A 56,758-nucleotide genomic window follows, 5' to 3' on the forward strand; every position below is an offset into this window, starting at 1 on the left:
CCGCAATCGGCGGGGCGCTGCTGCTCTGTGCGGGCCTGTGGTCGCAGCGTGCCGCAACCGCGGGGCAGCGCGCGCTGGCCTGGGCGGGCATGCTTGCGGTCGCAGCAGGCGCGCTGACGTCGGGCGCGATGATGACCGGATCGCCTGCCGAGCACGCGCGCCATGCGGTGCAGGCCGCAATCCTGGCCTATCTGGTGGTGCACGCGCTGATTTTGGTGACAATGCATCTGGCCGCAGCGCGCGGGCACCGCATCGGTATGCAGGCCGTCGCGACGCAGGGCGTGCTCGCGCAGTGGCATGGCTATACCGGGCTGGTCGCGCTGGTCGGCGCGCTGGCGCTGGCGGTGGCCAAGCTGTGATGCGCAGGTCCGCCCTGACCAGGACGGTGATCGCCCTGCTGTCGGGGCTGCTGCTCTGGGCGTTGTGGTTCGTGCTGGCCTATGCGCTGCACGGCGCGCAATGCGCAGGCGCATTGGGCCTGTCGCGCACCGCCGGCCAGATTGCGCAGGTCGGCTTGTGGCTCGTCGCGCTGGGGGTGATCGCGCTGCTGGCCAGGCGCGCTGCGCGGCTGGATGTATCACAAGGGCTGGGGCGCACGGCCCGTTATCTCCAGATCACCGCGATCGGCGCGACCATCTTCGCCGGTCTACCGATCCTCGTTCTCGCCCCCTGCTGAGCGCTGGGCGATCGTGTTCCGGCTCAGCGTGCCGTGGCCGAAGGCAATCGCCAGACCCCCACCGCGATCCGCACGGGAACGGCCTTGCTGGCCGGAGTTTTCGAGGTGCGATCATGGTGCGACAGTGCGATCAGCGGGTTGAGCTCGGGATAATAGCCCACGATCGTCCCCGAAGGCAGATCGAACGGCACCACCTCCAGATTGTCGATGCGGCGATCATGCCCGTCCTCGGCATCGCCCAGCAGCGATATCCGCTGCCCCGCGACCAGGCCTGCGGCGGCGATGTCTTGCGGGTTGATCAGCACCACATCGCGGGTGCCCTCGATCCCGCGCAGCCGGTCGCTATAGCCATAGATGGTGGTGTTGAACTGGTCGTTGGAGCGGACCGTGACCAGCCGGTAGCGCCCCGGCATGTCTTCCATATCGGTCGCAGCGAGCATCTGCGGCGCGGTGAACACCGCCTTGCCGCTGTCGGTCTTCCAGATGCGCTCGCGCGCGCTGTTGCCGCGATAGAAGCCGCCCGGCTCGAACATCCGGGCGTTCATGTCGTGGAACTGCTCGTGATAGGTCTGTGCGATCAGGTCGCGGATCAAAGCGTAGTCGCCGGTCCACGCATCCCAGCGCACCAGAGGATTGGGATCGAGCGTCGCCTTGGCGATACCGGCGACGATCGCGGTCTCGGACATCAGATGTTCGCTGGCGGGGGTGCGATGACCCAGCGACCCATGGATATGGCTGAAGCTGTCCTCGATCGTCACGGTCTGCGGGCCGGACGCCTGGATGTCTTCCTCGCTGCGTCCGAGACACGGGAGCAGATAGGCGGTGCGGCCGTTGAACAGATGGTTCCGGTTGAGCTTGGTGGCGATCTGCACCGTGAGCTGCAGCTGGCCCCAGGCGGGCTCGACCCGGCCCTGATCGGGAATGGCGCGCAGAAAGTTGCCGCCCAGCCCGATGAACGCCTTCGCGCTGCCATCGAGCACCGCCTCGCACACCTCCACCGTGGTCATTCCGGTGTCGCGCGGCGGCTCGAAGCCGAACTGCTCGGCAAGCGTGTCGAGCGGCACCAGCTCGGGCTTTTCGGAAATGCCCACGGTGCGCTGGCCCTGGACGTTAGAATGCCCGCGCACCGGGCAGATGCCTGCGCCCTTGCGCCCGATATGCCCCCGCATCAGCAGCAGATTGACCAGCATCGCGATGTTCTCGAAGCCATGGACGTGCTGGGTGAGGCCCATGCCATAGACTCCAATGACCCGCTCGGCCCCCAGATAGACGCGGCCCGCCTCCTCGATATCGGCGCGGCTCAGACCCGATTCCTGCTCGATCCGCTCCCAGGATGTCGCATCGGCCCTGGCGCGGAAGGCGTCGAAGCCGGTGCAGTGTTGGGCGATGAAATCATGGTCGATCACCGTCCCGCCCAGCGCATCGTCCTGCGCGAATACATATTTGCACAAGCCCATGATCGCGGCGATATCGCCACCGGCGCGGACCTGCAGATACTGGCAGCTCAGATCGGTGTCGCTGCCGGTCAGCATCTGGCCGACGCGCTGCGGGTTGGTGAAGCTGAGCAGACCCTTTTCCCGGATCGGGTTGAAGGTCACGATCCGGCAGCCGCGCTCGACCGCCTTTTGCAGCGGGTGCAGAAAGCGCGGGCTGTTGGTGCCGGTGTTCTGCCCGAAGAAGAAGATCGCGTCGCATTCCTCGAAATCCTCGAGCACGCAGGTGCCGACCGGCGACCCGATCAGCTCGTTGAGCGTCACCGAGGTCGTCTCGTGGCACATGTTGGAGCTGTCGGGCAGGTTGTTGTGGCCATAGAGCCGCGCGAACAGCGCATAGAGGTACGAGGTCTCCAGGCTCGCGCGGCCCGATGCGTAGAACACCGCCGATTTGGGATCGATGCTCCTGAGCTCGGCGCCGATCGCGGTGAACGCCTCGTCCCAGCTGCATTCGACATAATGGTCGCTCGCTGCATCGAAGCGCATGGGATGGGTCAGGCGGCCGACATGCTCGAGGTCATGGTCGCTCCAGCCGCGCAGTTCGCTCACCGTGTGCTCGGCGAAGAATTCGGGGGTGCAGCGGTGGCTGGTCAGCTCCCAGAGCGTCGCCTTTGCGCCGTTTTCGCAGAATTCGAACGCATGCGGGTGCTTGGGCTTGCCCCAGGCGCAGCTGGTGCACATGAAGCCGCCGGTCTTGTTCTGGGTCGCCAGCGTCGCCAGCGCGCCGGGGGACGACATTTCGCGCGCCATGGTCTGCACCATCCCGCGCATCGAGCCCCAGCCGCCGGTGGATCCCTCATAGGAAACGGTATCGGGATGCTCGTCGGTGCCATTGTCGGGGCTGGTGTCGGTCGTCATGGCCGGGTCCTTTTCGGGAGGTCCCGTAACTTAAGCCCCAGGTGCCGATGGGTTCCCTTTCGACACAACGCTTTACCCCGAAACGTCAGCGCAACCTGGCGATCGGAAACGGCAAGGCCCCGGACGGTTGCACCGCCGGGGCCTTGCGTTTTGGCGCGTCGGCCGCGCGCTTACTGCACGTCGAACCGGTCGGCGTTCATCACCTTGGTCCAGGCGGCGATGAAGTCATCGACGAACTTCGCCTCGTTGCCGCGCTCGGCATAGACCTCGGACACCGAACGCAGCTGCGAGTTGGAACCGAACACCAGATCGGTGCGGGTGGCGGTCCAGCGCTGCTCTCCGGTGGCGCGATCGGTGCCGACGAACTCCTCGTCGCTGCTGGTGTCTACCACCTTCCACGCCGTGCCCATATCGAGCAGGTTGACGAAGAAGTCGTTGGTCAGCTGCCCCGGCCGATCGGTGAGCACGCCATGCGCAGAGTTGCCCGCATTGGCGCCCAGCACGCGCAGACCCGCCACCAGCACCGCCATCTGCGGGATCGAGAGGCCGAGCAGATGCGCGCGGTCGAGCATCAGCTCTTCGGTCTTCACGCTCTGCTTGGTCGCCAGATAGTTGCGGAACGCATCCGCCCGCGGCTCGAGCGGCTCGAAGCTCTCGGCATCGGTCTGTTCGGCGCTGGCATCGCCCCTGCCACCGGTGAACGGCACGCTGACATCGAACCCGGCATCGCGTGCCGCCTTTTCGACCGCTGCGGTGCCAGCCAGCACGATCGCGTCGGCCATCGACAGATCCCCGCGCAGACGATCGATCGTCGCCAGCACCGCTGCCAGCTCTTCAGGATCGTTGACCGCCCAGTCCTTCTGCGGCGCGAGCCTTACCCGCGCGCCATTGGCACCGCCGCGATGGTCCGACCGGCGATAGGTCGATGCCGATGCCCATGCCGCCTTGACCAGCTCGCTGATGCTGTGGCCGCTCGCCAGGATCGCTGCCTTGAAGCCATCGACCGTCGCCTGCGAAGGCATGGTGCCGGCGGGCACCGGATCCTGCCAGATCAGGTCTTCTGCCGGAACCTCGGGGCCGAGATAGCGGACCTTGGGCCCCATGTCGCGATGGGTCAGCTTGAACCATGCGCGGGCAAAGGCATCGTCGAGCGCCGACTGGTCGTCGCGGAAGCGTTCGGAAATCTTGCGATATTCCGGGTCCATCTTCAGCGCCATGTCGGCGGTGGTCATCATCGTCGGCACGCGCTTGGAAGGATCGCGTGCGTCGGGGGCCATGTCCTCGGGGTCGGGGTTGATCGGCTGCCACTGCTGCGCGCCCGCCGGGCTGCGCACCAGCTCGAAGTCGTACTTGAACAGCAGCCGGAAATAGTCGCCGCCCCAGGCCGTGGGATTGGGCGTCCATGCACCCTCGATTCCCGATGTGGTGATGTGGCCCTGGTTGATCTGCTCGGCATCGGTCGCCCAGCCAAAGCCCATCAGCTCCATCGCTTCGGATTCGGGCGCGCCGCTCAGCTGATCGGCAGGCACCGCGCCATGTGCCTTGCCGAAGGCGTGGCCGCCTGCGGTCAGTGCGACGGTTTCCTCGTCGTTCATAGCCATGCGCTCGAAGGTCAGCCGCATGTCACGGGCCGATTGCAACGGATCAGGGTTGCCGCCCGGGCCTTCGGGGTTGACGTAGATCAGCCCCATCTGGATCGCGGCGAGCGGGTTTTCCAGCTCCCAGCCCTTTTCGGGATTGATGCGGGTTTCCGCGCCGGTATCGACCCAGGCTTCCTCGGTGCCCCAATAGACATCGCGCTCGGGCTCGAACACGTCCTTGCGGCCGCCGCCAAAGCCGAACACCGGGCCGCCCATCGACTCGATCGCGACATTGCCGGTCAGGATGAACAGATCGGCCCAGCTGATGTGCTTGCCGTACTTCTGCTTGATCGGCCACAACAGGCGCCGCGCCTTGTCGAGATTGCCGTTGTCGGGCCAGCTGTTGAGCGGGGCGAAGCGCTGCTGGCCGCTGCTTGATCCGCCGCGGCCATCGGCGGTGCGATAGGTGCCCGCCGAGTGCCAGGCCATACGGATGAAGAACGGGCCGTAGTGCCCGTAATCCGCCGGCCACCACGGCTGCGAGTCGGTCATCAGCGCTTTCAGGTCTGCCTTGAGCGCGGCATAATCGAGCTTGGCGAAGGCCTGCGCATAATCGAAATCCGGCCCCATCGGGTCGGGCGAGGTGCCGTTCTGCGTCAGGATATCGAGCTGCAGCGAGTCGGGCCACCAGTCGCGGTTGGTCCGCCCCAGCAGCGATCTGACGCCGCCATCCTTGTTCGAAAACGGGCAGTTGCCGCCCATTCCGCTTGTCTTCATGTCCATGGCTGCTCTCCTTCTGGATCTGATGGCGACCAGAATAATCCCTGCGGCGCGATCTCCCAAACAAGGAAAGCCCATCAGAGAGATAGAAAGGACCGATTGGGCCGATTGGCGAAGCCGCGCCTGCCCCCATCCTTTGCTTGGCGTCGGTCCGAATTGAACCTAGGAAATGCTCTCCAGGGACCGATCGGCAAGGAACAGGCAGATGGATATCAGTCGCAGGCATCTGACCCGGCTCGCACTTGGTGCAGGTGCGCTGTCACTGCTGACCGGCGTTGTGCCGGGCTGGCTGATCCACGCTGCCACGGCGGCGAGCCCCGCGCCCGACCCGCTGGCGCTGGTCGACGGCGAACTGCGCGAAGCTGCGCGCGCGATGCTGGCGCAGACCTTCCCGCCGATCAGCCGCGAGACGCTACCCGCGGTGCGCGCATCCTGGGTGCCGCCGCCGCTATTGAGCGCGCCTGCGCCCTCCGTGACGGTACGGCAGGTCCCCGGCCCGCCGGGCGCGCCTGCCGTGGCGGTCGAGCTGATCGGAGCGCGCCCTGACTCCACCCCGCGCCCGGCGATCCTGCACATCCATGGCGGCGGCATGATCTCGGGCCGCGCGCGCAACATGACTTCGTTCAGCCAGACACTGGCGGCGGAGTTCGACGCGGTGGTGGTCAATGTCGATTATCGGTTGGCACCCGAAACCCCGTTTCCCGGCCCTGTGCTCGACAATTTCGCCGCGTTCGAATGGATGGTCGCCAACGCTGGCGAACTGGGAATCGACCCGCGGCGCATCGCCATCATGGGCGAGAGCGCAGGCGGCGGGCTGGCCGCGATGGTGGCGCAGATGGCGCGCGATTCGCGCACCGTTCAGCCCTGCATGCTGGTCATGCTCTATCCGATGCTCGACGACCGCACCGGCAGCGCCCGCATGGTCCCGCCGCATATCGGAACGATCGGCTGGTCGGCCGAGGCCAACCGTTTTGGCTGGTCGAGCTTTCTGGGTGTTCCGGCAGGATCGGACAGCGTGCCGGCAGGCAGCGTGCCTGCGCGGCTCATCGATCTTGCGGGCTTTCCGCCCAGCTTCATCGGCGTGGGCACGCTCGACCTGTTCATCGACGAGGATCTGGAATTCGGGCGCAGGCTGATCGCATCGGGCGTGCCGACGCAGATGCACATCAGCCCCGGCGCCTATCACGCCTTCGATTTCGTGGTGCCCGAAGCGCGCATCGCGCGCGAGTTCACCCAGGCCTGGAAGTCGAGCCTGCACACCCCCTTCGGCGCGCAGGCCTGATCGCCTACTGCCCCAGATTGCGATCGAAGAATTTGAGGATCACGTCATAGGCCTGGCGTGATTCGGGCATGTCGGGCTTGTAGAAAAAGCCGTGGAACAGCCCTTCCCAGACATGCAGATCGGCATCGACCCCCAGAGCCACCATCCGGCTGTGGGTATTGACCGCCGAGGATAGCTCGAACCCGCGGGTGCCGGTGATGATCAGCGTTGGCGGAAACTGGCGCAGCACTTCGTCGGAAGAGCCCGGCGCCACCAGCGGATCAGTGGGATCGGAGCCCGCGAAATAGGGCAAAGCGGTCCAGGGGGCATCGCCGTTTGGCGGCCATTGCGGGGCGGGCCGCGCCTCGCCCACCGCGGCGGTCATGTAATCAGCGTCGCCGCCAAAGCCGTTGGCCGAGGTGGTAAGCCCCGCGCACAGGATGCCGACCGCGCCGGGCCGCGGAAGGCCGTGCTTCTGGAACCAGGCGGTGGCCATTCCGGTGAGCATCCCGCCCGCCGAACAGCCGTAGATGCCGATATTGGCAGCGGGATAGGTCTTGAGCAGCTCGCGATAGACCTGTGCGACATCCTCGCTCGCCGCGGGGAACTTGTGTTCGGGCCCCTGACGGTAATCCACCGAGACCACACGGATTTCGCCCAATGTCGCAACGGGGATCGACTCCAGTTCGGCGCAGGCGGGAAAGCAGCCCATGAAGCCGCCACCGTGCAAGTTGATCAGCACCCGCCGCGCGTTCCTCTTCGCGATTCCGGCCTTGGGCGCATAGTCGAACACGCGCACTCCGGCGATGCGGCGTTCGGTCAAGGTGTAGGCAAACATCGCCTTGGCCTCGGCGAGATAGGGCTCCATGAACACCGGAACGCCATTGTTCTGCTGCACCTGAACCGGGTCCTGCATCGCCTTGAGATGGTCGGTGAGATACTGCTTCGCCTCGGGGCTGAGCATCGAGGACACCGGCACCGCCATCGCCGGGACGTGCACCGTGCCATCATCGTCGATCTTCACGGGTGGAGATGGCGCGGTCTGCGCCTGTGCTGACGGGAGCGACGCCGCTGCGAGCAGCAGGACTGCCAGCCCCCGCACTGTACGGCGCATCTGCGCGATTGCTTTGACCATCATTTCGCTTCTCCCGATCGCCTCCAGGCCGCTTGCAACGCTGCCCGGACCCTTGCCTTTTTATCTGGCGGCAAGGATGTGCGTAATCGATTGCAATCTTCGCTGCAAGATGTATGAAAACGATTACACAAAGGGTGCGCCTCGCAAGAAGGGCGACTCAGCGAGGGGGTTTTGAAGGTGACAATCACGCGCAGATCGTTCGGCATCGCGGCCTTGGGCGCAGCGGCCATGCCTGCGCTGCTCAACGGCAAGGGTGCTGCGGCGCTCGCTGCGATCCCTGCCGGCACTGCCCATGCAAAGATCGATCCGCTGATGCTGGTCGACCCCGAATTGCGCGAGGGCGCCGAGCTCATCCTGTCGCGCCCGCTGCCCGATCCGCTCGATCACAAGGCCATATTGGCGATGCGCCAGGGCGTCCCGCCACCCGCCGCGCCAATGCCCGCGCCTGCCCCCGCCATCGAGATGCGCCGCATCCCCGGCACGAAGGGCCAGCCCGAGGTCAGCATCGCGGTGATCGGCGCCAGGCGCGATGGCGGCAACCGCCCCGCGGTGCTGCACATCCATGGCGGCGGCTTCATCCTGGGCCGGATGCAGGACACGTTCGTCGCATCGCAGCAGCTGGCCGAAGAGCTCGACTGCGTGGTGGTCGAGGTCGAATACCGGCTGTCGCCCGAAACCGTGTTTCCCGGCCCGCTGGAGGATTGCCACACGGCATTGGTCTGGCTGCACGCCAATGCCGCCGAACTGGGCGTGAACCCCAACTCGATCGCGGTGATGGGCGAAAGCGCAGGCGGCGGCATGGCCGCGATGCTGGCGATTGCCGCGCGCGACCGCGGCAGCGTCCCGCTGTGCTATCAGGTACTGATCTATCCCATGCTCGACGACCGCACCGGCACCACCCGCCGCGTGCCGCCGTTCATCGGCACCATCGGCTGGAACGAGGCAGGCAACGCGGTCGGATGGAGCAGCCTGATGGGGGTGCCCGCCGGAAGCGATCGCGTGCCGAGCGGCGCGGTGCCTGCGCGCACCAGCGATCTGTCCGGGCTGCCGCCGACCTTTATCGGCGTCGGCGCGATCGACCTGTTCGTCGATGAAAACATCGCTTATGCGCAAAGGCTGATCGCGCACGCCGTGCCGACACAATTGCTGGTGGTTCCGGGCGCCTATCATGGCTTTGATTTCATCGCCCCCAGATCCCGCGCATCACGCACCTTCATCGCCTCGTGGAAACTCGCGCTGGGCGCGGCTTTCCGCGACCGCGCCGCCGCATCGGGCTGAGGCGCCACGATAAAGAGCCAGTTTGACACTATTTGCACAATCGATTACGCAAAAACCAGAACCTAGGGAGGATCTCATGAAGGCCAGTTTCCGTTTCCGTGCCGTGCGCACCCGGCTTGCAGGCGCCGCCGCTGCCGCCGCGCTGTTTGCGCTGCCGGCGCATGCGCAAGACAGCGCATCGCAGGACGATGATGCCCCGGCGGGCGGCGAGATCGTCGTCACCGCCAGCAAGACTGGCGCGGTCACGCTCGACAAGGTGCCTTATGCCATCCAGGCGTTCGATGGCGGTACGCTCAAGGAGCGCAACATCCGCGATGGCTCGGATCTCATCCAACTGATCCCGGGCGCATCGCAGGCGCAGGAAATCGGCGCGGGCTATCGCATCTTCTCGTTCCGCGGCTCGGGCGCAGGCGGCCCGATCGGCGATGGCCTGATCGGCTATTATCTCGACGACACCCCGTTTGGCGTGCCCAACAACCAGGCCGCGCCGCCGGTGCAATATTTCGATATCGAACAGGTGGAAGTGCTGCGCGGCCCCCAGGGCACGCTGTATGGCCTTGGTTCGTCGGCCGGCACGATCATCTATCGCACCAAGAACCCGGACCTGGACCAGGTGACCTATGCCGGCGAGGTCGAGCTGTCGGGCACGCGATCGGCAGGCGATCCCAATTATCGCGGTGCGGCGGCGTTTTCGGTGCCCATCGTTCCCGGCAAATTGGGCCTGCGGATCAGCGGCGGCTATGACCGCCGGTCGGGCACTGCCGATATCTTTGCCGGTGCCCCCACCGGTGTCCCGCGCGAGCGCAACGCCAACGACGCCACCGCCAAGGACATCCAGGCGGTGCTGCTGTGGCAGGCCGATGACAAGACCACGGTGCGCACCCGCGCCTGGTATTTCAGCACCGACCAGAAGTACCTCAACGTCATCAACTCGCTCGATCCGCCGTTCGCCTCTTTCCAGGGCGATGTCGTCGGTTTCGACCGTCGCCGCGCCTGGTATGCGTCGAACACCATCACCCGCGAGATCGGCGATTTCACGCTGACCAACGCGACCTCCTACCAGAAGTCGCTTCCCGGCGGTTTCCAGGTCGGTCTCAACCTCGGCGCGCCGCTGGGCATCGGGGTTCTCGAAAATGGCGGCGATGCGCGCAACTTCGTCAACGAACTGCGGCTGGCGACCTCGACCCCCGGTCCGTTCAAGGGCGTTGCCGGGATCTTCTACCAGAACGCCCGCAGCCTCTATACCTTCAACCTGACCTTCCCGGCCTTTGCGCTGAGCGGGCGGACGATCACCAAGACCGAAAACGCGGCGCTGTTCACCGAAGCCAGCTACGAGCTGTTCGACGGCCTGATCACGCCGCTGGTCGGCCTTCGCTACTTCAAGGACGAGCGCGAATCGGATTCGATCTCGAACGGCGTTGCGGTGGCCAGCCGGGCCAAGCCCGATGCGCTGACCTGGCGTGCCAACATCGCAATCAATCCGTCGCCCGACTGGATGATGTTCTTCAACGCCGGAACAGGCTTCCGCAGCGGCATCCTGCAATCGCAGGCACAGGCCGATGCGGTGATCGCCGATGGCGTGCCCAGCGACATCTCGCTGACGCCGGACAAGTTGCGCAACCTCGAAGTGGGCGTGAAGGGATCGCTGTTCGATGGCGCACTGCGCGTCGCGGTCAGCCTGTACGACATCAAGTACACCAACATCCAGAGCGCATTCAACACCTCGATCGGCCTGTCGGCGTTCGCCAATCTGGGCGACGGCAAGGCGCAGGGGATCGATATCGAGGCGACCTGGCGCACGCCGCTGCCCGGCCTCACGATCAACGCCATCGGCAACATCAACGATTCCAAGTTCACCCGCGTGCGCCCCGCCTTTGCCGGTGCCGATCCGCGCATCGCCAACGGGCTGAGGTTGCTCAACACGCCCGAGCACAACTTCCGCCTGGATGCGAGCTACGAGCGCAAGATCGGCAATGTCGAACTCTTCGCCACCAGTTCGGCCACCTTTATCGGCCGATCGCGGCTGGGCGATGCGGTGGTCGACGAGATCGATCCGTACGAGCTGTATCAGGCCAGCCTGGGCGTGCGCTTCGACCGCTATGAAGTGCGGCTGTTCGGCGACAACCTGTCCGATCTGCGCGGGCCGACATCTGCCAACGGCCCGACGCTGCTGGCCGGGCCCCGCCCGCGCACCTTCGGCATCACCTTCCGCGTCAACACCAACTGAGCTCGTGCACGCGGCGTGCTTCCGGCGACGGACGGCACGCCGCGTGCCGCGTCGCTGGAGGCCCATGCCATGCCCAAGCCGGAGGAAGCCAGCCCCGCCTCGCCCACCGATCCCGATCGTCGCGGGATCATGACGGGGGCTGCGCTGGCCACCGGCCTTGCGCTCTGTCCTGCATCCGCCAGCCTGGCCGATGCCAAGACACCTGCCCCCGACCCCGCCAATCCCGAAATCAGCACCGACCCTGCGCAGGTCACCGCCAGGACCGCGAGCGGGCGGCTGCGCGGCTATCGCAAGGGGCGGGTCACGATCTTCAAGGGCGTGCCCTATGCCGCGCCGACAGGCGGCGCCAACCGCTTTCGCCCGCCCCGGCCGGTAGCCCCCTGGCAGGGTGTGCGCTCGGCGCTGCATTATGGCCCGATCGCTCCGCAGGACAAGGGCACCGGACGGTTCAACGACGAAGAGGCCTTCATCTTCCGCTGGAACGATGCGGTCGAGGACGAGGACTGCCTGCGTCTCAATATCTGGACGCCCGGGCTTTACGACGCGCGCCGCCCGGTGCTGGTCTGGCTGCACGGCGGCGGTTTTGCCGCGGGATCGGGGCATGACATCCCCGCCTTTGACGGCGAGAACCTCGCCCGCACCGGTGATGCCGTGGTGGTCACGCTCAACCACCGGCTCAACCTGCTGGGCTTTCTCGATCTGTCGTCCTGGGGCGAGGGCTTTGAAGATTCAGGCAATGTCGGCATGCTCGACATCGTCGCGGCGCTCGCCTGGGTACGCGACAACATCGCGCGCTTCGGCGGCGACCCCGACCGCGTCACCATCTTCGGCCAGTCGGGGGGCGGTGCCAAGGTCACCGCGCTGATGGCGATGCCCGCCGCGCGCGGCCTGTTCCACCGTGCGGCGATCCTCAGCGGATCGTTCGCGATGTTCAACACCCCCGATCGCAGTGCGCGGCTTTCGGCCTTGCTGCTGGCAGAGCTGGGGATCGCCAGGGGCGATATCGCGGCGCTGCAGGCGCTGCCCTATGCCACGCTGCGCGCAGCCGCCGAAAAGGTCATGGCGAAGATCAACCCCGGCTTCGACGGCTTCATCGACGTGCGCCGCATCGCACAGATGCTCAATTTCGCCCCCGTGGTCGATGGCCGCAACATCCTGCCGACACCCGGCGCGCCCGGCGTGCCGCTGACCGATCCCAAGGTCCCGCTGATCATCGGCTCGACGCTCAACGAGTTCGTCACCGGGATCAACCAGCCGGAGGTCGAGGCGATGACCGAGCAGGGCTTGCACGCGCGCGCCGAACGCTTCGTCCCCGGGCAAGGCGAGGCCATCGTGCGCGCCTTCCGTGCCGCGAACCCCGATGCCTCTGCGTTCGACCTGTGGAGCCGTATCGCCACGGCTCCCATCCGGCAGGCGGTGATCGATCAGGCCGCGCGCCGGATCGCCGCCGACGCCGCCCCCACCTATCTGTACTGGTTCACTTGGGCGACCCCGATCCTGGAGGGACGACCGCGATCGTTCCACTGCCTCGACATCCCCTTCTGGTTCGACAATGCCGCCGCCTGCGCGTCGATGACCGGCGGCGGCGCAGGGGGGCGCGCGCTGGCCAAGCAGATGTCGCAGGCGCTGGTCGCATTTGCCGCCACCGGCGTGCCCAGCGCCAGCGCGCTGCCCGTCTGGCAGCCGGTGACAGCCGGGGCGTTTCCATCGCTGCGGCTCGACACCGGTCCTCGCATGATCGCGGAAATCGACGCGGCCGAGCGGGCCAGCCTGAAGTAATGGTATATCGGCCATTGGCCCGATGCGCAGCCGCGTGTAGGAAGTGTGCGGGGTGTCAGCAGCCTCTGCCCGCACCGCACGGGCGGATACGAAGGATCCGATGGTCAGCGTCAAGAATCTGAAGGAATTTTCCGAACTCGCCGGGGTTTCCACGGCGACCGCCTCACGCGCGCTGACCGGATCGGGCCGCGTCAGCGAGGAAACCCGCAAGCGCATAGCCGCACTGGCCGAGAAATTGGGCTATCAGCCCAACATCGCCGCGCGCAACCTGCGCACCCAGCGCACCATGACCATCGGCGTGCTGGTTCCGCTGGGCCACGAGGCGCTGCAGCACCTCTCCGACCCGTTCTTCAACACCATGACCGGCTTTCTGGCCGATGCCTTCGCTGAGAACGGCTATGACATGCTGCTCTCGCGCGTGCTGCCGCGCAACGACCGCTGGATGGACCGCTTTATCGGCAGCGGGCGGGTCGATGGCATCGTCGTGGTGGGGCAATCGGACCAGTTCCATGTCATCGAGACGGTATCCCGGCGCTACCAGCCGATGGTGGTGTGGGGCGGGCATTCGCCCGATCAGCACCATTGCTCGATCGGCTCGGACAACCGTCTGGGCGGGCGCATGGCGACGATGCATCTGGTCGAGCGCGGCTGCACCCGGATTGCCTATGCCGGGCCGATCAAGGGTTCCGAATTCGGCGAGCGCGCCGATGGCGCGCGTGCGGCGCTGATCGATGCGGGACTGGCACCGCTCGAGGAAATCCCGACCCATTTCGAGCCCGACGCCGCTTATGCCGATGTCCGCGAAAAGCTCGCGGCGCTGCCGCACATGCCCGACGGGATCGTCGCGGGATCGGATGTCACCGCGATCAGCGTCATCCGCGCGCTGCGCGATCTGGGCCAGCGCGTGCCCGAAGACGTCAGGGTAATCGGCTATGACGGCCTACCGATCGGAGAGCATATGGCGCCGCCGCTCAGCACCATCGACCAGCAGCTACGCCACGGCGCGCAACTGCTCACCGAGACGCTGTTCCGGCGGATTGCGGGCGAGGACACCGTCTCGCAGCAGATCGAACCGCAGCTGATCATCCGCGGATCGACCTGAGACCCTGCGCTGGCGTCAGCCGACCACGCGCGCCGTCGCGCCGTCGAGCGCGATGCGAAAGAACGGCGCGGGATAACCCGCAAAATGCGCGCGGCGCTGCGCGGCGTCGACGATCAGCCCCATGTCGCGGATGCCGGGGAAGTCTGCGAACCCGATCACCTGCAGGTCGTCCAGCACCCACCAGCTGTATTCCTGCGCGGGGCATTCGGGCGGGGTGCCTGCAACCAGCCCGGTGCCGTTGAGCAGCGTGAACGGACCCAATGGCGAAGACGCCACCGCGCCATACAGCCCGGTGGGTGCCACGATGTCCTCGGCAAAGACCTTCGCCTGGGTCGACCAGAACAGATAGTAGTGCCCGCCACGCTGGCGCATGTGCGGGCGTTCGAGCTCGTTGTTGACGCCCGCCGCACTGAGCACCGGGGGCAGCATCTGCCACGCGCCGCCGGCGTCGTCCTGCCGCGCGACCCCGATATTGCCCGTCCACCGCGAGGACGAACGCGCGCACGATCCGGTAAAGAACAGGTAGGCGCGGCCCGTGGTGGAATCGCGGAAAAAGCCGGGATCGCGAAAGCCCAGGATTTCGCCGCCGCGGCCTTCGGTCTGGTTGGCGACCTGGTAGTCGATCCCGTCGGCGACCGCGGTTTCCTGCGGTGCCGACCAGTCGGACAGGATGATCCCGCCATCGGTGGCGGCAAAACTGCAGCTCGCCTCGAACAGGCGCTGCTCCAGGCTGGGCCCGGGCACGTTGCGACGCCCGGCGGCGGTGAAGTGGACGGTGAGCCGCGTGCCTGTGTCGTCGAGCACCGCCGATCCCGACCATTCGCGGTCGCCGGGGGTGAAGCCTTCCGGAAACACCGGCTGGTGCAGCGTCCAGCGGCCATGGCGTTCGCTGGCAAGATAGATGCGCGCAACCATGTGGCGGGAATCGGGATCGGGCTCGACGGTAGCTGCCAGCACCATCCACAAAGCGGCGCCGTCGAAGCGCGGCAGGCGGCCATCTTCATGCTCGACCGGCCACATGTCCCACAGATCGAAGCCGGGAACCCGCGCGCTGCTGTCCAGCGCGAAGGCGGGAATGGTGTTGGCAGGGTCGCGCATCAGCGTTGCCAGATCGCCCGCGGTCCAGACGGTGGGCGCGTGAGATGTTGCAAGCACAACCGCTTCGTCTGTTGTGCCCACACCGGTTACCATATTCCAAATTCCCTTTCCCAGCCGCAGCAGGGGCCTGCCCCCGCGTAAACGTTACACCATATTCCGAAGGGGATGCCGCCCGGGCACCGCGGTGCAGTCACCTGAAAGCCGCCGCTGCCCCCGTCAAAAGGCATATTTGCAAGACCCTCGCCCCTTGTCCGTCGCCCTTGCGGGCAACGCTTGTCGGCGACCTTAGGCAAGAGCAATCGATTGCGCAATCTTCTCTTTTGTGATCAAGCGTGCCACGATGATAGCAAGGACGAACCACCCCGATGCCCCGGCATCGATCCGCGGGAGAACGCAATGCGCTGGCAGGTCAACCGCAGGCAGATGCTGCTGGCGAGTGGAGTGTTGCTGATGAACGTGCCCGCACTCGATGCACGCGAGGCGCTGCAGATCCCGCAGGGCACCGGCCCGCTGCCGCCCGAATGGACCACAGCGCCATCGATCGCGCTGTGGGATGGCCCCCCGCCCGGTGCCCCCGCCAGCGCGCCGATCCGATCGGCCACGCTCGATCCGGTGTTCATCACCGGCGTCGCGCGCCCCGAGATGCGTGTCTTCCGGCCAGAGAAGAGCAATGGCCGCGCCGTGCTGACCATCCCCGGCGGCGCCTACAATTTCGTCTCGATCCGCAACGAGGGGACCGATGTCGCCCGGGTGCTGACCGCGCTGGGTTATACCGTCTTCGTGCTGGTCTACCGCCTGCCTGGCGAAGGCTGGGCCGAGCGATGGAATGTGCCGCTGCAGGATGCGCAAAGGGCGATGCGGATCATCCGCGCGCGTGCGCAGAGCTATGCGATCGATCCGGCCACGGTTGCGGTGCTGGGCTTTTCCGCCGGGGGCCATCTGGCTGCCTCGCTGATTACCGTGAGCGAGGACCAGGTCTATGCTCCCCGCGACGTGGCGGACAGTCTGGACGCGAGGCCAATGAGCGCGGGGTTGATCTATCCGGTGATTGCCGCGAGCGCGCCGCACACCCATGGCTTGTCGGCCGAGACGCTGCTGGGCCCGTCGCCCGGCGCTGACCGCATCGCGCTTCGCTCACCGGCGCTTCATGTCGATGCGGCCACACCGCCCACCTTCCTGGTCCACGCGCTCGACGATACGGCGGTGCCCTATCCCAACAGCGCGCTGTTCATGGACGCGATGCTCGCCGCCGGTCGTCCGGTCGAAACGCATTACTTCGAGGAAGGCGGGCATGGCTTCGGCATCGGGCCGGCCAATGCCCCCGCAGGGCAATGGCCGGCCTTGTTCGATGCGTTTCTCAGGCGGCACACCGGATAGGCGCAGCCGCTAGAAGCCGACGCGCAGCGACACCCGGGCGTTGAGGGCAATCTTCTCATATTGCTCCTCGGCGCCGACTTCGCCCGCCAGCGAAAAGCCGCTCTGTCCGCCGACCAGCCTCAGCCCGCCGATCCACCCATCGTTGCGCGCATCGGGGAGCAAACTGAACGCCGCGCCGCCCTTGAAGCGCGCGGTGGTCGCGCCGAGCGAGCCGCCGATGATCTGGCGGCGCCCGCCTTCGATCTCGGCACGCAGCCACACCGCGTCCGCTGCCAGGCTGCCGAGGTCATAGCCCGCCACCAGCGTGCCGTTGACCGCGATCTCGTCGCTGCTGCGCTTGTCCACCGTCAGGTTGAACGCATCGCCGCCGCCGGTCTCGGCAAAGCCGTCCTCGTCGAGCCGGTAATAGTCGATCGAGGCCGAAGGCCGCAGCGCAAAGCGCCTGCCGATCTTCGCCTCATAGCCCAGCCCCGCCGAGGCGCTGTAGAGCTGGCCCGACCAGGTTCCGCGGGCATTGCGTTCGATCACATTGGTGCCTTGCGCAAAGGCGAAGCGGCGCGTGCCTTCAAAGTCGATCTGCGCGAACGAACCGCGGGCAAAGGCGCGCAGCGGGCCCCAGTCGCCGCGCCAGTGCGCCGCCAGCTCATACTGGTCAGACCGCACCTCGTTGCCGGTGTCCTGATCGTGGTTCTTGCCGTTGAGATAGGCGAGCGAGACGCCAAACCTGCCGACATCGCCTGCCTTGATCTCAGCCCCGCCGGTTGCACCCCAGCCGCTGGTGTCGAATGCGGCGGTGCCCCGGTTGGCCTTTTCGCTGCCCCAAACGGTCTGCTGCAGCCAGAAGCCCCAGCCGCCCTGATCGCTATAGGGCGCTGCGGTATCGGTGAGGAACCGCGCGGTCGCGCGCGAGCCCTGGGTCACGGTGGCGAAGGTTCCCCCGGCGTGATCGGGCAGCATCTGCTGCACCGCGGCGCCCGCCTGCTCGGCATTGGCGATCGACAGGAAGCTGTTTGCCACCTGTGCATCGCTGTCCAGCGCCTTGAACACCGCATCATAGGCGCGCGCCTGCGAGGCCGAAAGGCTGAGCTCGGTGGCGGTCTTGCGCTTGATGTCGACCGCAACGGTGCCCGCGGCGTCATTGCCCGTCACGCTTGACTTGAACAGGAACGGCAGCGCGATGCTGGAGGCGACGAGATTGGCGCTGCCCGTCAGCCGGCCTGCCGACAGGATCTGGTAGGTCCCTTCCGACTGACTGACATTGACCAGGGTCACGCCCAGCCGCGAGCCTGCGCCAAAACTGGCGTCACCTGCGACGTCGAGCCGGGTGGCGGTGCCCGCCTTGCCGTCGATGGTCACGCCGAGCATGCCCTGGTCGGTGACCGCGAGCGAGCCCAGCGTCACGGTTCCGGGGCTGGTGATGCCAAGCGATCCCCCCGCAACCGTCACCGCTGCCTGCCCGGCACCCGCCAGCGTGCCGCGGAACTGCGCGGAGCCAGAGAGCGCGAGCGTGTCGGCGCCGCCGCCCAGGTCCAGCCTGCCGACCAGCGCCGACTTGCCTGCCAGCTGCACCGTATCGGCGCCGCTGCCGAAGGTCGCATCACCGGTGAGCAGCGCTTCGCCGCTCGCCAGCAACCGGTTGCTGCCCGCACCGAACTGCATCGCGCCGGTGATCGTGCCAGCCGACACCTCGAGCAGATCACTGCCCGATCCCAGCCGGATATCGCCGGTAATCGAAGGCTTGCCCGTGGGCGTCGCCGCGCTCTGGCGGATGGTGGCACCGCTGGTGTTGGCGGCCAGATCGATCGCGATCGCGCGGCCCGCTGCGGGTTTGGCGGCAACCGCGCTGATCGTGCCGCTGTTCTCGATCGTGCGGAGCGATCCCGACAGGTCGGCGATCGCGACGGCAGAACCCTCGCCCGCTGCGTTGGCGGTGATCCTACCGCTGTTGGTGATCCCTGCGAGCGATCCGCCCGCATCGATCACCACCGCGCGCACCTGGTTGGCGGCGACCGAGCCGCCACCCGCCTCGATCGTGCCGGTGTTGCGCAATCCCGGCACGCTGGCGAGCGCGCCGATGCGGATCGCGGTGGCGTTGCCTCCGTTCGATGCAGCGGAGACCGCGCCGTTGTTGAGCACGCCGCCGGTAATGGTGGTGGCCTGGCCGAGGCCGCCGATCACCAGACCGTTGCCCGCGACATCCTTGTAGACGCCGCTGCCCAGGATGCGGCCGTTGATCACCAGGCCGTTGCCCGCAGCCGCGCTGCCGCCCACCGCGCCGATGGCGACCGCGCCGGTCGCCGAGCCGATCTGCACGGCAGCGGCCGAGCCGAACGACGTGATCGTCGCGGTACCTTCCTTGTCGTCCTCGATCCCGTCCTTGTCCTCATCCTTGTCATCGGGCTTGGTGTTGGGCGGCGGTACATCGAGCAGGATGCCGCCTGCGACCGAACCTGACACCTGCAGCGCCGGGCCGCCCTGCAGCAGATCATCGGCATCGAGCTTGCTGACATCGGCAGGCGGGGTGGCGCTGCGATAGCCGGTGGAGGTGATGCTGCCCTGCACGGTGAGCGCGCCGCCGATCGGCCCGGTCAGCGCAACACCGATGGCGTTCGCGCCGACAGTCGCGATCGAGCCGGTGAGCGCGACATTGCCGCTGACCGCACCGGCGCGGATTCCGGCGGAATTGTCGCCGCGCACCGATACCGAACCGCTGCTGGTCAGCGATCCGGTCAAAGGGCCCTCCAGGCTGATGCCCGCGCTCGAATTGCCCTCGATGGTGATGGTGCCAGCGTTGATCACCGATCCGGTGAGCGCGCCCAGGGTGCGGATGCCGAAGCGGTTCTGGCCTTGCGCAAACGGTCCGTCGAGATCGCCGTCATTGTCGGTGTCGGTCGGCGCAAAGGTCTCGTCGATGGTGATCGTGCCCGAGTTGGTGATGGTCGCGCTGGTCCCCGCGGCCGCGACGATCCCGGCGGAATTGCTGGCATCGGTGGTCTGGATGGTGCCTTCGTTGGTGACATTGTGGTTGCTGTTGACCGTCACCGCAACGCCTCCCGATGCAGGCTTGATCGATCCAGCCGAGGTGATCTTGATGCTGTCGGCAGCGCCATTGTTGGCCGTGGCGGTCGCGATCGGCGTGGTACGCGCGGTGGTCACGCTGGTTTCGGCAAGCGCCGCAGCCTGGGGGAGCAGCAGCGATACGGGAGTCAAACAGGTACAAGCCAGCAAGAGGCGCATGATCGTCCTTTCAGGGTCTTTCAGGGAAGTGTGTGGGTTCACTCACCAAGACGCTGCGGACGAATCAGACCCGCATGGCACTCACCGAAAGGCTGCGCATATTCGGAGCAACATTCTGCGAAATATGGATAATTTCTGTCAGAAGCTGAAGTCCGCGCCGATCCGGATGGTGCGCGGGCGCAGCGGCGTGGTCTGTTCGCCCCAGGGCAAGGTGAACGGCGATCCGAGCGCGAAGCGGTTGCCGCGGGCATCGAACAGGTTGGTCGCCTGGATCCAGAAGGTGCTGCGCTCGCGCGCCAGGCTGGCCGAAACGCCGGTGTCGAGCACATCGCCCTGCTGCACCCCCAGCACCGGCCCGATGCCCAGCCGCGACCGCCCGACATAGCGCAGCGATCCGCTGATGCTGAGATCGCCCACAGCGCCCAGCGACGCGCGATAGCTGCCCGCCAGCCGCCCGGAAAAGCGCGCGACATTGGGAAGGTCGTTGGTCTCTGCCACCACCGCGCCTGCGGGGATCGAGGCAAAATCGAAGTTCGCGCGGTTGGCAGGCAGCACGAAGATTCCCGCTGCGGGCGTGACCAGACGGCTGTCGGCCCAGACCGCCGAGGCCTCGATCGAAACCGCGCTTACCGGGCGCCAGGCCAGCGTCGCATCCAGCGTGACGATGCGCCCGTTGCCGATGTTTTCTGTCGCCGGCAGCCCGTCCGCATCGATCAGATCGGCCTGGATGTTGCGCCAGCGGGTATAGGCCAGCGTCACGTCGCCGCTCAGCGTATCGGCGGAAAACGCAAGGCCCGCCTCCACCGCCGAGACGGTGTCGGGGCGGTAGCGGCGCACCATCTGGTCGCGCACGCCGATGCCCCCGGGGCGAAAGCCCTCCTGATAGCGCGCGTGCGCCGACAAACCGTCCGAAAAACGGTAGCGCAGCCCCGCCGAGGGAAGGAAGGCGGTCTGGGTGCGCCGCGCATTGCTGCGTGCCAGCGCGGCGACCGAGAGGAAGGGTGAATCCAGCGCTTCGCCCGACAGCCGCATATGGCTGAGCCGTCCGCCCAGATCGAGAAACAGCCGGTCGGTCGCGGGGATGGCGAGATCGGCATAGGCGGTCGCTTCGTCCACCCCGTTTTCGATCCCGGTGATCGCCGCTGCGCGCGCCACCTCGCCGCGCGCGCGGCGGATACGGTAGCGGTTGCTGAGCAGGCTGGTGCCGACCAGCCAGCCGATCCCGCCCGCGGTTTCGCCCGACAGCCGGGTCTCGTTGGTGACCAGCCGCGTCTCGCCGCGCTGGCGGAACAGGCTGGGCGCCTGGCCGGGGACGCTGGCATCGAAGGTTTCGGTGAGGTCCAGCCCGGTCAGCGTCGTGGTCGAGAGCAGCTCGAAGCTGTCCCATTGCTTGCCCACCGCCAGCTGGCCCAGCCGGAAGCGGCTGCGAAAGGGCTGCGCGAACGGGCTTGCCCGGTCGAGGCCATCGCCCAGCCGGTCGGCATATTGGCTGTCGCGCCCGTCGATATCCTGCGCAGCGGCCATCATGTCGATGGTCCATCCCGCACCCGGCTCGATCCGCGCCAGCACGCGCCCGCCCACGGTATCGACGCGGTTGATATCGTTGCGCCCGCGCAGGCGGTCGTCGATATAGCCGCCGTCGCGCGCGCCATAGACCACCGCGCGCAGGCCCACCGCCCCCTCGACGACGGGAATGTTGAGCATCGCGCTGCCATCGAACGAGGGATCGCCGTTCTGCGTGGCGGCGAGCGAGAGCGACTGCGCTGCCTGCCAGTCGCGCGAATCGGGAAGGTTGGGGAGCAGCCGGATCACCCCGCCCAGCGTGCCCGCGCCATAAAGGGTACCCTGCGGCCCCTGCCGCACCTCGACCGTGGCGAGATCGACCAGCCTCAGGTCCGGATCGGGCGCATTGTAGTTGAGCCGCGCCGAGCCCAGATACTGGCCGACCACCGCCTGGGTTGGGCCGTTGAAGCTGGAATCCGAAATCGCGCGCAGGAACAGCCGGTTGCGCCCCGGTCCAAGCTGGGTGGAGCCCAGAGTGGGCAGCCGTTCGACCAGCGCATCTGACCCTCGGCCCTGCCCCCCCAGCGCAAAGTCGCCCTCCAGCCGGATGTGGCCAAAGGTGTCGCGAGTCAGCGCCTCGGGCGGCGGGCGCTGCGCGGTGACGACGATTTCGTGGATCGGTTCGGGCAAGGACGAGGGCACGGCCATTGCGAGCCGGATCGGCGCGCCGCTGCGCCTCGCGGTGACCGGCGCGCGCACGATGCGCCAATGATCGGCCGCCAGCCGCACCGCGCGGGCATCGCTGGCCTCCAGCAGCCGGTCGAGCGCCTCGCGCGTGGTCATGGTGCCGCGCAACCGGCGCACCCGGTGCGCGCCGATCTGCCGGTCGGTCAGGCCGATGCTGATTCCCGCCTGCCGCCCCAGGGCGATGATGGCGGTGTCCAGCCTGCCCGCCGCGATGTCGATCCGCACCGGCGCTTCGGCCTGCGCGGGCGATGCCAGCGCCGCCAGCGGCAGCGCGAGCATCGTCAGGCTAAGGCAGCGCATCGTCGCTCACCAGCTCCCAGCCATCGGCCCGGCGCACCGCGCGGGTGCCCAGCACCGGCGCGATCGCTGCCACCGCGCCTGCGCCCCTGCCGCTGATCTGCACCACCCCGCTGAACGGGCGCGCGGCGATAGAGGGGTGAACCAGGATGCGCGTGCCCAGCCCCCGCTCCAATGCCGCGGCGACCGCAGCCAGGCTGGTGCCAGCAAAGCTCAGCCGTCCCGATCGCCAGCTGCCAACCTGATCGGGCACGACATCGGACAGCATGATCCCGCTGCCTGCGCCTGCCATGACCGCGCGGCGTCCTGCAGGCAGGCGAACATTTTCCCGCTCGGGATTGACGATCACCACGCCCTCGGAAACCGCGACATCGAGATCGCTGCCGGTCCGCACGACATTGAACGCGGTTCCGGCATCGACCAGCCGGACATCGCCCGCCTCGACGACAAATGGGTCGCGCGCGTCGTGCTGCACCTCGAACAGCGCTTCTCCGGTCTCCAGCCGGGCAAAGCGCGGGTTGCCGCGATCCAGCCCGAGCCGCGAACCGCCGTTGATCACGATCATGCTGCCATCGGGCAGATCGATGCTCCGCGTCTCGCCCATCGCGGTGGTGACGGTGTAAGGCTGCGGGCGCATCTGCCAGGCCGGAATGGCGATCACCGCGAGCAGGCTGGCCGCCAGCGCACCGATCATCCAGCGGCGGCGCACGGTCTTTTGGCGCGGCCCGACTTCTTCGTCATTGGCCGCACGAGGCATGGCGGGCGCAGCCTGAGCGGCCAGATCTGCCACGCTCCCCGCCGCCGCCAGCGCCTGATCATAGGCAAGAGTGTGGCGCGGGTCGGCTTCCAGCCAGCGGGCAAAGCCGTCCCAATCGGAAAAATCCGGGTGCTGGGTCGCGATGGCCCAGTCGATCGCCTGGAGGCGGATATGGTCACCAGTGTCTGTCATCATGTCTGTCCTGGCCATAAGACGTCACGGCTGCGCTCAATCCACATCGAGTGTCTCCCGCCAGGCCATCAGCGCGCGATAGGCCTTTTGCAGATCCTTCTCCACCGCGCTCAGGCTGACCCCGAGATCCTGACCGATCTGGCGCTGGCTGACCCCCTCGATGCGGAACAGGCGGAAGACCTGCAGCACGCGGGCACCCTCTGCTGCCAGCACGGCTTCTGCCTGATCGAGCATGGCGCGCGCGATCAGCTGGCGGTCGGGAAGCGGCGCGTCCGATGCCTCGCCGGTGCCGCCCTGCACCTCAAGCCAGTCGGCATCGCGCTGGCGGCTGCGCTGTGCCGAACGATAGCGGTCGTGCATCACGTTGTTGGCGGCGCGGAACAGATAGCTGCGCGGATCGGCGACCGGCCCAGTATCCAGATTGGCCAGCCGCAGCCACAGCTCCTGCAGCACATCTTCTGCCGCTTCGCCCGCGCCGCGCGCGCGCAGGAAGCGCAGCAACGGCTCGCGTTCGGCGATCAGCACGGCTTCGAGGCCTTGGCGGGACATAGGATACGGCAATCACATCTGCAGCGGAAGGAATGCGGGCACAGCCCATGCACCCAGACGCCGCCGCGCGCAAGAACCCGCACCCCATCTGTCCCCGTGTGCATTTTTTTCGCACAGCCATGCGGGTGTGGCGGCGGCGCGGCGTCTTAGCGGCAGAACCGGCCAAGCCCCGGCCGGTTCTATCCGGTCATGGTGCCCCCCATCGACCGGCTGCACCTTGAGGGCCGGGTCGCGACCACTTCCAGCCCTCAAGGTGCCCTTTTCTTGAACGCCGGGCGAGCAGGAGACAGGTCCCATGCCCTATCTGCGCACGCAGCTTGGCGCACTTGCAGTGATGCTGGCGCTGGCAGGCAAGGCGGATGCCACGGGACCCGCCGACAAGGACATGTGGTTCGTGCCGCCAGTCGAATACGCTTCTGACAGCGACGGCGAAACCGGCACCCAGTGCATCGCGCTCCACCGCGTGCGCTCCACCCGCATCCTGGCCGGCGAAGGGATCGTCTATCAGATGAGCGGGCGCAAACTGCTGATCAACCGCGTGCGCCGGGGTGCGAGCCTGCTTAACCGCAACCAGATCCTGATCACCCGCACCTCCGGCGCGCTGCTGTGCGCAGGAGACATCGTCCAGCTCGCCGAAAGCTCGCCAGGAATCTCGGCGGGCTTCGTAGCACTTGGGCGATTCGAGCGATATCACCCTCCGGCGCGTCCCTGACCGCCTATCTGCCGAGCGCCCCCATCGGCGCGGTCCGTCGCAATAGCACTTTGCAGACGCCAACATTACAGTTATGTGACCGTTTTGTTACGCGCCATCCGTCCGTGGCGGCGTGATGCATAAGATATCCGGACCGGGGGAAGAGGGACATTGCCGAACCTTTGCCTGCGCAGCCCAGCGGCGGCGCGGCACTGCACCGGTGTTGCCAGCAGAAGGCCCGGCGCACCGAACCTGACCTTCACCCACCCGGACCGCCCAGGGGAACCACCATCCGCCAGATTGCCGCCCTGCCCTATCGCACCGACCGCGACAACGTCACCGCACCGGTCAGCATCCTGCTGATCACCTCGCGCGAGACCCGGCGCTGGGTGCTGCCCAAAGGCAACATGATCGACGGGCTGCAGCCGCACGCCGCCGCCGCGCACGAGGCCGAGGAAGAGGCAGGCGTCAAGGGCGCGGCCTGCCCGACCGCGCTTGGCAGCTATCGCTATCGCAAGAAGCGCAAGAACGGCGCGTCGCTGAACGTGGATGTCGATGTGTTTCCCTTTTCGGTGACCGATCTGCTCGACGAGTGGGAAGAGCAGGACCAGCGCCAGCGGCAGTGGTTCTCGCTCGAGGAAGCCGCACAGCTGGTCGACGAGCCCGAGCTTGCCGAACTCATCCGGCGCTTCCGCGCCAGCGAATCCGACCGGCGCATCGCCAAAAGCGGATTTGTTCTCGGCACACAGAAAGCCTCTCCGAAAATGGCCGTATTCCAGTGGGTTCAGGCGCTGCTTCCCAAGCAGGGCAATTTCTTCGAGCTGTTCGAGGCGCATGCGCTGACGTTGCTGTCGGGCTCCAACGCGCTCGCGCGGCTGCTGGGCGGCGGGCCGGGCATGGCCGATCACATCCAGGAGCTGACCGAGCGCGAGCACGAGGCGGACCTCATCACCCGAGAGGTGCTGCAGACCGTTCGCCGCACCTTCCTCACCCCGTTCGACCGCAGCGCGATCACCAGCCTGATCGGATCGATGGACGATGCCATCGACGAGATGCAGAAGACCGCAGGCGCGATCGATCTGTACGAGCTCACCGAGTTCAAGCAGGAAATGAAGGACATGGCCGCGATCATCGTCGATTGCGCGCGGATCACCGTCGAGGCGCTGCCGCTGCTGCGCCAGGTCAACCGCAACGCCGGGCGGCTGCACGAGCTGACCGAACGGCTGGTGATCATGGAAGGCCATGCCGACGAGATCCACGCCCGCGGCCTGAAGGCGCTCTACAAGCAGCATGGCGAAGCGAACCCGCTGCGCTTCATCGTCGAACGCGAGCTGTTCACGCATCTCGAGCGCGTGGTCGACCGCTTCGAGGATGTCGCCAACGAGATCGACGGTCTCGTGATCGACCACGCCTGAGCGCCCCGCAACCCCCATGGAAACCACGATCATTGCCATGCCGCTGCTGATCGCGCTGATCGCGCTCGCGCTGGCGTTCGACTTTCTCAACGGGCTGCACGATGCCGCCAATTCGATCGCGACGGTGGTGTCGACCCGGCTGCTCAAGCCGGTGCACGCGGTGGTTTTCGCCGCGTTCTTCAACTTCGCGGCCTATTGGGTGTTCGGGCTCAAGGTGGCAGAGACCGTCGGCAAGGGCATCATCCAGGTCGATATCGTCAATCCGCAGGTGATCTTCGGCGCTTTGGTCGGGGCGATGTTCTGGAACGTCGTCACCTGGTGGAAGGGCATCCCCTCCTCCTCGAGCCATGCGCTGGTCGGCGGGCTGATCGGCGCGGGCGTGATGCGCGCCGGGCTGGATGGCATCGTGTGGTCGGGCGTGCTCAAGACCGCATCGGCGATCATCCTGTCGCCGACCATGGGCATGATCCTGTCGATCCTGCTGGTGGTGCTGACATCCTGGGCGTTCATGCGCGCGACCGCAAAGAGCGCCGAGGGCATCTTCAAGCAGTTGCACCTGCTCTCTTCCGCCGCCTATTCGCTGGGCCATGGTGCCAATGATGCGCAAAAGACGATGGGGATCATCACCGTGCTGCTCTATTCGCAGGGCATGCTCGACGGCGAGTTCGCGGTCCCCGGCTGGGTGGTGCTGAGCTGCTACATCGCGATCGCGCTGGGCACGCTGTCGGGGGGCTGGAAGATCATCGAGACGATGGGCACGCGGATCACCAAGCTGTCGCACCAGCAGGGCTTCTGTGCCTCGTCGGGCGGATCGGTGATGCTGTTTGCCGCCACCGCGTTCGGCATTCCGGTCTCGACCACGCACACGATTACCGGCTGCGTCGTCGGCGTGGGCGCGGCGCGCCGCGCCTCGGCGGTGCGCTGGGGCGTGGCGGGCCGGGTGGTCGTCGCCTGGCTGATCACCATCCCCGCCTCGGCCGCAGTCGGCGCGGTGTTCTACTGGCTGACGACGATCTGGTAAGCCACGCGAGCGCTCCGGCGAGTCAGGGCTTGAGCGTCAGGCTCAGCCCCGACACGACCAGCTCGGCGCGATCGGCGATGGCGGCAACCTGCTGGTTCAGCCGCCCCGCCATGTCGCGAAACTGCCGCGCGAGCGCATTGTCGGGCACTATGCCCATGCCGACCTCGTTGCTGACCAGTATGACCGGCGAATGGGCCTGCGCCAGCGTGTCGATCAGCCGCTTGGACGCGGCGGCGAAATCATGCTCGCCCAGCAGCAGGTTGCTGGTCCACAGCGTCAGGCAATCGACCAGCAGCACCCGGCCCGGTCCCATCTCGCGCCCGATCGCCTGCGGAAGGTCTACCGGGCACTCGACCGTGCGCCAGCGCGCGTCCCGGTCCGCCTGGTGCCGCGCGATCCGATCGCGCATTTCCTCGTCAAAGGCCTGCGCGGTCGCCAGATAGACCAGCTCTCCGGAATGGCTTTCCGCCAGACACTGCGCGCGCGCGCTCTTGCCCGAACGCGCGCCGCCGGTGATGAAGGTCAGCACCGCATCGATCCATTTTCCTTGCAAAACGTAAAGTCGCGCCATAATGCGGCGACGCGACAGGTTCCCAGAGATGGGATTAATAGGGAACGCGGAAGCAGGTATCCACCCCTGTAATCCGCGGCTGTCCCCGCAACTGTGACCGGAGAGCGGTCGCCCTATCATGCCACTGGATGCAACCGCATCCGGGAAGGCGGGGCGGACGTGTTGACCCGGGAGCCAGGAGACCTGCCTGACGCAGTCGGTCCTTTGCGCGGACGGGGTGTTCAGCGTGATCGAGGTTCATCCTCGCGTGACGACATCGATCGGGGTGGCGCGCGCGGGTGATAGGCCGGCGATTGCTCAGCTGTACCATTGGTGCGTGCAACCCCTTGTTGTTAGACAGGGGATACACATGCCTACATCGTTTCTGAAAACTACCGCCTCCACACTCGCATTCTGTACCGGCGTCTGCGCGCCTGCGATCGCGCAGGACAATCTTGCCGCAGCCGACCCGCGCGAACCCATCGTCGTCGTCACCGCCAACCGCACCGCGCAGCCGGTCGAGCGCGTCGGCCAGTCGATCAGCGTGGTCGATTCCGAAGAGATCGAACGGCGCCAGACCCAGTCGGTCGCCGACATCCTGCGCACCCTTCCCGGCGTCAGCATCATCCGCAACGGCGGCGTCGGCGCGACCACATCGGTGTTCATCCGGGGCGCCGAGAGCGACCAGACCGCCGCATTGATCGATGGCGTCAAGCTCAACGATCCCTCCACGCCCGGCGGCGGCTTCAACTTCGGCCATCTGCTCACCGGCAACATCGAGCGGATCGAGGTGCTGCGCGGCCCCTCCTCCGTGCTGTGGGGCAGCCAGGCGATCGGCGGGGTAATCAACATGATAACTCGCCAGCCGACCGAAGAGCTCGCGGTCAACCTGCGCGGCGAATATGGCTATCGCGACACCGGCCAATTGGTCGGCAACATCTCGGGCAAGGCAGGTCCCCTGTCGGCGAGCGCGGGCGCGGGCTATTTCCGCACCGACGGCATTTCGTCGTTCAGCGAGGCGCGCGGCGGGACCGAGCGGGACGGCTATGAGAATTACGGCGCCAACGGCAATTTCAACCTGGCGCTCAGCGATGCGATCTCGATCGATGCGCGCGGCTGGTATTCCGAAGGCCGGGTCAACATCGACGGCTTCCCCGCACCCGCCTTCGCCTTTGCCGATGTGAACGAGGAATCGCGCACCCGCGAGATCGTCGGTTATACCGGCATCAACGCTGCGCTGTTCGACGGACGGTTTCGCAACCGGCTGGGCTATGCCTATACCGACACCCGCCGCCGCTCGATCGCGCTCGATGGCCCTGCAACCGAGACCTTTGTCGGCCATGGCCGCAACGAGCGGATCGAATATCAGGGCATCTTCGACATCGCCGAAGGCTGGCAGCTGACCGGAGGGCTCGAGCGCGAAACCTCGCGCTTTTCCAGCAGCAGCTTCGGCGCAGCGCCCTCGCTGGGACGCGCGCGGATCGACAGCCTGTACGGCCAGATCGTCGCCACCCCCGCCAAGGGGCTGACGCTGACCGGCGGGGTGCGGCACGACGACCACAACCGCTTCGGCGGCGCGACCACCTTCGGCGCGAGCGGCGCCTATGCGATCAGCCAGACCGGAACGATCGTGCGCGCGAGCTATGCCGAAGGGTTCAAGGCGCCGTCGCTGTTCCAGCTGCAAAGCGATTTCGGCAACCAGCAGCTGCAGCCCGAGCGCTCCAAGGGCTGGGACGCCGGTATCACCCAGAGCCTGGTTGAAGGCCGGTTGCAGGCCAGCGCCACCTATTTCCGGCGCAATTCGAGCGACCTGATCATCTTCGTCTCATGCGTCGCGCCGCTCACCGGCATCTGCGCCAACCGGCCGTCGGGGACCTATGACAATGTCGCCCGGGCGCGCGCAGAAGGGGTCGAGATCGGCCTGACCATGCAGCCTGTTGATGCGCTGCGGCTGCAGGCCAACTATACCTATACCGATGCCACCAACCGTTCGCCCGGCAACGCCAATTTCGGGCGTCAATTGGTCCGCCGTCCGCAGCACAGCATGACCGCGCTGGTCGATTATCGCTGGGGCTTCGGGCTGGAGACCGGGGTGACGCTGACCCATGTCGGCGCGAATTTCGACAACGCCAACAACAGCCGCAAGGTCGAGGGCTATGTGCTCGCGGACCTGCGCGCCTCGTTCCCGCTGACCGAGCGGATCGACATCTATGGCCGCGTCGAGAACCTGTTCGACGAGCGCTACGAAACGGTGTTCCGCTATGGCTCGCCGGGCCGCGCGGGCTATGCCGGCGTGCGGTTGCGCTACTGATGGAACAGGCTGCGCGCGCCCCTCGCGATCTGGTCGCCGATTTCGCCCGGCATGGCGGGCGGATCGATCTGGCGCGCGCAGTCTTTCCGCAGGTTGCGGATTGGACCGACCTTTCGACCGGGATTGCGCCTTGGGCCTATCCGCTCGGCAATGCGCGGGATCAGGCCGAGCGACTGCCCGATCCTGCGCAATTGAAGGCGCTGGAGTTAGCCGCAGCCGCCTGCTTCGACGCGGACCCTTCGCGCGTCGTCGCGGTGCCGGGAAGCGATCTGGCGATGCGGCTCCTCGGTGTGCTGCTGGATGACAGGACATTGCCGCTGCAGCCTGCTATCGTGCGCCCAGGCTATTCGGGCCATGAATCGATGTGGGGCGCTCAAGCGGTAACACTCTGCAATTCCGACTCCGTGCTTGCTATGGCACAGACGCACGATGTGCTGGTGCTGGCCAGACCCAACAACCCAGACGCGGTGATCGCTGATCGCACGCAATTACAGGTTGCTGCCTCGCTGCTTGCGGCGCGCGGCGGGCATTTGATCGTCGATGAAGCTTTCGCCGATGCCGATGCGCATGACAGCCTGGCCCGCTGCGACTGGCCGGGGCTGATCGTGCTGCGCTCGTTTGGCAAGTTCTTCGGCCTCGCTGGTTTGCGACTGGGCTTCGTTCTCGCCCCGCCCAAAATTGGAGAGCGCCTGAGCGCGCTGATCGGCGACTGGCCGATCTCCGGCCCTGCGCTCGCCACCGGGCTTGCCGCCTATCGCGATACCGCTTGGCAGGACACGCAGCGCGCACGACTGGCGAACGCTTCACAGCGGCTGGCGGATGTGCTGACCGGCCAAGGCATCGAAATCGTTGGCCGTACCGCGTTTTTCGTGTTGATCAACACGCCGCAGCGTGATGGCCTGTTCATGCATCTGGCACAGGCGGGCGTGCTGACCCGGCCCTTTGCCCAGTCGCCCGACTGGCTGCGGATCGGTTTGCCGGGCAATGAGACTGACTGGACGAGACTGGGCGATGCGCTCGCCACATGGAGAAATGGATGACCGAGACGCCCGACGATTTCGCCCGCCACAACGCCCGCATGAAGAAGGTGCAGGCCGCACGCGAACGCATGCAAGCCAAGCGCACGCTCGAGCGCGGGCTGCTGATCGTCCACACCGGCAACGGCAAGGGCAAGTCCTCCTCCGCCTTCGGGATGGCGATCCGCTCGCTGGGCTGGGGGATGAAGGTCGGCATCGTGCAATATGTCAAAGGCGCGTGGGAGACCGGCGAGAAGAATTTCTTCCAGGCCAATCCCGATCTGCTGACATTCGAGGTGATGGGGGAGGGCTTTACCTGGGACACGCAGGACCGCGCGCGCGACATCGAGGCGGCGCGCGCCGCCTGGGAGCGCTCGAAGGAACTGATCCTCGATCCCGAATACGATTTCATCATCCTCGACGAACTCAACATCGTGCTGCGGCAGGACACGCTGCCGATCGACGAGATCATAGCCTTCCTCAAGGAGCGCCCGCTGACCAAGCATGTCTGCATCACCGGACGCAGCGCCAAGCCCGAGCTGATCGAGATCGCCGATCTGGTGACCGAGTTCGAAGAGGTGAAGCACCCGTTCAAGGCAGGGTTCAAGGCGCAGAAGGGGGTCGAGTATTGATCCGCGCTCTCGCCTTGGTTCTGGGTCTTGCGGTCGCGGGTTGCTCGTCGCAGGCGGCTGACCGTGCGGCGCAGCGCGCTGCGCCCGGGCGCGAGGCGCTGCCGCGTGTCGTCTCGATCAACCCGTGCGTCGATGCGGTGCTGATGCAGGTGGCAGATCCCGCGCAGATCGCGGCGATCAGCCATTATTCGCAGGACGAACGCGCCACGTCGATCCCGCTCGAACAGGCGCGGCGGTTCGCTGCGACGTCGGGCACCGCCGAGGAGGTGGTCGCATTGGCCCCCGACATCGTGATTGCCGGTAGCCATGTCGCGCCCTCGACGATTTCCGCGCTGCACCGGATGAACATTCCGCTGATCCAGATCGGCGTCCCCGAGAGCATCGACGAGAGCAGCGCGCAGGTCCGCACCATCGCCGCCGCCATCCGCCAGCCGGCGCGCGGGGAGGCGCTGGTCGCGCGGATCGATGATGCGGTGCGCGCGGCATCGGCAAGCAGCGCCGCCCCCTCCGGAGCATTGATCTGGCAGGGCGGCGGTCTGGTGCCGGGCGATGGCACGCTCGCCAGCGAGCTGCTGCGCGTCACCGGCTTTCGCAATCTGAGCGCGGATTATGGTCTCAAGCAATGGGACGTGCTGCCCCTCGAATACATGGTGGCAAAGCCGCCGCAGGTGCTGCTCTCGGTCGGCGCGCATGACCGTTCGGACAGGATGCTGGGCCATCCGGTGCTCGCCGGTCTGAAACAGCAGATCGCGGTGCGCCGATACCCTGAAAAGCTGCTGCATTGCGGCGGCCCGACGATCATCGATGCGGTGGGCCACCTCGCCCAAATCCGGCGGACGCTGTGACGCGGTCGCTGCGGATCAATCTGGCGCTGCTCGCAGGCATTGCCCTGGCCTTCGCGCTGTCGCTGATCGCGGGCAAGGTGTGGATCCCGCTCGACGCCTGGACTGCGGGCGATCCGCGCTGGCCGATCATCGCCGAGCTCCGCCTGCCCCGCACCCTGCTGGCGGCGCTGGTGGGTGCAGCACTCGGCCTGTCGGGTGCTGCCATGCAGGGTTATCTGCGCAATCCGCTGGCCGATCCCGGGCTGTTCGGTGTGTCGTCGGGCGCCGCGCTGGGCGCGGTGATCTCGCTTTATTTCGGCTATGCCGCGTCCCCGCTGCTGCTGCCCGCCTTTTCGCTGACCGGCGCAGGCATCACCATGGCGATCCTTGCCTTGCTGGTCGGGCGCTCGGGCAGCGTCATCGTGTTCACGCTGGCAGGCGTGATCCTTTCGAGCGTGGCGGGATCGATGACCGCGCTGGCGATCAGCCTGGCCCCCACCCCGTTTGCGACCTCGCAGATCGTCACCTGGCTGATGGGCGCGCTGACCGATCGCAGCTGGGACGACGTCTGGCTCGCGCTGCCGCTGCTGGCGCTGGGGTGCGTGCTGCTTGCGTTCACCGGGCGTACGCTCGATGCGCTGACCTTGGGCGAATCCGCCGCGCGCTCGATGGGGGTCGATCCGCTGCGGCTGCAGCTGCTGATCGTGATCGGCGTCGCCTTGTGCGTCGGCGCGTCGGTGGCGACCGCAGGCATCATCGGTTTTGTCGGGCTGATCGTGCCGCATCTGGTGCGGCCGTTCGTCGGCAACCGGCCCTCGGCGGTGCTGCTGCCGTCGGCGCTGGCGGGCGCATTGCTGCTATTGCTCGCCGACAGCCTGGTGCGCGCGGTGCCGACGGTGAGCGAATTGCGGCTGGGGATCGCGATGTCGATGCTCGGCGGGCCGTTCTTCCTTGTCCTGCTGCTGCGCATGCGCCGGAGGCTGGCATGAGCGTGCTGGCGGCTGAAAACCTGACATGGAAGCTCGGCGGACGCCGGGTGCTCGATGCGGTGAGTGCGCGCTTCACCCCGGGACGGGTGACCGCAGTTCTGGGGCCGAATGGCGCCGGCAAATCGACCCTGCTCTCGTGCCTTGCCGGACTGCACACACCCGAAACTGGCCAGGTGCTGGTCGGCGGCCATCCACGCAGCACGCTAGGCATGCGCGATCTGGCGCGGCAGATCGGGCTGCTGCCGCAGGGTGGCGATGTGCATTGGGATGTCGATGTCGCGACCCTGGTGGCGCTGGGCCGCTACCCGCACCGCGCGCGCTGGGGCGAGACCGAGGCGGACCGCGCGGCGGTCGCGCTGGCCATGGCCGCGACCGATGTCACCCAGTTCGCAGCGCGCCCGGTGACCGCGCTGTCGGGCGGCGAACGCGCGCGCGTGCTGCTCGCGCGGGTGCTGGCGGGCGAACCGCAATGGCTGCTCGCGGACGAACCGCTCGCCAATCTCGATCCCGCGCACCAGCTCGACACGCTCGAATGCCTGCGCGATGTCGCACGCGGCGGCGCAGGCGTGATCGTGGTGCTGCACGACCTCAACCATGCGATCCGGGTGGCCGATGAGGTGCTGCTTCTGTGCGATGGCGGCATCGTCGCTCAAGGCGCGCCCGACGACGTGCTGACGCCCGAGCGGATTGCCGAAACCTATGGCGTATCCTCGCATATCGGCACCACCCCCGACGGCGTGCGCTTCATCGTGACCACCCCTATGGCGCGGCCCTGATGATGGCGCGGCCCGAACAGCTGCTGCTGGCGCTGATCGGCGAGGCCGCGATCGGCTATCCCGCCTGGCTGCTGGCGGTGATCGGCCATCCGGTGATCTGGATCGGCGCTGCCATCGCCGCGCTCGACCGCAGATGGAACACGGGCACCGCGCTGCGCCGCCGGGCGATGGGTGTGGCGCTGCTGGCGCTGGGTGCAGGCGGGGTCGGCGCGATTGGATGGCTGATCGAACGCTGGGCGGGCGACGGGCTTGCAATCGGTCTGGTGATCGTGCTTGCGACCACCGGCCTCGCCCAGCGCAGTCTCGACGATCACGTCCGAGCGGTCGCCGGTCCGCTGCTGCGCGGCGATGTGAACGCAGCGTGTGCGGCGGTGGGACGCATCGTCGGACGCGACACCCAGGCGCTCGATGAAAACGGCATTGCGGTCGCGGCCACCGAGAGCCTGGCAGAGAGCTTCTGCGATGGCGTCGTGGCACCCGCCTTCTGGTTTATGATCGCGGGGTTGCCGGGGCTGTTGGTCTGCAAGGTGGTCAACACCGCGGATTCGATGATCGGCCATCGCGACGCGCGGCATCTGCATTTCGGCTGGGCGGCAGCGCGGACGGACGATCTGGTCAATTTCATTCCCGCGCGGATTTCGGGCGTGTTCGTGTGCCTCGCCGGGCTGGGCGGCTGGGCCACGATGGTGCGCGATGCGGGCCACCACGACTCGCCCAATGGCGGCTGGCCCGAGGCTGCGATGGCAGGCGTGCTGGAACGCAGGCTGGGCGGGCCGGTCAGCTATGACGGCGAGCCAGCGCACCGTGCCTGGCTGGGCGATGGCCCCGCGCCGGATGCCAGCGATCTGCAGCGCGCGCTATGGGTCTATCGCCGGGCATGCGTGCTCCTGTGGGCGATCGTGGGAGGTCTTGCATGGCTGCTGTGATGCTGCAGGGGACCGGATCGGATGTCGGCAAGTCGGTGCTGGTCGCAGGCCTGTGCAGGTTGCTCGCAAACCGTGGACTGAAGGTGCTTCCGTTCAAGCCGCAGAACATGTCGAACAACGCCGCGGTAGCGCAAGGCGGCGAGATCGGCCGTGCGCAGGCGCTGCAGGCGCTGGCGTGCCGCGTGCAGCCGAGCATCGACATGAACCCGGTGCTGATCAAGCCGCAGTCCGATACCGGCGCGCAGGTGGTGGTGCACGGCAAGGTGGTGGGCATGCTCGGTGCGGCAGATTACCAGCACCGCAAGGGCGAACTGCTGCATGCCGTGCTGCAATCCTGGAATCGATTGAAGGCGGACGCCGATATCGTCATCGTCGAAGGCGCAGGCAGCCCTGCCGAGATCAACCTGCGCGCCGGCGACATCGCCAATATGGGCTTTGCCCGCGCCGCGAACGTGCCAGTGGTGCTGGTCGGCGATATCGACCGTGGCGGCGTGATCGCCTCGATCGTCGGGACCAGGGCCGTGATCGACGCAGACGACGCCGCGATGATCCACGGCTTCCTGATCAACAAGTTTCGCGGCGATGTCCGGCTGTTCGACGATGGCTATACCGAGATCGAACGCCGCACCGGCTGGCCCGGGCTGGGGGTGATCCCCTGGCTCGCCGCCGCGCGGCAGCTGCCCGCCGAGGACGCGGTGGTGCTCGATTCCGCGGCGACCAGCGAGGGCGCGATCACCATCGCGGTGCCGATGCTGTCACGGATCGCCAATTTCGACGATTTTGACCCGCTGGCGCACGAGCCCGGCGTGAAGCTGGTAATGGTCCCGCCGGGCCAGCCGCTCCCCGGCGATGCGGCTTTGGTCATCCTGCCCGGGACCAAGGCGACCATCGCCGACCTTGCCTTTCTGCGCGCGCAGGGCTGGGATATCGACATCGCAGCGCATGTGCGGCGCGGCGGCGGATTGCTCGGCATCTGCGGCGGCTATCAGATGCTCGGACAGAGCATCGAGGACCCCGATGGCGTAGAGGGTGTGCCCGGAAGCGTGGCGGGACTGGGCTATCTGCCGGTCGCCACCCGGCTCACCGGCGACAAGCGCGTGGTCGATGTCACGGGCACCAGCCTGCGCGACGGCGCGGCGTTCGCGGGTTATGAAATCCATGTCGGCCAGACCCGCGCGCTGGGCCCGGTGCAACCGCTGCTGCGGCTCGCCGATGGCGCGGAGGACGGCGTGATCAGCGCCGATGGCCGGATCGCGGGCTGCTATATCCACCGATTGTTCGATCACCCCGCGCAGCGTGGCGCGTGGCTGGCGCGGCTTGGCGCTGAGTCCGATGGCGTCGCGCAAGAGCACCGTGTCGATCAGGCGCTCGATGCGCTGGCGGCGGGGCTGGAACAGCATGTCGATATCGATCGGCTGCTGGCGATTGCGGGGCATCGGCCATGACTGAGCCGATGTTCGACGCCGCTTTCCGCGACCAGCTCGACAGCCTGCTCGCCTGGCGCCGAGATGTGCGGCATTTCGAGACTCGCGCGCTTCCGCAAGGCCTGCTTGGCAGCCTGCTCGAAACCGCGTGCCACGGCCCGTCGGTCGGCAATGCCCAGCCCTGGCGCTTCGTCCGCATCGTCTCGCCCGAGCGCCGCGCCAGGCTGGCGGACACGGTCGATGCGCAAAAACGCGCGGCGGGCGCGGGCTATTCCGCCGAGCGCAAGGCGCTGTACGACGGCCTGAAACTCCACGGCCTGCGCGAGGCGCCCGAGATCGTCGCGGTGTTCTGCGACGAGCAGGGCGAGGCCGGCCACGGGCTTGGCCGCGCGACGATGCCCGAAACCTTGTGCTGGTCGGTGGTGACCGCGGTGCACATCTTGTGGCTTGCGGCCCGCGCGCACGGCATTGGCCTGGGCTGGGTGTCGATCATCGACCCTGCAGGCATGAACGCGCTGCTCGGCGTGCCCGGAGATTGGCGCTTTATCGCGCTGCTGTGCCTGGGCTATCCCGAGCGCGCGAGCGAGACGCCCGAACTGGTCCGGCATGGCTGGCAGGACCGGCTGCCTTCTGAAATCACACGGCTGGAGCGCTGATGATCACCCGCGAAGACATTCAGGAAAAGCTCGATTCGCTCGCCAAGCCGGTGGGCAGCCTGGGGCGGCTCGAGGCGCTGGCGGTCGAGCTGGCGCTGGCGGGACAATCTCTCACCCCGCTCACCCGCCCGCGCCGCCTGGTGCTGTTCGCCGCCGACCATGGCGTGGTGGCGCAGGGCGTCACCCCCTGGCCCTCGGCGGTGACCACCGCGATGGTCGAGACGATCCTGGGTGGCAAGGCGAGCAGCACCGCGCTCGCCACCGCGCATGGCGTCGATGTGCGGGTGGTCGATGCCGGGATGGCACAGCCACCGCGACAGCCATGGCCCGCGCACTTCAATCAACACACCGTTGCGCAGGGCACCGCCGATCTCAAAAGCGGGCCGGCGATGACTGAAGACCAGTTCGATGCCGCCTGGGCGCTGGGCGAGGCAGAGGCGAAAAGCGCGGTCGATGCGGGCCATCGCCTCCTGATCGCGGGTGAGATGGGGATCGGCAACACCACCGCTGCGGCCTGCATCACCCACGCGCTCGCCGGGATCGATGCCAATACTGCGACCGGCAGCGGCGCAGGCGCCGATGCAGCGATGCGCGGCATTAAGCGCGATATTGTCGCTGCTGCGGTTGCAAGGCTGGACGGTCGCACCGACAAGCCTGCGCTGGCGGCGATCGCGGGGTTCGAGATCGTCGCGATGGCGGGCTTCTATGCGCAAGCCGCGCGGCAGGGCGTGCCGGTGCTGCTCGACGGCTATGTCACCACCGCCGCCGCGCTGATCGCCGAGCGGCTTTGCCCGGGGACGCGTGCGGTGATGATCGCGGGCCATCTCTCAGCCGAGCCTGGCCATCGCGCGGCGCTCACGCAACTCGGCCTGACCCCGGTGCTCGAATGGCAGATGCGGCTGGGCGAAGGTAGCGGCGCCTTGGTCGCGCTGCCCTTGCTCGACAGCGCAGGCGCATTGCTGTGCGATGTCGCACGTCTCGCGGATATCGGGACCTGACATGGACAGCAGATGCCCTGCCTGGGCGCCGCCCCTGCTCGCGATCCAGTTTCTCACCCGCATCCCCGTCCCCGGCACCGATAGGTTGAGCGCGCAGCAGGTCGCGACCGGGCTGGTGCAGGCGGTGGGCTGGTTTCCTTTGGTAGGCGCAGGCATCGGCGCTGTCACCGCAGGCGTCGCGCTGGCGGCGGACGCCTTCTGGCCGGCTTTGGTCGCGGTGCTGATCGCGCTCGCGCTCGAGGCGCGGTTGACCGGCGCGTTCCACGAGGACGCGGTCGCCGATTTCTGCGATGCGTTCGGTGGCGGCTATACCGCAGACGATGTCCGGCGGATCATGAAGGACAGCCGCATCGGCAGCTATGGCAGCCTGGGGCTGATCCTCGCGGTCGGCCTGCGCGCCGCGCTGACGCTGGCGGTGATCGAGGCCATGGCACCATGGGCGGCCTTTCTGACGATCGTTGCTGCGGCGACCTTCGGGCGGCTGTTGGTCGTCGTGCTGATGACTCTTGTCGCGCCCGCCCCGCAAGGCACTGGGCTCGCCAAGGATGTCGCATCGGGCGTCGGGCCAGCCATCCTGCTGACGGCGCTGGCGACCGCGCTGCCAGGATTGCTGGGCTTTGCCGTGCTGAACCCTCTGCCCCTCCTGGCAGCCCTGCTGGCTGGCGGGGCGTTCATCGCATGGTTCCGCGCGCTGCTGCTGCGGCGGATCGGCGGCAGCACAGGCGACTGCCTGGGCTTTGCCGCTTATGCCGGGCAACTGATCCTCCTGCTCGCGGCGACGACGGCGCTGTGATGCGCACCTTGCTACTGGTCCGTCATACCGAGGTTGCTCGCGCCTGGAAGGGCCGCTGCTACGGGCAAAGCGACATGGGGCTGAGCCGCGAGGGCGCCGCGCACGCCCGCGCGCTCGCCACCGAGCTGGCCACATGGCACCCCGAAACCATATTGCATTCAGGCCTACGCCGCGCGCGCATCCTGGCCGAGGCGATCGCAAGTCTAGCAGGCGTTGGCGTGCTTGCCGTGCCCGATTGGCAGGAGCGCGATTTCGGCAGCTGGGAGGGACGCAGCTGGGATGCGATCTACCGCGAAACCGGCAATGCGATGGACGGGATGATCAACGATCCGCACCACTTCCGCCCCGGCGACGGCGAGACCACGATGGAGCTGGCCCGCCGCTCGCTCGCCGCGTTCGACCGCCTGCCGCCCGGCCGCGTGCTGGTCGTTACCCATGGCGGCCCGATCGCGGCGATCCTGGGCATGCGCAAGGGTCTCGCCCCCCGCGACTGGCCCGCGCTTATCCCGCCGCCGGGGGGCTCTGTCGAGCTCGCCTGACCTCGCCTCGCTCAGTGTCACCCGCGCCCGGGCCAAAGCGTAACCGTTCCGCGTGCCGGGTCGAACATTGGGGATGCAACTCCCAAGGATCGACCCATCCATGAAGCTTCTCTGGATCACTGCCGCTGCGGTTCTCACCACGCTTGCCATCTCCGCCCTCCACGCACCATCTCAAGGGTCGGCGCTGGGCAATTCCGCGCCATCACCTGCAAGACTGACGTCTAACAGACTGGCGATTTCGCAATCGGGCCCCGTGGTCGCCGAGCTGTTCACCAGCCAGGGCTGCTCGTCCTGCCCGCCCGCCGATGCGGTCGCAGCAAGGCTGGCGCGCGATCCTGCCATCCTCGTCATCAGCCGCCCGGTGACCTATTGGGACCGGCTTGGCTGGAAGGACAGCCTGGGCCGCGAGGAGAACACCCGGCTGCAGCGCCAATATGGTGACACGGCCTTTGCCGGGGCGAACATCTACACCCCGCAGCTGGTGATCGATGGCAGCGCGCAGGGCGTGGGATCGCAAGAGGCCCATGCGCGCAAGCAGATCGCGCGCGCGGGCGTCATCCGCGCCCGCAGCGGCGTCACCGTGCGCGTCGCCCGCACCGCCGATGGCGGGCGCAGCATCGCGCTGCAAGGCAGGCCGGGGACCGGCGCGGAGGTGATGCTGATCGCCCTGTCCTCGCGCGAAACGGTAAAGATCGGTCGCGGCGAGAATGGCGGGCGGTCGGTCAGCTACACCAATGTCGTGCTCGATGAGACCCCGCTCGGCCGCTGGAGCGAGGGCCGCCGCGCCATCGTGCTCAGCCCCGATCAGCTCAATACGCGCGGCGCCGACCGCCATGCGCTGGTCATCCGGCGCGGCGCGGGCGGCGCGATCATCGGCTCGGCGCTGATCTGAGCACGGGCCGGCAATAACCCTCTGGCGTAAATCGGCGATGCCGCTAGTTTCCCTGTCCGGGACACGGAAGGGATACACATTGATGACCGAACACGCTGCAGGGGTCGCGCCCGAGGTTACGGGATGGCGTGCATCGCTGCCGGTGGGCTTGCGGCCCTATACCGAGGCGGCTCCGCTCGCGGCGCTGTTCCTGGGCATGTCCTCGGGCTTTCCATTCGCAATGATTGCCGCGACACTGTCCACCCGGCTGGCGCAGTCGGGGATCGAAAAGTCCACCGTCACCGCCTTTGCGCTGACCTTCCTCGCCTATAACTTCAAATGGCTGTGGGCGCCGATCATCGATGTGGTGAAGCTGCCGCTGCTCGGCCGGATCGGCCAGCGCGTGTCATGGCTGATCCTGTGCGCGGTGCTGGTGATGATCAGCATCATCTATCTGGGCATTCTTGATCCCGAGGCCGATATCGGCAAGGTTGCGGTCGCTGCGATCCTCGTCGGCGTCGCCGGCGCGACCTTCGACATCGTCATCGACGCCTATCGCATCGAACTGCTCGAGCCGCACCAGTTGGGCGTCGGATCGGGGATGAGCCAATATGGCTGGCGCATCGGGGCGGCCCTTGCAGGATCCTTGGCGCTGGTGATCGCAGCGCGCGCCGACTGGACCACGGCGTATATCGCGGTGTCGTTCTTCGGGCTGTTCGCGGTGATCACCGGGCTGGTGATGGGTGAGCCCGCACGCCGGCATGAACCCAAGCCGTTGAAAGGCCCGGTCGCCGCCGCCATCGCCTATGTCAGCCCGCTCGCCGAGTTCTTCAAGCGATCGGGCGCGCTGGTGGTGCTGCTGTTCGTGCTGGTCCACAAGATCGGCGACACGCTGGCCACCCTGACGCTGCGGCTGCTGTTCGAGGACCTGGGCTACACCAATGACGAGGTCGCGATCTATGATGTCGGCCTGGGCTTCTGGGCGCTGCTCGCGGGGATCTTCGTCGGCGGGTTCCTCTATGCAAAGCTGGGGATGAAGCGCTCGGTGCTGATCAGCCTGATCCTGATGGCCGTTTCCAACCTCGCTTTTGCCGGGCTCGCCAGCGCAGGCCACAACAACTGGGCGATGGCGGGCGCGGTCGGCTTTGAGAATTTCGCCAGCGGCATCGGCGGGGTGTGCGTGGTCGCGTATCTCTCGGCCCTGTGCAACCTCGAGTTCACCGCGACCCAGTTCGCCTTGCTGTCCGCCGCGGCGAGCATCACCGGGCGGTTCCTGACCGGAACGCTGGCAGGCGGAATGATCGAGCAACTGGGCTTTGCCAATTTCTACCTCGTTACCACGCTGGCGGCGCTGCCCGGCGTGCTCCTGTTCTGGTGGATGATGGCGAGCGGGCTCGTCGATCGCTCGCTGGGCACCGCGGGCACCGAGGAGAGCGGGGAATAGCCCCGCAACCCACGCCGCGATCGGATCAGCGGAACGGCAGCTGCATCGACCAGCCGAACCGCATCGATTCGCGCCCCGGATAATCGGCAAGGCCGATCGTCATCGCCTCGTGCCCGCCGCTGGGCCGGGCGCGATAGGTGCGAAAGAGCCGGTCCCAGATCGCCAGGCAGAAGCCGTAATTGCTGTCATGCTCGACCCGCCGGGTGCTGTGATGCACGCGGTGCATGTCCGGCGTGACGATCACCAGCCGCAGCATGCTATCCAGCCACAAGGGCAGCGCGAGATTGGCGTGGTTGAACATCGGCAGCACCGCAAGCAGCAGCTCGAACACGATCAGCGCCCAGAGCGGCGCCCCCAGCGCCAGCGCCACGCCCAGCTTGAACAGCATCGACAGGCCGATCTCCAGCGGATGGAAGCGCAGCGCCGTCGACATGTCGAGATCGCGGTCGGCATGATGCACGCGGTGCAGCCGCCACAGCAAAGGCAGCCGGTGCGTCGCCCAGTGCTGCGCCCAGACGGCCAGATCGAGCAGCAGGATTGCGATCAGCCCCTGTGCCCAGAAGGGCAGCCCGGTCTGCGGCAGCAGCCCGAAATCAGGATGGAGCGCGTAGCCGGTGACCGCGCCGAACACGCCGATGAATACCAGGGCCTGGACACCCCGCTCGATCGGCATGTTGACCAGCACAAAGCCCAGATGCGTGCGCCAGCGCTGCACGAGCGGCATCCGGTGGCGGCGGCGCGGCCAGACCGCCTCTGCCAGCAGCAGCGCGAGCGCGGTGCCGATCAGCACCCCGCTGATCAGCCAGGGCTGGCCGCTGGCGATCATGAGGCTGTGGCGGTTTCCGCGACCAGCCCCTGTTCGGCCATGGTCGGATAGTCGGTATAGCCTTCTGCCCCCTGACCGTACCAGCGCTTGGGATTGTCCGGGGTGAGCGGCGCATCGACGGCCAGCCGGGCGGGCAGATCGGGGTTGGCGAGGAAGGTGCGGCCAAAGCTGATCGCGTCGGCGCGGCCTTCGGCCATCGCGGCAGAGGCGTTCTCCAGCACATAGTCGCTGTTGAGCACCAAGGGCCCCTTGAACACCTTGCGGATCTGCGGGCTGACCGGCGGAACGTCGCTGGCGCCGAAGGTGCCGGTGGCAGGCGGCTCGCGCAGTTCCAGAAACGCGATGCCGATGCTGTCTAGCAGGGCTGCGGCGGCGGTGAAGGTCGCCTCGGGGGTCGCATCGTTGACGCCCTGGGTTTCGCCGTTGGGCGACAGCCGCACCGAGACATGCTCGTGGCTCCAGACACCGACCAGCGCCTGGGTGATCTCGCCCAGCAGCCGGATTCGGTTTTCGATTGCGCCGCCATATGCGTCCTCGCGCAGGTTGGACGAGGAGCGGATGAACTGGTCGATCAGATAGCCGTTGGCGGCGTGGATCTGCACCCCGTCGAACCCGGCGCGGCGCGCGTTCTCGGTCGCGCGCACATAGTCCGCGATCACGCGGGGGATTTCGTCCACCGGCAGCGCGCGCGCGGTGTCATAGGGCTTGGTGCCCTCATAGGTATGCGCGTGATAATCGAAGCGCGTCGCCGACGCCGAGATCGGCGGCTTTCCGCCGATGAAGTCCGAATGCACCAGCCGGCCCATATGCCACAGCTGGCAGATGATGCGCCCGCCGGCCTTGTGCACCTGATCGGTGATCGGCTTCCAGGCTTCGACCTGCTCATCGTTCCAGATGCCGGGCGCATAAGGCGTGCCCAGTCCTTCGGGGCTGATGCCGGTGGCTTCCGAGATGATCAGCCCGGCGCTGGCGCGCTGCGCGTAATAGTCCCCCATCAGCGCCACCGGAACATGCGCCCTGGTCGAGCGGCAGCGGGTGAGCGGCGCCATCAGGATACGGTTGGGGCAGGCAATCGCGCCCAGCTGGATGGGATCGAACAGATTTGGCATCGGGATCGTGTCTCCGTCTTTTTCGTCCCGATTTTGCCGAGACAGGATTTGAGGGATTGGCTAAGGCCCCGCGATGACAAAAGCAACCGAGCGCGGTGGCGGCCTTGCCCTGCTGGCGCTGATTCTGTCCAATGTGGCGCTCGCCTTCGGCCCGCTGTTCGTGCGGATGGCCGATACTGGCCCTGTGTCCGCAGGATTCTGGCGGCTCAGCCTGGCGCTGCCGGTGCTGGTGCTGATCGCGATGCAACGGCGCGAGCCGCTGTCGGGCTTTCGCCCGGGCATCTGGTGGATGCTGGCGCTGGGCGGCTTTGCCTTTGCGCTCGACCTTGCCAGCTGGAACTTCGGGATCGAACGCACCAAGCTCGCCAATGCGACCCTGTTCGGCAACATGGGCAGCATTCTGCTCGTGCTCTACGGCTTCGTCATCAGCCGTGCCTGGCCGCACAAGGCGGAGGCAGGAGCGGTGCTGCTGGCGATCATCGGCGCATCGCTGCTGATGGGAAGCTCCTACGAGCTCGATGTCCGCAATCTGGTCGGCGATCTGTTCTGCCTGGCAGCGGGCGTGCTGTATGTCGTGTATCTGCTGAGCATCCGTCATGTCCGCAACGATCTGGGCAGCTGGTCGGTGCTGGTCTGGTCGACCGTCTTCGGCATCGGCCCGTTGCTGGGCATCGCGCTGCTGCTGGGCGAGCCCGTCTGGCCGACCGACTGGACCCCGGTGCTGCTGCTCGCAGTGGTCTGCCAGCTCTTCGGCCAGGGGCTGATGGTCTATGCAGTCAATCATTTCTCGCCGGTGGTGCTGGGCATCGCCTTGCTCGGCCAGCCGGTGATCGCGTGCATCATCGGCTGGGTGGTGTTCGACGAGATCTTGTCGCTGGCGGACTGGATCGGCATGATCGCGATCGGCATCGCGCTGGTGCTGGTGCGCCTTCCCGAGGCACGCCGCGCCGCGCGACTTGCAGGTTCGGCTCCGGCTTCCTAATTGGAAGTGGACCCTAGGAGGCACTGCAAGCCGATGTACCGCCCGACCAAGCTCGATACCCTGCCCGCCGATGCCACGCTCGACGATGTGCGGCTGTTCCTGCCGCCGTTCATCGCCGATGAAGCCGTATTCGATGGCTGGACGCCGGCTGCACGCGATGCCGCCGCAAGCGCCCAAGGCGTCGAACTGGGGCTTGCCCAGCTGGCCTTCGACCAGGGCGCGATGGACATGATCGAGGCGTGGATCAGCCACATCGACGCACAGATGATCGAGGCGTTTCCGCCAGAGCGGATTGCTGCGATGAAGATCCGCGAGCGAATCACCGCGCTCGTCGCGTTCCGGTTCGAGGCGGTGGCGCACCAGCGCGAGGCGCTGCGCCGCGCGACCGCGATCCTGGCGTTGCCTTCCAATCTGGGGCGCGCGGCGAAACTTTCGTGGCGCACCGCGGACCTGATGTGGCGGCTCGCCGGCGATACCGCCACCGACTACAATCACTATTCCAAGCGCATGATCCTCTCGGGCGTCTATGGATCGACGCTGATGGCATTTCTCGATGACGAAAGCGCCGACTTCACCGACACCCACGCTTTTCTGGGCCGCCGCATCGACAACGTCATGCAGTTCGAAAAGGCCAAGGCCAAGTGGACCAAGGGCGGCGAGAGCCTGAGCCTGACCCGCTTTCTGGGCCGTCTGCGCTACCCGGCGCGCTGACCGCGCCGCTGCGCTGCCATATCCATTTGCAGGTTTGCGGCGGAACCGAAAACGGTGCATGAACCAGGCTGGTGAGAGCACGCGGGATAGGTGATGACAGCCTTCAATCTGTACAAGTTTTTGCACATTCTTGGCATCATCCTGCTGCTCGGCAACATCACCGTCACCGCCATCTGGAAGGTGTTTGCCGACCGGACACGCGACGGCAACATCGTCGCCTTCGGCCAGCGACTGGTCACCGGGACCGATTTCGGCGTGACCATTCCGGGGATCATCCTCACCATCGTCGGAGGCTATGGCGCGATGTTCGAGGCGCGCTACGGCTTTCCCGGCCCCGACTGGCTGCTCTGGAGCCAGCTGTGCTTCGTCGCCGCGGGCGTGCTGTGGCTGGGCATTCTGGTGCCGATCCAGATCAGGCAGGCCAGGCTCGCGCGAGGCTTCGCAGGCGCGGACACGATCAGCGAGGAGTATCGCGCGCTGGCGCGCCGCTGGCTGTTCTGGGGGCTGGTCGCGACGGTTCCGCTAGTCGCGGCGCTCTATTTCATGATCGCCAAGCCCTAGCCTGCCGAGCCTTAGCCGCGCGGCGCGATGGTCCGCCAGGCTTCCGCGATTTCGGCGAGCATCTGGCGGGCGGAAATCAGCATGTCGACCTTGTCGATGCTGATCGCGGCGTTGATCCGGCGGCTGGCTTCGCGATAGATTCGCGCCAGCGCCAGCGCCAGTTCGCCGCCCTTTTCGAAATCGAGGCTTTCTTCCAGCGCGATGACGATCGCCGAGGCACGCGCGCGCGCCTGGATCATCGGAACGCTTTCGCCGCGCTGGGCATGGCGCACCGCAGCATCGAGCCGCAGCAGCAGTTCGTCGAACAGAATGACGACCAGATCATGCGGGCTGGCGCCCTCCACCCGGCTGGCGGTATCGACGGCCTTGTAGCTGCCCATGTTGCGGCGGGGGGAAATGAAGCTCATGATTGTCCCTTATCGTTTCTTGTTCTTAGTTGTTGTTGCTGTTCGACCAGACCGAAACCTGCTGCTCGATATAGCTCTGCGTTGAGCGCAGGATGGTGAGCTGGCGGTCCATATCGCCGAAGGTCTTTTCCAGCTGCTCGCGATAGCGATCGCTGTCTTCCTGAACCTTTTCCAGCTGCTCGGTCAGATTGGCGGCAAGCTTCTTGAGCCGCTCCTGTGCGCCGGTGAGCGAGCTGCTGGGCGCCTTGAGGCTGGTCTTCACATCCTCGAACGCCTTGGCGAGACCGGGATTGGCCGCAGTGGGGGTCGCAGGCTCCAGCATCCTGGCGACGCCTTCGGGATCGGCGGCGAGCGCCCGATCGAAGCGGACGCTGTTCAGGGTAAGCGTTCCGTCACGGTTGGTGCTGACGCCGATATCGGCCAGCGACGTGTACGCGCCGGTGTCGGTCAGCGGCTTGGTCGTGAGCGATGCCATCGCGCGCATCATGTCGCGCGCCGCGCGCTCGCCGGCCAGCGGCCCGCCGCTCGCACCATCCAGCCCGGGCGCGGTCGCCTCGTTGAGCGCGCCGCGCAGGTTGTTATAGGCCTTCACGAACTCGGTCAGCACGTCCTTGATCGACGAGGTCGGCTGATCGCCGCTGATCACCACATTGGTGCCGGGAGCCGCCGCTAGCAGGTTGATGCGCACGCCGGGGACGGCGGTGTCGATCTGGTTGGAGCTGTTGACCACCTGGATGCCGTTGACATTGACCAGGCTGTCGGCGGCGGTGGTGACCGAATTCATGCCCGCGCCGCCCGCCGGCGGATAGGCGAACGCATCGAGCGCCGCGCCGCCGCCCGATCCGGTGACGGTAAAACTGTTGGCCGATCCTTCGCGCCCGCGCAGCACCAGCCGCGATCCCGAATTGTCGGTGACGATGCTGGCGGTGACGCCGCCATCGGCAGCGTTGATCGCATCGCGAAGGCCGCCCAGGCTGTTGTTGGTGGAATCGATCGTGACGTCGAAGCTTCCGGTCGCGGTGGTGAAGGTCAGCGTCCCCTCACCCACCTGCGCATTGGCGGCATAGGACGATGCGGACACCACGCTCTGCGCCGAGGCGAGCTGGCTCACCTGCACCGTGGCGGGCAGTCCCTCGGGCTTCTGGCCCGGAATGAAGCTGGCGGCAACGAGGTCGCCGCGGGTCGAGACAAGCGAGCCGGAGAATTTGCGGCCGTTGAGGATTTCGGTGAGCGCGGTGGAGAAGGTGTCGAGCGCCGAGGAGGCGGAGGCGAGCGCGGAAATCCGCGCCTGGTTCAGGTTCTGCCGCTCGCGCACCGCATCCTGTTTGGGCTGCAGCGATGCTGCCACCAGATCGTTGACCAGCGATGCGCTGTTCACGCCGGTAAAGCCGGTGATGAGATTCGAAATTCCGCTATTGGTGACCATGGCCGTGTCCTCTTGAAACTGTTAACGGCGCAGGCGAGCCGGGTTTAAGCGAATTTTCCGTCATTTCTGCGGCTTTCCGTCCATATCAAAAAGCATGTCGGCGGGCACCGCGAGGTCGGGTTGGCCAAAGCCGACATCCATCTTTTCGTTGATGCGGAAGACGAAGGCGAGCAGCGTCGCGACCGCCATGTACAGCCGCTCGTCGATGATCGCGCCCGGCTTGGAGGTGAAGTAGATCGCGCGGGTGAGTTCGGGATAGCGCAGGATCGTGACGCCCTTTTCCATCGCAATCTCGCGCATCGCCTGGGCAATCGCCCCACGGCCACGCGCCAGCACCACGGGCGCCGCATCGCGCAGCCGGTCATAGCGCAGCGCGATGGCGAAATGCGTCGGGTTGACCAGGATCACGGTCGCTTCCTCGACCGCCTTGCGGGTCGATCCGTTGAGCATCTCGTACTGCCGCCGCCGCACCGCCTGTTTGAGCTCGGGCGAACCTTCGGTTTCCTTGTGCTCGTCCTTGATTTCCTGCTTGGTCATCTTGAGCTTCTGGTTGCGCTGGAACCATTGCGCGGGGACATCGATCATCGCGATCAACCCCAGGCAGCCCGCCATCGCCATCATCGTCAGCGCGAACAGGTCGCCGAACGCCCCGATCCCGGCGCGGACATCGCCATGGCCGAGCTCGGCCATCTGCGGCAACATCGACATGATCATCACCACGCCCACGGTGCCCATCAGCGCAACCTTGGCCATGGACTTGCCCAGCTCGATCAGCCCGTGCAGCCCGAACATCCGCTTGAAGCCCGCCATCGGGTTGAGCTTGCTGGCCTTTGGCGCCACCGCGCTCCAGCGGAAGCCCAGCGAGCCGAGCGACGCCGGTGTCGCCACCGCCGCCAGCATCAGGAACACAAACAGCCCGCCAAAGGGCAGCGCCAGCGGCGCCAGCAGCGTGAAGGTGCGTTGGCCGACGTTGAAATCGGTTGCGTCGTGCAGATCGAACACCAGCCCGGTGCGCAGCATCGATGCGATCGCCGAGACCATGACATCGCCGAACAGCACGAAGGCGAAGGTGCCGCCGATCATGATCATCGCGGTGCCCAGTTCCTTGGACTGGAGCACGTCGCCCTTTTCCGCCGAATCGCGCAACCGCTTTTCGGTTGGTGCTTCGGTTTTTTCACCGCCGCCGGGGGGCTGTTCTGCCATCGCGTCAGCCCTCCCCTGCCATCACTTCGGATTGCTCGAGGCCCAGTTCGATCGCGCGCATCATGCCATCGGCGAGCACGGGTGCTGCCATCGCGAGCAGCACGATGCCCGCCAGCACCGCGACCGGGATGCCGACAGAAAACAGATTGAGCTGCGGCGCCGAGCGCGCGAGCATCGCCATGGTGACCTGCACGATGATCAGCGCCGCGCCGACCGGCAACGCGATCACCAGCCCCATGGAAAACAGCGTGCCGCCGAATTCTACCAGATCGAAGATGACGCGCGGCGACAGAAACGCATTGCCCGGGGGCAGCGCCTCGTAGCTCTGCACGATGATCGCGATCAGCATCAGATGCCCGTCCATGGCGAGCAGCAGCAGCACCGCGACGATCGACAGGAAGCTGCCGATGACCGGGCTCGATGCGCCGCTTTGCGGATCGCTCATCGAGGCAAAGCCCAGGCCCATGGTGTTGCTGATCACTTCGCCCGCGACGAATGCTGCGGAATAGCCGACCTGGAGCGCAAAGCCGATCGCCGCGCCGCAGATCACCTCGCCCAGGATGAAGACAAAGCCCGAATAGCTGACCAGGGTGCTGTCGGGCAGGTTGATCGTGACCGAATTGGCCGCGGCAATGCCGATCATCGCCGATAGAATGATGCGCACCTGCAGCGGCACCGCGGTCGCGCCGAACACGGGCGCCACCATCAGCGCGGCACCGGGCCGGATCATCGCCATGATCCAGATCCACAGTTGCGCTTCGACAGTGGCGAACCCCGGTGCGATCACAGCAGCAGGTCCGGAATACGGCTGAAGATTTCGACGGTGAAGTCGGCGATCAGATAGAGGATCGATCCGCCGAACAGCGCCAGGATGATCGCGAGCACGACCAGCTTGGGCACGAAGCTCAAGGTCGCCTCGTTGATCGAGGTCGCCGCCTGCACCATGCCGAGCAACACGCCGACCAGCAAAGCGGGGATCAGCAGCGGGGCCGAGGCCAGCGCGGTTATCCACAAGGTCTGCTGCGCGAGGCCGATGAAATAGTCGGTCTGTTCCATGTCAGGATCCGGTCCAGGGAAAATCGGGGATGTGCACGATGGCGGGCAGGCAGGCGGGCATCGCGGTCACGTCACGAACGACCCGGCAAGCGACCCCATGGTCAGCGCCCAGCCATCGACCAGCACGAACAATAGCAGCTTGAACGGCATCGAGATGATCGTCGGCGACAGCATCATCATGCCCAAAGCCATCAGCGTGGAGGCGACGACAAGGTCGATGACGAGGAAGGGCAGGAAGATCATGAAGCCGATCTGGAACGCGGTCTTGAGTTCGCTGGTCACGAACGCGGGCAGCAGGATCGAGAACGGGATGTCCTGCGGCCGTGCGAACGACTTTTCCTTGGCGAGATCCATGAACAGTTTGAGGTCGGTCTGACGCGTCTGCTTGATCATGAACTTGTGGAATTCCTTGCCGGAAATCTCGATCGCGGTTTCCAGCTCGATGGTGTCGGCGGCATAAGGCGCGACAGCGCGCGAATTGATCTCGGTAAAGGTCGGCGCCATCACGAACATCGAGAGGAACAGCGACAGGCCTATCAGCACCTGGTTGGGCGGGGTCTGCTGCAGCCCCAAAGCCTGGCGCAGGATCGAGAGCACGATGATGATCCGCGTGAAGCTGGTCATCATCAGCAGCATCGAGGGCAGAATGGTGAGCAGACCCATCAGGACGAGGATCTGCAGGGAGAGCGTCAGCGGCTTGCCGTCGCCTGCGACATCGTCGAGCGCGCGGCCCAGCGCCTCGGAGGCGCCCGGCGCTGCGACCGGGCCGGTTGCCTGCGCGAATGCGGGGGTGGCAAGGAGGATGGCAAGAGCCGCGAGCAGGATCGCGGCGATCCACCAGCCCAGCAGGCCCTTGCCTGCGCGGCGGCGCCGTGGTGTTGCTCCGCTCATGCTCCGAGCGCCTTGAACGCTGCGAGCAGGTCGCGCTCTGATCCGGCCAGCGTCGCCGGGGGAGGTGATACGCTGGCCGGACCGTTTCCGGCATCGGCGCGGGCGATCGTGTCGATCCGCGCGCGCGTCACCGAAACCAGAATTCTCTGCCCTGCAAACTCGACCACAGCGAGCTTGCCCGACACACCCATGCTGACCGTTTCAACGACCCTGAGGTCGCGCTGCGGGCCTGCCATGTCGAGCCGGGCCATCATGCCGGGCTGGTACTTCTTGTACAGCCACAGGCTGCCATAGATCATGCCGGCCATGATCGGCAGCATGATGACGAGTTTGATGATGTAGTAAGTCATCGGTTCCGCTTCTTGTCCTCCGCCGCGCCGCCGGGTTTCCGGCGGGGGCTGGCGGGGACAAAAAGGGTCCCGTCAGACTCGCCGTTCGACCCGTGCCTGGCCGACGTTCTTCGTCACCACCTCGGCCACCCGGATTCCGAACCGGCCGTCGACAGTGACAACTTCCCCTCTTGCAACCAGCGTGCCATTTACGTTGATGTCGAGCAGCTCATTGGCCTGGCGGTCGAGTTCGACCACCGAACCTTCGGCAAGCTCCATGATTTCGGCGAGGCGCAGCGATGCGCTGCCGACCTCGACCGACAGCCGCACGGGGATGTCGGCAAGAAAGCGGTAATGATTTGCCGCCTCATGCAATCCGTTGCCGCTCAGGTCCACAGCCTCTGCAGGGGCGCCCAGCATCGGGGCTTCGCTCATGTCGCTCATGGATCCGTTATCCTTTTTCAATGGTTTCGATGCGGAACGCGGCCAGGCCGTTCTGTTCACCCAGGCTGCCGCGCGCGAACACGCGGTCACCGATGATCAGCGGCAGGTTGCGCGCCGGTGGAATGGGAATGATGTCGCCGGGCTTGAGGTCGGCGAGCTGCGGCAAAGTGAGCACCGGACGGGCGAGCACCGAGCGCGCGGGCAGGCTGACATCGGCGAGCACCACGGCCATCTGGTCGCGCCACGCCGGATCCGGCCCGCGCTCCTCGGCAAAGCCTGCAGGCGTCAGGCACTGGTCGGCGCCCTGCAGCCCGTCGAGCGGGTAGACGATCTCGATCTCGTAGCGGCTGTTGCCGGGCAGGGTCAGGCGAAAACGCTGGATCACCATGCGTGCCGCCGGCGCCGCGATCCGCGCGCCGTCGACGCTGCTCGAATGGCCCGCGGCGTGGCAGGCAAAGCTGCCGACCTCGTTCCAGGCCGCGCCCAGACGTTCGCCGATCGCCTTGGCCATGCGGCCGATCAGGCGGATGTCGGTCTGGGTGAATTCCTTCTTGGCGACAGCGCTATCGCGCGGCGCACCGCCGAAGAACGCATCGAGCATTGCCGACACCATCGCAGGTTCCATCCGCAGCAGCACGCGGCCCTTCATCGGGCTGAGCTGGAACTGGCTGATGCTGACCAGTTCGGGCTGGCGGTCGCACCAGGCATCGAACTGGGTAAATTCGGGATCGGGCGTGTCGACGCGCAGCTTGACCCCGGCAATCGGCTCGAGCGCATTGCGCAGGCCGACGCACAGCGATCGCGCGACCCGGCGCAGCACCGGCACGACCGTCTTCTGGTCGGCATCGGCGCGGGCAAAGCTGTGCTCTGCCGGGCGACGCTCGGTCACCGGCGCGGCAGCCTCTTGCGGCGCTGCTTCAGCCGGGGATGCGGTGGTTTTGGCCTTGCTCATGAAATGCTGTCGTCCCGTCTCGCTGAATTCGGCTTCACTGAACCACGATGCTGGTGAAATAGACGTCCTCGACCCCGCCAAAGCCGGTCTTCTCGGTCAGCGTATCGTTGATGACCTTCTTGATCTGGCCCTTGAGCTGGTTCTTGCCCTCCATCGATTCGAGCTGCATCGCGTCGAACTCGCTGATCGTCATCAGCACGGCAGAACGCACGGCGATGTTGTGCTCGGTCAGCGCGGCGGTGATCTTCTCGTCGAAATAGGTCGAGACCGCGAGCGACATCTGGGCAAAGCCGGTGTCGCCGCGCAGATTGGCGGTGAAGGGTTCCTCGATCGGGAAATAGGTGACCTTGAACTTGGCATCGAGCTGGGTTGCCGATCCCGGGTTCTTGAGGCCCGCCGCCTTGGCAGACACGGTCGTTCCGTCCTTCAGCACCACCTTGGGGGCATTGGGGTCTTCATGCTCCCCGCCGCCGATCATGCCGGCCGCAAAGAAGCCCGCAGCCGCGCCGCCGCCGCCAAGCACCAGAACGGCGACGAGGGGAATCAGCAGCTTTTTGACCATGCCGCCCTTCTTCTTCGGTTCCTTTTCGGTTTCAGCCATCTGTCGATCCTTAAGAGAATATCATGTGTTCAAAAGGTTAAGCGTAACGCACATTGCCGCGGGCGCGGCGCTGGGCGGGGGAAGTCTCTGCTTGCGGGTCAGCGGTCGTCTGGCGGGCAAGCGCCTCGCGGGCGCTGCCGGCTTCCTGTCCGGACTGGCCGCGCTGCTGCTGCGCAGATCCGCCCTGCGCGCCCGGTGACTGTTGGCGCAGTTCGACGGTGACATCGGCGCTGCGCTGGTTGTTGGCGCGCAAATCCTGCTCGAGCCGCACCTGCGACTGGACCAGGGTATCGCGCACGGCGTCATGCTCGGTCGTGATGCGGACATGGTCGCGCTCGGGCCCGGCCAGCATCTCGATGTCGATCCGGCCGAGATGTTCGGGGCTGATCTGCATCCGCACCATCTGGCCGCCACCCACCACGCGGGCGATCTGGGTTTCGACGTTGCCGACGAACCCGGCATCAAAGGCGAGCGTCTCCAGCGGCGCGGCCTGCGCGGCGCCGGTTGCGACAGGAGCGGTCAACCCCTGAACGGTGTTGGCGATGGCCGGAGCTACGACCGCGTTGAGCGCCGCAGCCCAGGAGGGCGGCACGGCCTCTGCCGTCTTCGCGCCGACGGCATCCAGCATGCTGGCGGCCGATACCGGCTGCGCGGAAGGATCAGCCAGATCGAACAGCGCGCTCAAGGCCTGGGCGGGCCGCGCGGCCTGCGCTGCGGCCTGGATGGCGCGCTGGCCCGCAGCGGACACGGTGGTACGCGAAGCGGGCGTTACAGTGCTGCGCTGCGGCTGCAGCGGAATCTGACCGGGCACGACGATCTCGGCGGTCGCCGCTGCATCGGTCACCGGCGCCTGTTCGGGTGCGACCTTCGGAGCCTCGGTCTTTGCCGGCGATGCCGGGATGGCGACGGGCGCCGATGCGCGCTCTGCGGTCACGCCGCGGCCGGGCTGGGCCTGTGCGGTCGGGGCGGGCGTGGTCGTTTCGGCGCTGCTGCGGACCGCTTCGCTCTGTACCGCATCGCTCTGCAGCGACGAAGCGGCGACGGTCTGAGGCGCTTCGGCTGGCAGCTGCGCGGACTGAGTGGGGGCCACAGGTTGCGCCGGAGCCTGGAGGGGGGCGGCGTCAGCGACGGTGTCTGCGGCATTCGCTGTGGGCGCGGACTCGGTCACCGGCGCAGGCCGAGCGCTGATCGCGACCCGCACGCTGCCGGTGTCGGGAGCAAAAGCTTCCGGCCGCACAGGCGCGGGAACAACAGCCTCGATGGCAGGAGCAGCAAGCGGCACCGCATCGGCTGCGCCGGCGACCGTCTCGTCCAGCCTGGCGGTGCGGCGCGGGCGCGCGGTGTGCGGGTCTGCGGCGATGTCTTCGGCTGCGACCGCTTCGGGCAGCGCCTGCGGAGTGATCTGACGCAGCGCGGGGGTTTGCGGCGCGAGAACAGCAGCGGCGGCCTGTGTGACGGGAGCTTCCGCAGCGATCGGAGCCGATGCCGCAACGGGTGCAGCAGCAGGCTTCATCACGCCGCCCAGCACCGCCTCGATGATCGCGGTCGGGCTGGCATCTTCAGGCAGCGCGGGGATTTCGGGAGCGTCGGCCAGTGGCACGGCTTGCGCGACCGCAACAGGTGCGGGCACCTGCGCCAGCGCCAGGGCAAAGCCTGCGTCGCCTGCACCCGCCGCGGCAGCGCGTGCAGCCCCGGTGTCGCCCATGGCGGCATCGGGTCCGGTCATCTGCGCCAGCTGGCTGGCAAAGGGGTTGGCGTCAAGCATCATGCCCGACTTCACAGCAGGAAGCGTGCCAACTGAAAGCGACATCAGCGAAGATCCCGACAGCGCCTGCATCATGTCCTGGCTCATTCTTCGGTTCCTTTGCGGTTTCTGCGGCGGATCGGCAGCCGCGCGGCCTTGCGGTCGGCGGTGTCGTCGGCATGGGCGATCGCCCGATCAAGCAGTCTGGATGTGGTTTCGCGATCGATATAGGCGGCAGTGCGTTGCCGCTCGACCTGGGCAAGATGCTGCCGCGCGCGCACCAGCGCGGCGTTGATCTCGCCATCGGCGCGGATCAGCCGCTGCGCGAGCTCGAGCTGCGCGTGCAGCGCGGCGCCGTTCTGGCAGTGCGCCGCCTCGAACGCGCCGTCGCGCAGCTTTTTCAGCCGCTCGGCATTGTTCATCAGCGTCGCCTCGTTGCGCATCGCATTGGCGGCAACGCCGATCGCGAGCTTCACCTGCGCATCGCGCACCGCGTGGACCCGCCGCCAGGATTTGGGCTTCAGGCTCATGCGCCAAAGCCCTGCATCAGATCGGCAACGCTGGCGTCGAGATCGACCCGGTCATGCGGCGCCTGGCGGATGAAATCGAGCAGATCGGGCCTGCGCGCGACCGCTTCGTCGATATTGGCATCGGTGCCTTCGCGATACGCGCCCATCAGCAGCAGATCGCGGTTTTCCTCGTAGGCCGACCAGATCCGGCGGAAGTTCGCCATCGCGCGGCGGTGTTCGTCCGAGATGATGTCGGTGGCGACGCGGCTCAGCGACTTGCCGATGTCGATCGCGGGAAAGATGCCCTGTTCGGCCATCGAGCGCGACAATATGATGTGCCCGTCGACGATCGCGCGCGCGCCATCGACGATCGGGTCGTCGAGATCGTCACCATCGGCGAGCACGGTATAAAGCGCAGTGATCGATCCGCCGCTTTCGCGGTCGTTGCCCGCGCGTTCGACCAATTTGGGGATCAAGGCGAGCGCGGAAGGGGGATAGCCCTTCATCGTCGGCGGTTCGCCCAGCGCCAGCCCGATTTCGCGCTGTGCGTGCGCGATGCGGGTCAGGCTGTCGATGATCAGCAGCACCTTCTTGCCCTGCTTGCGGAAATATTCGGCGATCGCGGTCGCGCGATAGGCCGCGCGCAGCCGCAGGATCGGAGAGTGATCGGCGGGTACCGCGACGGTGACGGTGCGCGACTTCATCGGGCCGGCCATCTTGGTCTCGACAAAATCGCTGACCTCGCGGCCGCGCTCGCCGATCAGCCCGACGACAATCACGTCCGCCTCGGCAAAGCCGATGATCTGGCCGATCAGCACCGATTTACCGACGCCCGATCCTGCCGCCACGGCAATGCGCTGGCCATGGCCTGCGGTGAGCAATGCGTTGATCGCGCGGACGCCGAGGTCAATGGTCTTGGTGACCCGGCCACGGTTGAGCACGTTCTCGCGCTTGCCCGCAAGCGGCCAGCGATCGTGCGCGATTACCGGGCCAAGGCCGTCCAAAGGCTCGCCCATCGGGCCGATGACGCGACCGAGCAGAGCCTCGCCGACCACGGCCATGTTGGCCTGCGCGTCGGGTTCGACGCGCGCGCCGCTGCGCAGCGCGGCATCGCTCTCGAGCGGCACCATCATTGCGCGCGACCCGCGAAATCCTGCAATCTCGGCGCGGATGCGGCGGCCATCGGCGGCGCGGACCGATCCGCC

General features: G+C 66.8%; 52 protein-coding genes and 1 riboswitch (2 of these 53 cut by a window edge). Of the genes, 28 read left to right on the forward strand and 24 right to left on the reverse strand.

The genetic code is table 11. The features are described 5' to 3' along the window. Together ctaD and IP68_RS13965 are read left to right on the forward strand one after the other, a co-directional pair. Positions 1–359, forward strand: partial view of a cytochrome c oxidase subunit I gene (gene ctaD / locus IP68_RS13960; RefSeq protein ID WP_054135607.1) — the 3' end only. 2,167 nt of this gene lie to the left of the window's left edge; 359 of the gene's 2,526 nt are visible here — the last part of the coding sequence; the start codon falls outside the window, past its left edge; its stop codon occupies positions 357–359. Beyond that, complete coding sequence (locus IP68_RS13965; protein WP_054135608.1) at positions 359–676, forward strand: hypothetical protein; 318 nt, start codon at positions 359–361, stop codon at positions 674–676. Before ctaD ends, IP68_RS13965 begins: the two co-directional genes overlap by 1 nt. Before the next feature lie 23 nt (positions 677–699). Here the strand turns inward: IP68_RS13965 and IP68_RS13970 are convergent, their stop codons facing one another. Together IP68_RS13970 and katG are read right to left on the reverse strand one after the other, a co-directional pair. After that, entirely contained in the window at positions 700–3,027 is a 2,328-nt protein-coding gene (locus IP68_RS13970; protein WP_054135609.1) for an FdhF/YdeP family oxidoreductase, read from the reverse strand. A gap of 170 nt (positions 3,028–3,197) precedes the next feature. After that, complete coding sequence (gene katG, locus IP68_RS13975; protein WP_054135610.1) at positions 3,198–5,390, reverse strand: catalase/peroxidase HPI; 2,193 nt, start codon at positions 5,388–5,390, stop codon at positions 3,198–3,200. A gap of 202 nt (positions 5,391–5,592) precedes the next feature. Here katG and IP68_RS13980 point away from each other — a divergent pair, with 202 nt between their 5' ends. Next, positions 5,593–6,669: an alpha/beta hydrolase gene (locus IP68_RS13980; RefSeq protein ID WP_054135611.1), complete on the forward strand. Its 1,077-nt coding sequence runs from the start codon at positions 5,593–5,595 to the stop codon at positions 6,667–6,669. A 4-nt stretch (positions 6,670–6,673) separates the two neighbouring features. Here the strand turns inward: IP68_RS13980 and IP68_RS13985 are convergent, their stop codons facing one another. Next, on the reverse strand, positions 6,674–7,786 hold the full coding sequence (locus tag IP68_RS13985) for an alpha/beta hydrolase fold domain-containing protein (protein WP_231684013.1): 1,113 nt from the start codon (positions 7,784–7,786) through the stop codon (positions 6,674–6,676). Between the two features lie 174 nt (positions 7,787–7,960). Here IP68_RS13985 and IP68_RS13990 point away from each other — a divergent pair, with 174 nt between their 5' ends. From IP68_RS13990 to IP68_RS14005, 4 genes are all read left to right on the forward strand, one after another. After that, positions 7,961–9,061: an alpha/beta hydrolase gene (locus IP68_RS13990; protein WP_231684015.1), complete on the forward strand. Its 1,101-nt coding sequence runs from the start codon at positions 7,961–7,963 to the stop codon at positions 9,059–9,061. Positions 9,062–9,137: 76 nt separating this feature from the next. Continuing rightward, entirely contained in the window at positions 9,138–11,288 is a 2,151-nt protein-coding gene (locus tag IP68_RS13995) for a TonB-dependent receptor (RefSeq protein ID WP_054135612.1), read from the forward strand. 69 nt (positions 11,289–11,357) lie between these two features. Further along, the gene (locus IP68_RS14000) at positions 11,358–13,067 is read left to right on the forward strand and encodes a carboxylesterase/lipase family protein (protein WP_197275808.1); all 1,710 of its coding nucleotides are present in this window, start codon (positions 11,358–11,360) and stop codon (positions 13,065–13,067) included. 100 nt (positions 13,068–13,167) lie between these two features. Next, positions 13,168–14,169 (forward strand): LacI family DNA-binding transcriptional regulator, encoded by a 1,002-nt coding sequence (locus IP68_RS14005; protein WP_054135614.1) that lies wholly within the window; start codon positions 13,168–13,170, stop codon positions 14,167–14,169. A 15-nt stretch (positions 14,170–14,184) separates the two neighbouring features. Here the strand turns inward: IP68_RS14005 and IP68_RS14010 are convergent, their stop codons facing one another. Continuing rightward, positions 14,185–15,324, reverse strand: a complete 1,140-nt coding sequence (locus tag IP68_RS14010; protein WP_197275809.1) for a glycoside hydrolase family 68 protein — start codon at positions 15,322–15,324, stop codon at positions 14,185–14,187. A 339-nt stretch (positions 15,325–15,663) separates the two neighbouring features. Between IP68_RS14010 and IP68_RS14015 the strand changes: the two genes are divergently transcribed. Beyond that, the gene (locus IP68_RS14015; RefSeq protein ID WP_054135615.1) at positions 15,664–16,644 is read left to right on the forward strand and encodes an alpha/beta hydrolase; all 981 of its coding nucleotides are present in this window, start codon (positions 15,664–15,666) and stop codon (positions 16,642–16,644) included. Positions 16,645–16,653: 9 nt separating this feature from the next. Here the strand turns inward: IP68_RS14015 and IP68_RS14020 are convergent, their stop codons facing one another. The 4 genes from IP68_RS14020 to IP68_RS14035 all read right to left on the reverse strand — a co-directional run bounded on the left by IP68_RS14020 (position 16,654) and on the right by IP68_RS14035 (position 23,926). Then, positions 16,654–19,881: an autotransporter domain-containing protein gene (locus IP68_RS14020; protein WP_054135616.1), complete on the reverse strand. Its 3,228-nt coding sequence runs from the start codon at positions 19,879–19,881 to the stop codon at positions 16,654–16,656. A 138-nt stretch (positions 19,882–20,019) separates the two neighbouring features. Beyond that, positions 20,020–22,431, reverse strand: a complete 2,412-nt coding sequence (locus tag IP68_RS14025; RefSeq protein WP_054135617.1) for a TonB-dependent receptor — start codon at positions 22,429–22,431, stop codon at positions 20,020–20,022. Beyond that, entirely contained in the window at positions 22,418–23,377 is a 960-nt protein-coding gene (locus IP68_RS14030; RefSeq protein ID WP_197275810.1) for a FecR domain-containing protein, read from the reverse strand. The genes IP68_RS14025 and IP68_RS14030 overlap by 14 nt, the downstream gene beginning before the upstream one ends. A 36-nt stretch (positions 23,378–23,413) precedes the next feature. Next, the gene (locus IP68_RS14035; protein WP_054135619.1) at positions 23,414–23,926 is read right to left on the reverse strand and encodes an RNA polymerase sigma factor; all 513 of its coding nucleotides are present in this window, start codon (positions 23,924–23,926) and stop codon (positions 23,414–23,416) included. A gap of 295 nt (positions 23,927–24,221) precedes the next feature. Here IP68_RS14035 and IP68_RS14040 point away from each other — a divergent pair, with 295 nt between their 5' ends. The 3 genes from IP68_RS14040 to IP68_RS14050 all read left to right on the forward strand — a co-directional run bounded on the left by IP68_RS14040 (position 24,222) and on the right by IP68_RS14050 (position 27,053). Continuing rightward, positions 24,222–24,638 (forward strand): hypothetical protein, encoded by a 417-nt coding sequence (locus IP68_RS14040; protein ID WP_054135620.1) that lies wholly within the window; start codon positions 24,222–24,224, stop codon positions 24,636–24,638. A gap of 269 nt (positions 24,639–24,907) precedes the next feature. Next, the gene (locus tag IP68_RS14045; RefSeq protein WP_054135808.1) at positions 24,908–26,032 is read left to right on the forward strand and encodes a DUF47 family protein; all 1,125 of its coding nucleotides are present in this window, start codon (positions 24,908–24,910) and stop codon (positions 26,030–26,032) included. Positions 26,033–26,048: 16 nt separating this feature from the next. Then, the gene (locus IP68_RS14050; RefSeq protein ID WP_054135621.1) at positions 26,049–27,053 is read left to right on the forward strand and encodes an inorganic phosphate transporter; all 1,005 of its coding nucleotides are present in this window, start codon (positions 26,049–26,051) and stop codon (positions 27,051–27,053) included. 22 nt (positions 27,054–27,075) lie between these two features. Here the strand turns inward: IP68_RS14050 and cobU are convergent, their stop codons facing one another. Further along, positions 27,076–27,624 carry a bifunctional adenosylcobinamide kinase/adenosylcobinamide-phosphate guanylyltransferase gene (gene cobU / locus IP68_RS14055; protein WP_054135622.1) on the reverse strand — a complete coding sequence of 183 codons (549 nt, stop codon included), beginning with the start codon at positions 27,622–27,624 and terminating at the stop codon, positions 27,076–27,078. Beyond that, positions 27,624–27,830, forward strand: a riboswitch (cobalamin riboswitch). Its footprint overlaps the gene before it by 1 nt. A 143-nt stretch (positions 27,831–27,973) precedes the next feature. Between cobU and IP68_RS14060 the strand changes: the two genes are divergently transcribed. The 14 genes from IP68_RS14060 (at position 27,974) to IP68_RS14125 (ending at position 41,802) form a co-directional block, all read left to right on the forward strand. Continuing rightward, complete coding sequence (locus IP68_RS14060) at positions 27,974–29,914, forward strand: TonB-dependent siderophore receptor (protein ID WP_054135623.1); 1,941 nt, start codon at positions 27,974–27,976, stop codon at positions 29,912–29,914. Beyond that, a complete protein-coding gene (locus tag IP68_RS14065) occupies positions 29,914–30,954 on the forward strand; it encodes an aminotransferase class I/II-fold pyridoxal phosphate-dependent enzyme (protein WP_054135624.1) in 1,041 nt (346 codons plus the stop codon). Before IP68_RS14060 ends, IP68_RS14065 begins: the two co-directional genes overlap by 1 nt. Further along, positions 30,951–31,562, forward strand: coding sequence for a cob(I)yrinic acid a,c-diamide adenosyltransferase (gene cobO, locus IP68_RS14070; RefSeq protein ID WP_054135625.1), 612 nt, complete (start codon positions 30,951–30,953; stop codon positions 31,560–31,562). The genes IP68_RS14065 and cobO overlap by 4 nt, the downstream gene beginning before the upstream one ends. Next, positions 31,559–32,407 (forward strand): ABC transporter substrate-binding protein, encoded by an 849-nt coding sequence (locus tag IP68_RS14075; protein ID WP_054135626.1) that lies wholly within the window; start codon positions 31,559–31,561, stop codon positions 32,405–32,407. Before cobO ends, IP68_RS14075 begins: the two co-directional genes overlap by 4 nt. Next, complete coding sequence (locus tag IP68_RS14080; protein ID WP_054135627.1) at positions 32,404–33,375, forward strand: iron ABC transporter permease; 972 nt, start codon at positions 32,404–32,406, stop codon at positions 33,373–33,375. Before IP68_RS14075 ends, IP68_RS14080 begins: the two co-directional genes overlap by 4 nt. Next, positions 33,372–34,151 (forward strand): ABC transporter ATP-binding protein, encoded by a 780-nt coding sequence (locus IP68_RS14085; protein WP_054135628.1) that lies wholly within the window; start codon positions 33,372–33,374, stop codon positions 34,149–34,151. The genes IP68_RS14080 and IP68_RS14085 overlap by 4 nt, the downstream gene beginning before the upstream one ends. Continuing rightward, positions 34,151–35,077 carry an adenosylcobinamide-phosphate synthase CbiB gene (cbiB, locus tag IP68_RS14090; protein ID WP_082382375.1) on the forward strand — a complete coding sequence of 309 codons (927 nt, stop codon included), beginning with the start codon at positions 34,151–34,153 and terminating at the stop codon, positions 35,075–35,077. The genes IP68_RS14085 and cbiB overlap by 1 nt, the downstream gene beginning before the upstream one ends. After that, positions 35,065–36,522, forward strand: coding sequence for a cobyric acid synthase (locus IP68_RS14095; protein ID WP_054135630.1), 1,458 nt, complete (start codon positions 35,065–35,067; stop codon positions 36,520–36,522). The genes cbiB and IP68_RS14095 overlap by 13 nt, the downstream gene beginning before the upstream one ends. After that, the gene (gene bluB / locus IP68_RS14100) at positions 36,519–37,157 is read left to right on the forward strand and encodes a 5,6-dimethylbenzimidazole synthase (protein ID WP_054135631.1); all 639 of its coding nucleotides are present in this window, start codon (positions 36,519–36,521) and stop codon (positions 37,155–37,157) included. Before IP68_RS14095 ends, bluB begins: the two co-directional genes overlap by 4 nt. Next, entirely contained in the window at positions 37,157–38,155 is a 999-nt protein-coding gene (cobT, locus tag IP68_RS14105) for a nicotinate-nucleotide--dimethylbenzimidazole phosphoribosyltransferase (protein ID WP_054135632.1), read from the forward strand. Before bluB ends, cobT begins: the two co-directional genes overlap by 1 nt. Position 38,156: 1 nt before the next feature. Then, positions 38,157–38,948 carry an adenosylcobinamide-GDP ribazoletransferase gene (locus IP68_RS14110; protein ID WP_231684017.1) on the forward strand — a complete coding sequence of 264 codons (792 nt, stop codon included), beginning with the start codon at positions 38,157–38,159 and terminating at the stop codon, positions 38,946–38,948. Continuing rightward, the gene (locus IP68_RS14115) at positions 38,948–39,487 is read left to right on the forward strand and encodes a histidine phosphatase family protein (RefSeq protein ID WP_231684019.1); all 540 of its coding nucleotides are present in this window, start codon (positions 38,948–38,950) and stop codon (positions 39,485–39,487) included. Before IP68_RS14110 ends, IP68_RS14115 begins: the two co-directional genes overlap by 1 nt. A gap of 100 nt (positions 39,488–39,587) precedes the next feature. Beyond that, positions 39,588–40,379 carry a thioredoxin family protein gene (locus IP68_RS14120; protein WP_197275811.1) on the forward strand — a complete coding sequence of 264 codons (792 nt, stop codon included), beginning with the start codon at positions 39,588–39,590 and terminating at the stop codon, positions 40,377–40,379. An 82-nt stretch (positions 40,380–40,461) separates the two neighbouring features. Further along, a complete protein-coding gene (locus IP68_RS14125; RefSeq protein WP_054135636.1) occupies positions 40,462–41,802 on the forward strand; it encodes an MFS transporter in 1,341 nt (446 codons plus the stop codon). A 25-nt stretch (positions 41,803–41,827) separates the two neighbouring features. Here the strand turns inward: IP68_RS14125 and IP68_RS14130 are convergent, their stop codons facing one another. Beyond that, a complete protein-coding gene (locus IP68_RS14130) occupies positions 41,828–42,628 on the reverse strand; it encodes a sterol desaturase family protein (protein WP_054135637.1) in 801 nt (266 codons plus the stop codon). Beyond that, on the reverse strand, positions 42,625–43,737 hold the full coding sequence (locus tag IP68_RS14135; RefSeq protein ID WP_054135638.1) for an alkene reductase: 1,113 nt from the start codon (positions 43,735–43,737) through the stop codon (positions 42,625–42,627). Before IP68_RS14135 ends, IP68_RS14130 begins: the two co-directional genes overlap by 4 nt. A 73-nt stretch (positions 43,738–43,810) precedes the next feature. Here IP68_RS14135 and IP68_RS14140 point away from each other — a divergent pair, with 73 nt between their 5' ends. The 3 genes from IP68_RS14140 to IP68_RS14150 all read left to right on the forward strand — a co-directional run bounded on the left by IP68_RS14140 (position 43,811) and on the right by IP68_RS14150 (position 45,991). Next, the gene (locus IP68_RS14140) at positions 43,811–44,719 is read left to right on the forward strand and encodes a DMT family transporter (RefSeq protein WP_054135639.1); all 909 of its coding nucleotides are present in this window, start codon (positions 43,811–43,813) and stop codon (positions 44,717–44,719) included. A 33-nt stretch (positions 44,720–44,752) separates the two neighbouring features. Next, positions 44,753–45,430, forward strand: a complete 678-nt coding sequence (locus tag IP68_RS14145; protein WP_054135640.1) for a COQ9 family protein — start codon at positions 44,753–44,755, stop codon at positions 45,428–45,430. A gap of 93 nt (positions 45,431–45,523) precedes the next feature. Then, positions 45,524–45,991 carry a DUF2269 family protein gene (locus tag IP68_RS14150; protein ID WP_054135641.1) on the forward strand — a complete coding sequence of 156 codons (468 nt, stop codon included), beginning with the start codon at positions 45,524–45,526 and terminating at the stop codon, positions 45,989–45,991. 11 nt (positions 45,992–46,002) lie between these two features. Here IP68_RS14150 and fliS read toward each other — a convergent pair whose 3' ends face one another. The 13 genes from fliS to IP68_RS14215 all read right to left on the reverse strand — a co-directional run. Next, the gene (fliS, locus tag IP68_RS14155; RefSeq protein ID WP_054135642.1) at positions 46,003–46,398 is read right to left on the reverse strand and encodes a flagellar export chaperone FliS; all 396 of its coding nucleotides are present in this window, start codon (positions 46,396–46,398) and stop codon (positions 46,003–46,005) included. A gap of 25 nt (positions 46,399–46,423) precedes the next feature. Further along, positions 46,424–47,824, reverse strand: a complete 1,401-nt coding sequence (fliD, locus tag IP68_RS14160; RefSeq protein WP_054135643.1) for a flagellar filament capping protein FliD — start codon at positions 47,822–47,824, stop codon at positions 46,424–46,426. 60 nt (positions 47,825–47,884) lie between these two features. Beyond that, a complete protein-coding gene (locus IP68_RS14165; RefSeq protein ID WP_054135644.1) occupies positions 47,885–49,027 on the reverse strand; it encodes a flagellar biosynthesis protein FlhB in 1,143 nt (380 codons plus the stop codon). A 4-nt stretch (positions 49,028–49,031) separates the two neighbouring features. Then, a complete protein-coding gene (gene fliR, locus IP68_RS14170; protein ID WP_054135645.1) occupies positions 49,032–49,814 on the reverse strand; it encodes a flagellar biosynthetic protein FliR in 783 nt (260 codons plus the stop codon). Beyond that, the gene (locus IP68_RS14175) at positions 49,811–50,083 is read right to left on the reverse strand and encodes a flagellar biosynthetic protein FliQ (RefSeq protein WP_054135646.1); all 273 of its coding nucleotides are present in this window, start codon (positions 50,081–50,083) and stop codon (positions 49,811–49,813) included. Before IP68_RS14175 ends, fliR begins: the two co-directional genes overlap by 4 nt. A 66-nt stretch (positions 50,084–50,149) precedes the next feature. After that, positions 50,150–50,974: a flagellar type III secretion system pore protein FliP gene (fliP, locus tag IP68_RS14180; RefSeq protein ID WP_054135647.1), complete on the reverse strand. Its 825-nt coding sequence runs from the start codon at positions 50,972–50,974 to the stop codon at positions 50,150–50,152. Beyond that, positions 50,971–51,324: a flagellar biosynthetic protein FliO gene (locus tag IP68_RS14185; RefSeq protein WP_082382377.1), complete on the reverse strand. Its 354-nt coding sequence runs from the start codon at positions 51,322–51,324 to the stop codon at positions 50,971–50,973. Before IP68_RS14185 ends, fliP begins: the two co-directional genes overlap by 4 nt. Positions 51,325–51,396: 72 nt before the next feature. After that, entirely contained in the window at positions 51,397–51,747 is a 351-nt protein-coding gene (gene fliN / locus IP68_RS14190) for a flagellar motor switch protein FliN (RefSeq protein WP_054135648.1), read from the reverse strand. 7 nt (positions 51,748–51,754) lie between these two features. After that, complete coding sequence (locus IP68_RS14195; protein WP_054135649.1) at positions 51,755–52,699, reverse strand: FliM/FliN family flagellar motor switch protein; 945 nt, start codon at positions 52,697–52,699, stop codon at positions 51,755–51,757. Positions 52,700–52,733: 34 nt separating this feature from the next. Beyond that, positions 52,734–53,300 carry a flagellar basal body-associated protein FliL gene (gene fliL, locus IP68_RS14200; protein WP_054135650.1) on the reverse strand — a complete coding sequence of 189 codons (567 nt, stop codon included), beginning with the start codon at positions 53,298–53,300 and terminating at the stop codon, positions 52,734–52,736. A gap of 37 nt (positions 53,301–53,337) precedes the next feature. Beyond that, positions 53,338–55,152: a flagellar hook-length control protein FliK gene (locus IP68_RS14205; RefSeq protein ID WP_054135651.1), complete on the reverse strand. Its 1,815-nt coding sequence runs from the start codon at positions 55,150–55,152 to the stop codon at positions 53,338–53,340. After that, positions 55,149–55,574, reverse strand: coding sequence for a hypothetical protein (locus IP68_RS14210; RefSeq protein ID WP_054135652.1), 426 nt, complete (start codon positions 55,572–55,574; stop codon positions 55,149–55,151). The genes IP68_RS14205 and IP68_RS14210 overlap by 4 nt, the downstream gene beginning before the upstream one ends. Further along, on the reverse strand, positions 55,571–56,758 hold the 3' portion of the coding sequence (locus IP68_RS14215) for a FliI/YscN family ATPase (protein ID WP_054135653.1). Its footprint extends 144 nt past the window's final position; only the last 1,188 of its 1,332 coding nucleotides appear in the window; its start codon lies off the right edge, out of view; it ends in the stop codon at positions 55,571–55,573. Before IP68_RS14215 ends, IP68_RS14210 begins: the two co-directional genes overlap by 4 nt.

Source organism: Blastomonas sp. AAP25 (assembly GCF_001295965.1).
Lineage (GTDB): Bacteria > Pseudomonadota > Alphaproteobacteria > Sphingomonadales > Sphingomonadaceae > Blastomonas > Blastomonas fulva.

Excerpts from the sequence above, each read along its gene's own strand:
- fliP (WP_054135647.1), bottom strand. The coding sequence starts at position 50,974 with ATGAGCGGAGCAACACCACGGCGCCGCCGCGCAGGCAAGGGCCTGCTG.
- bluB (WP_054135631.1), top strand. The coding sequence starts at position 36,519 with ATGACTGAGCCGATGTTCGACGCCGCTTTCCGCGACCAGCTCGACAGC.
- IP68_RS13985 (WP_231684013.1), bottom strand. The coding sequence starts at position 7,786 with ATGATGGTCAAAGCAATCGCGCAGATGCGCCGTACAGTGCGGGGGCTG.
- cbiB (WP_082382375.1), top strand. The coding sequence starts at position 34,151 with ATGATGGCGCGGCCCGAACAGCTGCTGCTGGCGCTGATCGGCGAGGCC.
- IP68_RS14050 (WP_054135621.1), top strand. The coding sequence starts at position 26,049 with ATGGAAACCACGATCATTGCCATGCCGCTGCTGATCGCGCTGATCGCG.
- IP68_RS13965 (WP_054135608.1), top strand. The coding sequence starts at position 359 with ATGCGCAGGTCCGCCCTGACCAGGACGGTGATCGCCCTGCTGTCGGGG.
- IP68_RS14060 (WP_054135623.1), top strand. The coding sequence starts at position 27,974 with ATGCCTACATCGTTTCTGAAAACTACCGCCTCCACACTCGCATTCTGT.
- IP68_RS14120 (WP_197275811.1), top strand. The coding sequence starts at position 39,588 with ATGAAGCTTCTCTGGATCACTGCCGCTGCGGTTCTCACCACGCTTGCC.
- IP68_RS14095 (WP_054135630.1), top strand. The coding sequence starts at position 35,065 with ATGGCTGCTGTGATGCTGCAGGGGACCGGATCGGATGTCGGCAAGTCG.
- IP68_RS14000 (WP_197275808.1), top strand. The coding sequence starts at position 11,358 with ATGCCCAAGCCGGAGGAAGCCAGCCCCGCCTCGCCCACCGATCCCGAT.
- IP68_RS14035 (WP_054135619.1), bottom strand. The coding sequence starts at position 23,926 with ATGTCCCGCCAAGGCCTCGAAGCCGTGCTGATCGCCGAACGCGAGCCG.
- IP68_RS14175 (WP_054135646.1), bottom strand. The coding sequence starts at position 50,083 with ATGGAACAGACCGACTATTTCATCGGCCTCGCGCAGCAGACCTTGTGG.
- IP68_RS14140 (WP_054135639.1), top strand. The coding sequence starts at position 43,811 with ATGACAAAAGCAACCGAGCGCGGTGGCGGCCTTGCCCTGCTGGCGCTG.
- IP68_RS14150 (WP_054135641.1), top strand. The coding sequence starts at position 45,524 with ATGACAGCCTTCAATCTGTACAAGTTTTTGCACATTCTTGGCATCATC.
- IP68_RS14195 (WP_054135649.1), bottom strand. The coding sequence starts at position 52,699 with ATGAGCAAGGCCAAAACCACCGCATCCCCGGCTGAAGCAGCGCCGCAA.
- fliN (WP_054135648.1), bottom strand. The coding sequence starts at position 51,747 with ATGAGCGACATGAGCGAAGCCCCGATGCTGGGCGCCCCTGCAGAGGCT.
- IP68_RS14130 (WP_054135637.1), bottom strand. The coding sequence starts at position 42,628 with ATGATCGCCAGCGGCCAGCCCTGGCTGATCAGCGGGGTGCTGATCGGC.
- IP68_RS14185 (WP_082382377.1), bottom strand. The coding sequence starts at position 51,324 with ATGACTTACTACATCATCAAACTCGTCATCATGCTGCCGATCATGGCC.
- katG (WP_054135610.1), bottom strand. The coding sequence starts at position 5,390 with ATGGACATGAAGACAAGCGGAATGGGCGGCAACTGCCCGTTTTCGAAC.
- IP68_RS13995 (WP_054135612.1), top strand. The coding sequence starts at position 9,138 with ATGAAGGCCAGTTTCCGTTTCCGTGCCGTGCGCACCCGGCTTGCAGGC.
- IP68_RS14065 (WP_054135624.1), top strand. The coding sequence starts at position 29,914 with ATGGAACAGGCTGCGCGCGCCCCTCGCGATCTGGTCGCCGATTTCGCC.
- IP68_RS14085 (WP_054135628.1), top strand. The coding sequence starts at position 33,372 with ATGAGCGTGCTGGCGGCTGAAAACCTGACATGGAAGCTCGGCGGACGC.
- IP68_RS14005 (WP_054135614.1), top strand. The coding sequence starts at position 13,168 with ATGGTCAGCGTCAAGAATCTGAAGGAATTTTCCGAACTCGCCGGGGTT.
- IP68_RS14115 (WP_231684019.1), top strand. The coding sequence starts at position 38,948 with ATGCGCACCTTGCTACTGGTCCGTCATACCGAGGTTGCTCGCGCCTGG.
- IP68_RS14020 (WP_054135616.1), bottom strand. The coding sequence starts at position 19,881 with ATGCGCCTCTTGCTGGCTTGTACCTGTTTGACTCCCGTATCGCTGCTG.
- cobT (WP_054135632.1), top strand. The coding sequence starts at position 37,157 with ATGATCACCCGCGAAGACATTCAGGAAAAGCTCGATTCGCTCGCCAAG.
- IP68_RS14125 (WP_054135636.1), top strand. The coding sequence starts at position 40,462 with ATGACCGAACACGCTGCAGGGGTCGCGCCCGAGGTTACGGGATGGCGT.
- IP68_RS14165 (WP_054135644.1), bottom strand. The coding sequence starts at position 49,027 with ATGGCAGAACAGCCCCCCGGCGGCGGTGAAAAAACCGAAGCACCAACC.
- cobU (WP_054135622.1), bottom strand. The coding sequence starts at position 27,624 with ATGGCGCGACTTTACGTTTTGCAAGGAAAATGGATCGATGCGGTGCTG.
- IP68_RS14110 (WP_231684017.1), top strand. The coding sequence starts at position 38,157 with ATGGACAGCAGATGCCCTGCCTGGGCGCCGCCCCTGCTCGCGATCCAG.
- IP68_RS14205 (WP_054135651.1), bottom strand. The coding sequence starts at position 55,152 with ATGAGCCAGGACATGATGCAGGCGCTGTCGGGATCTTCGCTGATGTCG.
- IP68_RS14210 (WP_054135652.1), bottom strand. The coding sequence starts at position 55,574 with ATGAGCCTGAAGCCCAAATCCTGGCGGCGGGTCCACGCGGTGCGCGAT.
- IP68_RS14040 (WP_054135620.1), top strand. The coding sequence starts at position 24,222 with ATGCCCTATCTGCGCACGCAGCTTGGCGCACTTGCAGTGATGCTGGCG.
- fliD (WP_054135643.1), bottom strand. The coding sequence starts at position 47,824 with ATGGTCACCAATAGCGGAATTTCGAATCTCATCACCGGCTTTACCGGC.
- IP68_RS14015 (WP_054135615.1), top strand. The coding sequence starts at position 15,664 with ATGCGCTGGCAGGTCAACCGCAGGCAGATGCTGCTGGCGAGTGGAGTG.
- IP68_RS14145 (WP_054135640.1), top strand. The coding sequence starts at position 44,753 with ATGTACCGCCCGACCAAGCTCGATACCCTGCCCGCCGATGCCACGCTC.
- IP68_RS14025 (WP_054135617.1), bottom strand. The coding sequence starts at position 22,431 with ATGCGCTGCCTTAGCCTGACGATGCTCGCGCTGCCGCTGGCGGCGCTG.
- fliS (WP_054135642.1), bottom strand. The coding sequence starts at position 46,398 with ATGAGCTTCATTTCCCCCCGCCGCAACATGGGCAGCTACAAGGCCGTC.
- IP68_RS13980 (WP_054135611.1), top strand. The coding sequence starts at position 5,593 with ATGGATATCAGTCGCAGGCATCTGACCCGGCTCGCACTTGGTGCAGGT.
- fliL (WP_054135650.1), bottom strand. The coding sequence starts at position 53,300 with ATGGCTGAAACCGAAAAGGAACCGAAGAAGAAGGGCGGCATGGTCAAA.
- cobO (WP_054135625.1), top strand. The coding sequence starts at position 30,951 with ATGACCGAGACGCCCGACGATTTCGCCCGCCACAACGCCCGCATGAAG.
- IP68_RS14135 (WP_054135638.1), bottom strand. The coding sequence starts at position 43,737 with ATGCCAAATCTGTTCGATCCCATCCAGCTGGGCGCGATTGCCTGCCCC.
- IP68_RS14030 (WP_197275810.1), bottom strand. The coding sequence starts at position 23,377 with ATGACAGACACTGGTGACCATATCCGCCTCCAGGCGATCGACTGGGCC.
- IP68_RS13970 (WP_054135609.1), bottom strand. The coding sequence starts at position 3,027 with ATGACGACCGACACCAGCCCCGACAATGGCACCGACGAGCATCCCGAT.